This window comes from Paenisporosarcina sp. P4_D4, from assembly GCF_056401835.1.
Genome location: NZ_JBFUIO010000002.1, coordinates 1 through 56,900 on the forward strand (window position 1 = coordinate 1; position 56,900 = coordinate 56,900).

General features: G+C 39.9%; 62 protein-coding genes, 1 pseudogene and 1 riboswitch (1 of these 64 running past the window's edge). Of the genes and pseudogenes, 47 read left to right on the forward strand and 16 right to left on the reverse strand.

All coding sequences use genetic code 11. The features are described from left to right. Together AC1DSL_RS01100 and AC1DSL_RS01105 are read left to right on the forward strand one after the other, a co-directional pair. A partial coding sequence (locus AC1DSL_RS01100; protein ID WP_477530895.1) for an HD-GYP domain-containing protein occupies nt 1–811 on the forward strand: 811 nt, incomplete at its 5' end. 66 nt (nt 812–877) lie between these two features. Then, nucleotides 878–1,342, forward strand: coding sequence for an NUDIX domain-containing protein (locus tag AC1DSL_RS01105; RefSeq protein ID WP_477530896.1), 465 nt, complete (start codon nt 878–880; stop codon nt 1,340–1,342). A 188-nt stretch (nt 1,343–1,530) separates the two neighbouring features. Here the strand turns inward: AC1DSL_RS01105 and AC1DSL_RS01110 are convergent, their stop codons facing one another. Both AC1DSL_RS01110 and AC1DSL_RS01115 read right to left on the reverse strand, forming a co-directional pair. Further along, complete coding sequence (locus AC1DSL_RS01110) at nt 1,531–1,854, reverse strand: GtrA domain-containing protein (RefSeq protein ID WP_477530897.1); 324 nt, start codon at nt 1,852–1,854, stop codon at nt 1,531–1,533. Between the two features lie 108 nt (nt 1,855–1,962). Next, complete coding sequence (locus AC1DSL_RS01115) at nt 1,963–2,217, reverse strand: hypothetical protein (RefSeq protein WP_016429639.1); 255 nt, start codon at nt 2,215–2,217, stop codon at nt 1,963–1,965. A 108-nt stretch (nt 2,218–2,325) separates the two neighbouring features. On the opposite strand from AC1DSL_RS01115, the gene AC1DSL_RS01120 reads away from it, so the two are divergent. The 4 genes from AC1DSL_RS01120 to AC1DSL_RS01135 all read left to right on the forward strand — a co-directional run bounded on the left by AC1DSL_RS01120 (nt 2,326) and on the right by AC1DSL_RS01135 (nt 5,006). Beyond that, a complete protein-coding gene (locus AC1DSL_RS01120; protein ID WP_477530898.1) occupies nt 2,326–3,324 on the forward strand; it encodes a GNAT family N-acetyltransferase in 999 nt (332 codons plus the stop codon). Continuing rightward, nucleotides 3,314–3,805 (forward strand): P-loop NTPase family protein, encoded by a 492-nt coding sequence (locus AC1DSL_RS01125; protein ID WP_477530899.1) that lies wholly within the window; start codon nt 3,314–3,316, stop codon nt 3,803–3,805. Before AC1DSL_RS01120 ends, AC1DSL_RS01125 begins: the two co-directional genes overlap by 11 nt. A gap of 3 nt (nt 3,806–3,808) precedes the next feature. Further along, the gene (locus tag AC1DSL_RS01130; protein ID WP_477530900.1) at nt 3,809–4,462 is read left to right on the forward strand and encodes a Dph6-related ATP pyrophosphatase; all 654 of its coding nucleotides are present in this window, start codon (nt 3,809–3,811) and stop codon (nt 4,460–4,462) included. Between the two features lie 91 nt (nt 4,463–4,553). Continuing rightward, nucleotides 4,554–5,006 carry a DUF4362 domain-containing protein gene (locus AC1DSL_RS01135; protein ID WP_477530901.1) on the forward strand — a complete coding sequence of 151 codons (453 nt, stop codon included), beginning with the start codon at nt 4,554–4,556 and terminating at the stop codon, nt 5,004–5,006. Between the two features lie 46 nt (nt 5,007–5,052). Here AC1DSL_RS01135 and AC1DSL_RS01140 read toward each other — a convergent pair whose 3' ends face one another. The 5 genes from AC1DSL_RS01140 to ribE form a co-directional block, all read right to left on the reverse strand. After that, the gene (locus AC1DSL_RS01140; RefSeq protein ID WP_477530902.1) at nt 5,053–6,213 is read right to left on the reverse strand and encodes a class I SAM-dependent methyltransferase; all 1,161 of its coding nucleotides are present in this window, start codon (nt 6,211–6,213) and stop codon (nt 5,053–5,055) included. Nucleotides 6,214–6,422: 209 nt separating this feature from the next. Next, nucleotides 6,423–6,953, reverse strand: a complete 531-nt coding sequence (locus tag AC1DSL_RS01145; RefSeq protein WP_477530903.1) for a histidine phosphatase family protein — start codon at nt 6,951–6,953, stop codon at nt 6,423–6,425. Between the two features lie 75 nt (nt 6,954–7,028). Then, complete coding sequence (ribH, locus tag AC1DSL_RS01150) at nt 7,029–7,496, reverse strand: 6,7-dimethyl-8-ribityllumazine synthase (protein ID WP_016429646.1); 468 nt, start codon at nt 7,494–7,496, stop codon at nt 7,029–7,031. 12 nt (nt 7,497–7,508) lie between these two features. Continuing rightward, nucleotides 7,509–8,702, reverse strand: a complete 1,194-nt coding sequence (locus AC1DSL_RS01155; protein ID WP_342542829.1) for a bifunctional 3,4-dihydroxy-2-butanone-4-phosphate synthase/GTP cyclohydrolase II — start codon at nt 8,700–8,702, stop codon at nt 7,509–7,511. A gap of 12 nt (nt 8,703–8,714) precedes the next feature. Next, nucleotides 8,715–9,344 (reverse strand): riboflavin synthase, encoded by a 630-nt coding sequence (ribE, locus tag AC1DSL_RS01160; RefSeq protein WP_477530904.1) that lies wholly within the window; start codon nt 9,342–9,344, stop codon nt 8,715–8,717. Between the two features lie 615 nt (nt 9,345–9,959). Next, nucleotides 9,960–10,104: riboswitch (FMN riboswitch) on the reverse strand. 160 nt (nt 10,105–10,264) lie between these two features. Between ribE and AC1DSL_RS01165 the strand changes: the two genes are divergently transcribed. The 9 genes from AC1DSL_RS01165 to hflX all read left to right on the forward strand — a co-directional run bounded on the left by AC1DSL_RS01165 (nt 10,265) and on the right by hflX (nt 20,305). Then, nucleotides 10,265–11,899: an AMP-binding protein gene (locus AC1DSL_RS01165; RefSeq protein ID WP_477530905.1), complete on the forward strand. Its 1,635-nt coding sequence runs from the start codon at nt 10,265–10,267 to the stop codon at nt 11,897–11,899. Nucleotides 11,900–12,057: 158 nt separating this feature from the next. Continuing rightward, the gene (putP, locus tag AC1DSL_RS01170) at nt 12,058–13,542 is read left to right on the forward strand and encodes a sodium/proline symporter PutP (protein ID WP_477530906.1); all 1,485 of its coding nucleotides are present in this window, start codon (nt 12,058–12,060) and stop codon (nt 13,540–13,542) included. A 109-nt stretch (nt 13,543–13,651) separates the two neighbouring features. Further along, a complete protein-coding gene (locus tag AC1DSL_RS01175) occupies nt 13,652–14,551 on the forward strand; it encodes an ABC transporter ATP-binding protein (protein WP_477530907.1) in 900 nt (299 codons plus the stop codon). Further along, a complete protein-coding gene (locus AC1DSL_RS01180; protein ID WP_477530908.1) occupies nt 14,541–15,338 on the forward strand; it encodes an ABC transporter permease subunit in 798 nt (265 codons plus the stop codon). The genes AC1DSL_RS01175 and AC1DSL_RS01180 overlap by 11 nt, the downstream gene beginning before the upstream one ends. Further along, on the forward strand, nt 15,338–16,018 hold the full coding sequence (locus tag AC1DSL_RS01185; protein ID WP_477530909.1) for a TetR/AcrR family transcriptional regulator: 681 nt from the start codon (nt 15,338–15,340) through the stop codon (nt 16,016–16,018). Before AC1DSL_RS01180 ends, AC1DSL_RS01185 begins: the two co-directional genes overlap by 1 nt. Continuing rightward, nucleotides 16,011–16,685: a VOC family protein gene (locus AC1DSL_RS01190; RefSeq protein WP_477530910.1), complete on the forward strand. Its 675-nt coding sequence runs from the start codon at nt 16,011–16,013 to the stop codon at nt 16,683–16,685. Before AC1DSL_RS01185 ends, AC1DSL_RS01190 begins: the two co-directional genes overlap by 8 nt. Before the next feature lie 158 nt (nt 16,686–16,843). Then, nucleotides 16,844–17,212, forward strand: coding sequence for a DUF485 domain-containing protein (locus AC1DSL_RS01195; protein ID WP_477530911.1), 369 nt, complete (start codon nt 16,844–16,846; stop codon nt 17,210–17,212). Beyond that, nucleotides 17,209–18,744: a solute symporter family protein gene (locus AC1DSL_RS01200; RefSeq protein WP_477530912.1), complete on the forward strand. Its 1,536-nt coding sequence runs from the start codon at nt 17,209–17,211 to the stop codon at nt 18,742–18,744. The genes AC1DSL_RS01195 and AC1DSL_RS01200 overlap by 4 nt, the downstream gene beginning before the upstream one ends. Before the next feature lie 289 nt (nt 18,745–19,033). Continuing rightward, nucleotides 19,034–20,305, forward strand: a complete 1,272-nt coding sequence (gene hflX, locus AC1DSL_RS01205; RefSeq protein WP_477530913.1) for a GTPase HflX — start codon at nt 19,034–19,036, stop codon at nt 20,303–20,305. A 71-nt stretch (nt 20,306–20,376) separates the two neighbouring features. Here the strand turns inward: hflX and AC1DSL_RS01210 are convergent, their stop codons facing one another. Continuing rightward, entirely contained in the window at nt 20,377–22,089 is a 1,713-nt protein-coding gene (locus AC1DSL_RS01210; protein WP_477530914.1) for an ABC transporter ATP-binding protein, read from the reverse strand. A gap of 255 nt (nt 22,090–22,344) precedes the next feature. Between AC1DSL_RS01210 and AC1DSL_RS01215 the strand changes: the two genes are divergently transcribed. Continuing rightward, a complete protein-coding gene (locus AC1DSL_RS01215; protein ID WP_477530915.1) occupies nt 22,345–23,832 on the forward strand; it encodes a peptide MFS transporter in 1,488 nt (495 codons plus the stop codon). A 389-nt stretch (nt 23,833–24,221) separates the two neighbouring features. On the opposite strand, the gene AC1DSL_RS01220 is transcribed toward AC1DSL_RS01215, so the two are convergent. Beyond that, on the reverse strand, nt 24,222–24,359 hold the full coding sequence (locus tag AC1DSL_RS01220; protein WP_477530916.1) for a hypothetical protein: 138 nt from the start codon (nt 24,357–24,359) through the stop codon (nt 24,222–24,224). 137 nt (nt 24,360–24,496) lie between these two features. On the opposite strand from AC1DSL_RS01220, the gene AC1DSL_RS01225 reads away from it, so the two are divergent. Next, the gene (locus AC1DSL_RS01225) at nt 24,497–25,354 is read left to right on the forward strand and encodes a DUF6612 family protein (protein WP_477530917.1); all 858 of its coding nucleotides are present in this window, start codon (nt 24,497–24,499) and stop codon (nt 25,352–25,354) included. A gap of 91 nt (nt 25,355–25,445) precedes the next feature. Here the strand turns inward: AC1DSL_RS01225 and AC1DSL_RS01230 are convergent, their stop codons facing one another. Further along, nucleotides 25,446–25,790 (reverse strand): YflT domain-containing protein, encoded by a 345-nt coding sequence (locus AC1DSL_RS01230; RefSeq protein ID WP_477530918.1) that lies wholly within the window; start codon nt 25,788–25,790, stop codon nt 25,446–25,448. Nucleotides 25,791–25,964: 174 nt separating this feature from the next. Between AC1DSL_RS01230 and AC1DSL_RS01235 the strand changes: the two genes are divergently transcribed. The 17 genes from AC1DSL_RS01235 to AC1DSL_RS01315 all read left to right on the forward strand — a co-directional run bounded on the left by AC1DSL_RS01235 (nt 25,965) and on the right by AC1DSL_RS01315 (nt 41,298). After that, nucleotides 25,965–26,585 carry a phosphatase PAP2 family protein gene (locus tag AC1DSL_RS01235; protein WP_477530919.1) on the forward strand — a complete coding sequence of 207 codons (621 nt, stop codon included), beginning with the start codon at nt 25,965–25,967 and terminating at the stop codon, nt 26,583–26,585. A 172-nt stretch (nt 26,586–26,757) separates the two neighbouring features. Next, on the forward strand, nt 26,758–27,813 hold the full coding sequence (locus tag AC1DSL_RS01240) for a hypothetical protein (protein ID WP_477530920.1): 1,056 nt from the start codon (nt 26,758–26,760) through the stop codon (nt 27,811–27,813). 280 nt (nt 27,814–28,093) lie between these two features. Further along, on the forward strand, nt 28,094–29,311 hold the full coding sequence (locus tag AC1DSL_RS01245) for an MFS transporter (RefSeq protein WP_477530921.1): 1,218 nt from the start codon (nt 28,094–28,096) through the stop codon (nt 29,309–29,311). Between the two features lie 115 nt (nt 29,312–29,426). Then, complete coding sequence (locus AC1DSL_RS01250; RefSeq protein WP_477530922.1) at nt 29,427–29,768, forward strand: DUF6054 family protein; 342 nt, start codon at nt 29,427–29,429, stop codon at nt 29,766–29,768. 43 nt (nt 29,769–29,811) lie between these two features. Then, complete coding sequence (locus AC1DSL_RS01255; protein WP_477530923.1) at nt 29,812–30,183, forward strand: VOC family protein; 372 nt, start codon at nt 29,812–29,814, stop codon at nt 30,181–30,183. Next, nucleotides 30,164–30,712: a DNA topology modulation protein gene (locus AC1DSL_RS01260; protein WP_477530924.1), complete on the forward strand. Its 549-nt coding sequence runs from the start codon at nt 30,164–30,166 to the stop codon at nt 30,710–30,712. The genes AC1DSL_RS01255 and AC1DSL_RS01260 overlap by 20 nt, the downstream gene beginning before the upstream one ends. Before the next feature lie 486 nt (nt 30,713–31,198). After that, nucleotides 31,199–31,948, forward strand: coding sequence for a gluconate 2-dehydrogenase subunit 3 family protein (locus AC1DSL_RS01265; protein WP_477530925.1), 750 nt, complete (start codon nt 31,199–31,201; stop codon nt 31,946–31,948). 16 nt (nt 31,949–31,964) lie between these two features. Next, on the forward strand, nt 31,965–33,677 hold the full coding sequence (locus tag AC1DSL_RS01270) for a GMC family oxidoreductase (protein WP_477530926.1): 1,713 nt from the start codon (nt 31,965–31,967) through the stop codon (nt 33,675–33,677). Between the two features lie 16 nt (nt 33,678–33,693). Further along, nucleotides 33,694–33,894: a twin-arginine translocase TatA/TatE family subunit gene (gene tatA, locus AC1DSL_RS01275; RefSeq protein WP_016429671.1), complete on the forward strand. Its 201-nt coding sequence runs from the start codon at nt 33,694–33,696 to the stop codon at nt 33,892–33,894. An 11-nt stretch (nt 33,895–33,905) separates the two neighbouring features. Further along, entirely contained in the window at nt 33,906–34,736 is an 831-nt protein-coding gene (gene tatC, locus AC1DSL_RS01280) for a twin-arginine translocase subunit TatC (protein WP_016429672.1), read from the forward strand. 387 nt (nt 34,737–35,123) lie between these two features. Further along, nucleotides 35,124–35,984 (forward strand): GNAT family N-acetyltransferase, encoded by an 861-nt coding sequence (locus AC1DSL_RS01285; protein WP_477530927.1) that lies wholly within the window; start codon nt 35,124–35,126, stop codon nt 35,982–35,984. 1 nt (nt 35,985) lies between these two features. Beyond that, entirely contained in the window at nt 35,986–36,345 is a 360-nt protein-coding gene (locus AC1DSL_RS01290) for an MmcQ/YjbR family DNA-binding protein (RefSeq protein ID WP_342542848.1), read from the forward strand. Continuing rightward, nucleotides 36,342–36,746, forward strand: coding sequence for an HIT family protein (locus tag AC1DSL_RS01295; RefSeq protein ID WP_477530928.1), 405 nt, complete (start codon nt 36,342–36,344; stop codon nt 36,744–36,746). Before AC1DSL_RS01290 ends, AC1DSL_RS01295 begins: the two co-directional genes overlap by 4 nt. Nucleotides 36,747–36,974: 228 nt before the next feature. After that, entirely contained in the window at nt 36,975–38,621 is a 1,647-nt protein-coding gene (abc-f, locus tag AC1DSL_RS01300; protein ID WP_477530929.1) for a ribosomal protection-like ABC-F family protein, read from the forward strand. Between the two features lie 139 nt (nt 38,622–38,760). Continuing rightward, the gene (locus AC1DSL_RS01305) at nt 38,761–39,738 is read left to right on the forward strand and encodes an ABC transporter ATP-binding protein (RefSeq protein WP_477530930.1); all 978 of its coding nucleotides are present in this window, start codon (nt 38,761–38,763) and stop codon (nt 39,736–39,738) included. Then, nucleotides 39,731–40,372: an ABC transporter permease gene (locus tag AC1DSL_RS01310; RefSeq protein ID WP_342542852.1), complete on the forward strand. Its 642-nt coding sequence runs from the start codon at nt 39,731–39,733 to the stop codon at nt 40,370–40,372. The genes AC1DSL_RS01305 and AC1DSL_RS01310 overlap by 8 nt, the downstream gene beginning before the upstream one ends. Nucleotides 40,373–40,383: 11 nt before the next feature. Continuing rightward, a complete protein-coding gene (locus tag AC1DSL_RS01315; RefSeq protein WP_477530931.1) occupies nt 40,384–41,298 on the forward strand; it encodes an ABC transporter substrate-binding protein in 915 nt (304 codons plus the stop codon). A gap of 54 nt (nt 41,299–41,352) precedes the next feature. Here AC1DSL_RS01315 and AC1DSL_RS01320 read toward each other — a convergent pair whose 3' ends face one another. Both AC1DSL_RS01320 and AC1DSL_RS01325 read right to left on the reverse strand, forming a co-directional pair. Further along, nucleotides 41,353–42,168, reverse strand: coding sequence for an SGNH/GDSL hydrolase family protein (locus tag AC1DSL_RS01320; RefSeq protein ID WP_016429679.1), 816 nt, complete (start codon nt 42,166–42,168; stop codon nt 41,353–41,355). An 87-nt stretch (nt 42,169–42,255) separates the two neighbouring features. Beyond that, nucleotides 42,256–42,561, reverse strand: coding sequence for a nucleotide pyrophosphohydrolase (locus AC1DSL_RS01325; RefSeq protein ID WP_016429680.1), 306 nt, complete (start codon nt 42,559–42,561; stop codon nt 42,256–42,258). A 463-nt stretch (nt 42,562–43,024) separates the two neighbouring features. On the opposite strand from AC1DSL_RS01325, the gene AC1DSL_RS01330 reads away from it, so the two are divergent. From AC1DSL_RS01330 to arsC, 6 genes are all read left to right on the forward strand, one after another. Next, a complete protein-coding gene (locus AC1DSL_RS01330) occupies nt 43,025–43,615 on the forward strand; it encodes a DNA-3-methyladenine glycosylase (protein WP_477530932.1) in 591 nt (196 codons plus the stop codon). Nucleotides 43,616–43,679: 64 nt separating this feature from the next. Then, complete coding sequence (locus AC1DSL_RS01335) at nt 43,680–44,198, forward strand: type 1 glutamine amidotransferase domain-containing protein (RefSeq protein WP_477530933.1); 519 nt, start codon at nt 43,680–43,682, stop codon at nt 44,196–44,198. Between the two features lie 178 nt (nt 44,199–44,376). Continuing rightward, the gene (locus AC1DSL_RS01340; RefSeq protein WP_477530934.1) at nt 44,377–45,510 is read left to right on the forward strand and encodes a M20 peptidase aminoacylase family protein; all 1,134 of its coding nucleotides are present in this window, start codon (nt 44,377–44,379) and stop codon (nt 45,508–45,510) included. A gap of 124 nt (nt 45,511–45,634) precedes the next feature. Next, nucleotides 45,635–45,967, forward strand: a complete 333-nt coding sequence (locus AC1DSL_RS01345) for an ArsR/SmtB family transcription factor (RefSeq protein WP_477530935.1) — start codon at nt 45,635–45,637, stop codon at nt 45,965–45,967. 14 nt (nt 45,968–45,981) lie between these two features. Further along, nucleotides 45,982–47,277, forward strand: a complete 1,296-nt coding sequence (locus AC1DSL_RS01350; RefSeq protein WP_477530936.1) for an arsenic transporter — start codon at nt 45,982–45,984, stop codon at nt 47,275–47,277. 14 nt (nt 47,278–47,291) lie between these two features. Further along, complete coding sequence (arsC, locus tag AC1DSL_RS01355) at nt 47,292–47,711, forward strand: arsenate reductase (thioredoxin) (RefSeq protein ID WP_477530937.1); 420 nt, start codon at nt 47,292–47,294, stop codon at nt 47,709–47,711. A 39-nt stretch (nt 47,712–47,750) separates the two neighbouring features. On the opposite strand, the gene AC1DSL_RS01360 is transcribed toward arsC, so the two are convergent. Next, a complete protein-coding gene (locus AC1DSL_RS01360; RefSeq protein ID WP_477530938.1) occupies nt 47,751–48,551 on the reverse strand; it encodes an N-acetyltransferase family protein in 801 nt (266 codons plus the stop codon). A gap of 211 nt (nt 48,552–48,762) precedes the next feature. Between AC1DSL_RS01360 and AC1DSL_RS01365 the strand changes: the two genes are divergently transcribed. After that, nucleotides 48,763–49,554, forward strand: coding sequence for a GNAT family N-acetyltransferase (locus AC1DSL_RS01365; protein ID WP_477530939.1), 792 nt, complete (start codon nt 48,763–48,765; stop codon nt 49,552–49,554). A gap of 78 nt (nt 49,555–49,632) precedes the next feature. Next, entirely contained in the window at nt 49,633–50,433 is an 801-nt protein-coding gene (locus AC1DSL_RS01370) for an alpha/beta fold hydrolase (protein WP_477530940.1), read from the forward strand. A gap of 175 nt (nt 50,434–50,608) precedes the next feature. Here AC1DSL_RS01370 and hmpA read toward each other — a convergent pair whose 3' ends face one another. After that, nucleotides 50,609–51,793 (reverse strand): NO-inducible flavohemoprotein, encoded by a 1,185-nt coding sequence (hmpA, locus tag AC1DSL_RS01375; protein WP_477530941.1) that lies wholly within the window; start codon nt 51,791–51,793, stop codon nt 50,609–50,611. Nucleotides 51,794–51,949: 156 nt separating this feature from the next. Here hmpA and AC1DSL_RS01380 point away from each other — a divergent pair, with 156 nt between their 5' ends. Together AC1DSL_RS01380 and AC1DSL_RS01385 are read left to right on the forward strand one after the other, a co-directional pair. Next, nucleotides 51,950–52,387, forward strand: a complete 438-nt coding sequence (locus tag AC1DSL_RS01380; protein ID WP_016429691.1) for an RrF2 family transcriptional regulator — start codon at nt 51,950–51,952, stop codon at nt 52,385–52,387. A 47-nt stretch (nt 52,388–52,434) separates the two neighbouring features. Beyond that, nucleotides 52,435–53,364, forward strand: coding sequence for a manganese-dependent inorganic pyrophosphatase (locus AC1DSL_RS01385; RefSeq protein WP_477530942.1), 930 nt, complete (start codon nt 52,435–52,437; stop codon nt 53,362–53,364). Nucleotides 53,365–53,491: 127 nt separating this feature from the next. Here the strand turns inward: AC1DSL_RS01385 and AC1DSL_RS01390 are convergent, their stop codons facing one another. Then, nucleotides 53,492–54,280, reverse strand: coding sequence for an AAA family ATPase (locus AC1DSL_RS01390; RefSeq protein ID WP_477530943.1), 789 nt, complete (start codon nt 54,278–54,280; stop codon nt 53,492–53,494). A 126-nt stretch (nt 54,281–54,406) separates the two neighbouring features. Here AC1DSL_RS01390 and AC1DSL_RS01395 point away from each other — a divergent pair, with 126 nt between their 5' ends. Both AC1DSL_RS01395 and AC1DSL_RS01400 read left to right on the forward strand, forming a co-directional pair. After that, nucleotides 54,407–55,114 (forward strand): DsbA family oxidoreductase, encoded by a 708-nt coding sequence (locus AC1DSL_RS01395; RefSeq protein ID WP_477530944.1) that lies wholly within the window; start codon nt 54,407–54,409, stop codon nt 55,112–55,114. A 119-nt stretch (nt 55,115–55,233) separates the two neighbouring features. After that, nucleotides 55,234–55,869: an FMN-dependent NADH-azoreductase gene (locus AC1DSL_RS01400; RefSeq protein WP_477530945.1), complete on the forward strand. Its 636-nt coding sequence runs from the start codon at nt 55,234–55,236 to the stop codon at nt 55,867–55,869. A 43-nt stretch (nt 55,870–55,912) separates the two neighbouring features. Here the strand turns inward: AC1DSL_RS01400 and AC1DSL_RS01405 are convergent, their stop codons facing one another. Beyond that, nucleotides 55,913–56,287, reverse strand: coding sequence for a DUF2500 domain-containing protein (locus tag AC1DSL_RS01405; RefSeq protein ID WP_477530946.1), 375 nt, complete (start codon nt 56,285–56,287; stop codon nt 55,913–55,915). Between the two features lie 76 nt (nt 56,288–56,363). Here AC1DSL_RS01405 and AC1DSL_RS01410 point away from each other — a divergent pair. Further along, nucleotides 56,364–56,900 (forward strand): annotated as a pseudogene (locus AC1DSL_RS01410) (S66 family peptidase) (it continues 486 nt past the right edge of the window).

Here is a 56,900-nt window from a genome sequence, read left to right on the forward strand (position 1 = left end):
CGTTCGTTCTCGTTCGTTCTGGGTGCGCTATACCACTGAAGACGTTCATTCAGCGATTGAAAAATATACAGTTGTTCAAGGAGTGCTTGAAGTCCAATATGAAGGAGACACCTTCTTTTTGCATGCAGGTGAGACCTTGGATGCATCCGAATATCCAGAGCTATTATCTTTTTATGGGGAAGAAGCTGTAGAAATCCTCGTCGAAATGACAGCGAGCATATTTGAAAGGAATTTTAGTAACACCGAAATCGTGCAACGTGACGCTGCTGCAATAGAGCATGTGGATGGTTACACTTTTCATCATTGCTCGCGAATCAAAGATTATTCCATTGAATTATGGAAGAAACTGGGTCAACCCGTTGAGCGCGTGAGATTGCTCAGATGGGGTGCTTATTTTCATGACATAGGAAAGCTGGCGATTCCCCTTGAAATTTTAAATAAAAAAGGGAAATTCACCCCTGAAGAGTGGGTAATTATGAAATCTCACACAACATTAGGTGCTAAGATGATGCGTGAACATGAAATTGAATGGTTGAGAGATTCAGCATTTATTGTTGAAGAACATCACGAACGTTACGATGGAAAAGGATATCCTTTCGGTTTAAAAGGAGATGAGATTTCATTGGAAGCGGCGATTGTTTCCGTTGTTGATTCATTCGATGCGATGACCACTGATCGTGTTTATCGTGATTCATTGACAATTGAAGAAGCAATACAGGAGATTATTCGTGGTAGGGGAACTCAGTTCCATCCAGTCGTGGTTGATGCTTTTTTAAAACTGTTGCATGAGCAGCAATTTAAATGGAGATAGAAGGTCTGGTATGACTTTCCAAGCCTTTTGCATTTGCACAACGCCTAATTGAAAGGAAGTAATTTGGTGAATTACATACAGACAATGAGAAAGATGATTGGACATGAACCACTCCTGACTGTTGGATGTGGTGTCATCATTGAAAGAGGGAATCAAATTCTACTACAACATCGAACAGATGCGGATGTGTGGTGTATTCCTGGAGGAGTAATGGAATTAGGCGAGAAAGTTGAAGAAGCAGCTCGAAGAGAGACGGAAGAAGAAACAGGCTTGAAAATTGGTGACCTGGAATTTTTCGGCATCTATTCAGGACAGGAAGGTTTTACTAGATATGCTAGCGGGGATCAGGTGTATAGCATTCAAATTATTTTTAAAGCATCCTGTTTTTCAGGAAATCTAATTCAAAAAAGCGATGAAACACGTGCCCATGCCTTTTTTGATAAACAAAATTTGCCTGCCAATTTAAATTCTCACCAATCCCGATTCATTATGGATTGGGTTCAACAAATGCCTTTACCTATCATTAAATAAGCCAAAACACATTAAACGTGTTTTGGCTTTTCTTTTTGAATACCCATTCCCGTTGAATAACAAAAACCGACCAATAACAACACGCTATCCACAATGACCTTGATGATCATTTCACCTCTTCATGTTAAGAAAAAGAGACCGTGAACCATACCGGCAAATAGTGCCATGATGAGTCCGGCAAGAATCATCTACTTTAGAAACGACTTTTCGTCGCCTTCTTCAAACACTTTCTTTCGGTTGATTGAGTAGTTGAAACTAGCTGAAATGACCCTTGCTATAATGGTGGCCAGAAAAATATACATTTGGGGTACATCATCTCTCCATGTCCAGATAAATAAAGCAAATAACCCCATATCTAAGCCAAAGGAAGCGGTAAATTTCAGAAACACTTTATAAATCTGCAGGGAGGATCGAATAGGTTGAAAATGCGAAGATTTATTGCCGTTTAAATATACAGTATCAATTTCCACTTCATGAATCGTCAAGCCTGCCTTTTTTGATTCAGCTAGCATATCCCGAATTTTTTCTCATTCATGCAAAATGGAAGGAAACTAGATGACTTTGTCGAATTTAAACAGTAAGTCTATTCAGTAGTAGGGAGAAGTATTTCTTATGTCATTTCAGGATTCGATGATGTACAAAGTGAGAATCAATAATGAAATGATGAGTGTATTCATCAAATAGTATGTATTTCGGGAAATTTGTCTGTCGAAAAATGTAGAGCGGTCGACAAGTTTATAACTTAAAACCATGATACCGATCAGAATGATCACTGACACAAAAATAGGCATATCGTAAATTTTGTAATCGATAAATCGCACAAAAATAAGTGAAGCAGCCATAATTACTCCATAAGCAACGCGTTTTAATTCCATGGATTAACTCCTTTACTTTTTTATCAAGTATAGCAAATAGCTAAAAAGATAGATAAGAACTGCAGAGTAGGGAGTTGCATGAAAAATAACCAGTAAGGGGGAGTTAACATGATTCAATTTGTAGGACTAGACGAACAGTATTACCCGGCAATGGCTTCGCTATTGTCAATACGACACCAAGTAGAACGAATTCGATATTCATTCCTCCCAAAACGTTTTGAGGAGGCAGCGGAAACTGAGAACCTGCTTCGTGAAATTGCCAAAAACCCTTTCGTTAATGGTATTGTGGCTCTCCGTGATCAGCAAGTAATTGGGTATATGCTGTATGAATTCAAGGAAGATGCAAAAAAGGGCCGCCACATTATTATTGATTATCCATGCTTGGCCATTTCAGAAGATGCACATCCACGTTTGGTACGTCTATTGTATGCAGAGGCAGGTGCGGAATGGATTGCCGGGGGATATTTCCAACATATCATATACGTTCCGATTGGCTACGATCGCTTAGTTTATGAATGGCTTGAACAAGGTTTCCGTTTTGAACAAAAATATGCAATGCTCGACATAAAAAACTATGAACCGAAAGCAAAATATACAGATACTAGCGCAATTAACATACGCCGATTGGCAGAAAACGACACGGAAATTCTAAAAAGTATGTCGCGTTGGAACAGCATTCATCAAGCTTCCGCGCCATCATGGAATCCGATTACAAAAGAATCACTCCAGGATGTGAAAAGTGGCTATGCAGCTCTCGCAAAAGATGCAGAGGCAATTGTCATGATTGGTGAACAGGAAGGAATTCCAGTTGGTTTCCATGTTTACTACGAAGCGGATACTTCATCCAATATGTATACACCTAATCAAACAGTGGATCTTCCGGCGGCTTCTACCAACCCGCAGTACCGGGGACGCGGAGTAGGGAAAGCCCTTGCAGATGCGAGTCATGCTCAGTTAAAGGAAATGGGTTATGATTATGCATTGGCAGACTGGCATACGCCCAATCACTTGGCATCCTATTTCTGGCCGAAACTCGGGTACCAGCCGTTTATGATTCGCATGGTTCGAACAGTCGATAACCGGATTGCCTGGGCGCATGGCAAATAAAATACGTATTGTTGGATCAGTTGGCAGCGGAAAAACGACACTTGCAAGGAAGCTGGCTGTGCAAATAGGAATTGAGATGCATTCATTGGATGATGTGGTATGGTCGAGATGTGCTGGAGGAGATATTCGCAATTCTGAGGAAAAACGGGATTCCCAATTAGCTGATATCATTAGCCAGCCAACCTGGATTATCGAAGGTACACACCTTGGTTGGTCAATGAAGACATTCGAGGAAGCGGACCAAATTATTTTCCTGCATCCTCGTCTTTCGGTTCGTCTGTATCGGATTTCACGGAGGTTCTACAGACAAAAAAGAGGCACTGAAAATGCTAGTTATAAACCTACTTGGAGAATGTATGGTCGTATGTTCAAGTGGACGTATCACTATGAAACCATCTTTAAAAAACAAGTTCGAGGAATCATAAACAACGCCCCTGAAAAGGCAGTGGAGATTCGCGATGGAAGAGAGTTAGGAGTTTAAACAATGGAAAACAAACCGTTTGTTGCATCATGGAGTGGCGGCAAGGATTCAGCTATGGCCTATTACCGCGCAATCCAATCAGGGATGATCCCCAAGAGATTACTGACCATGTTTCAGGAAGATGAAGAAATCTCGAAGTCACATGCTCTGCCATTAAAGGTAATAAAGGCTCAGGCAGATCGCCTGAACGTGCCATTAATGATTCGTGGCGCAGGATGGGAAGACTATGAAATGAAGTTTATCGATGCCATGGACGAGTGTCGCTCAGTGGGCATTACTCACGGCGTCTTTGGTGATATCGATCTTGAAGGACATTTGGAATGGGTACAAAAAACATGTGCAAAATCAGATATCATTCCTATTCATCCATTATGGCAAGAACAGAGACGTTCGATACTGGAGGAACTTTTGGAGGTTGGATTTGAAGCGGTTATTGTCGTAATAAACACAAAGATGATGCCAAGGGACTACATTGGCCGCACATTCACGAGAGAGCTGATGGATGAATTAGAAGCACTGGGAATCGATTCGTGTGGAGAAAACGGGGAGTTCCATACGGTCGTCATTGATGGTCCGATTTTTTCATCACGTGTACCAGTTAAGTTTGGCGAAGTAAGAGAAAACGAAGGATATGTTTTCTTGAGTGTTGAATTGTAGTATTGTGCAAAGGTTAATTTATTGGTAATTTTATACATAATCTGATTTCCTTGTTATAATGTAAAGTACTAACATTCAATGGGGGATGACCATGAAAAAATACTATGTAGCCATATTAATTTGTATATTTTTCATTTCAGGTTGTCAGCAAAATCAGGTGACTCCCAAAATCACTTATGTAAGTGGTTCTGTTCAGGAAGATTATCAACCTTCACCAGAGGATATTGTCAATAAACATGGAGACATTACAAATCTAGAGACGTTCCAAACCTTTAAGGACAATATCGATCATGGGGAAAGTGACGAAATTCGAATTGTCACTTATACCGAAGAAGGTGACCCAATGATTCATGAACTACTTTACGACGGAAAGGTAATCCATTCAACAGAAGATACGACAAGGGATCATTTCGGATCGGGGAGTATTAACAGCATTAGTTGCGAATCATTAGAAGCGGAAGATAAAGCAGAAAGAACAGATTATTATTTAAGTGGCTGTACAAATCAATCTAACGGACCATTAGTTCTGGTTATTTGGAAATAAAGAAAAAGGCATTGTTTTTTAAAACAATGCCTTTTTGTAAGTCGATTTATAGATAATCTTTCAGTTCATTCTCAAGAAATGGTTTTGCTTGCAGAAAATCTACAAATGCACGGTATTTTTTCTGTTCCTCTGATGTCGATTTATTTCCATTGAAATAAGCGCGAATCAGAATGTTTTTAGGTGTATTTTCCATATCGATAAATTCGAGTAATTGCGCATCGTAGCCGACAAGTTTCAGCAACTCCGCCCGAATCGAATCTGTAGCTAGAGCGGCAAACCGTTCTTTCACAAGTCCATGCTGAAGCATAACTTCTAGAGCGGTGCTGTTCAGTTGAGTGTTCAGCTCATGCTGACAACATGGCACACTCAGAATCACTTTTGCACCCCATTTTACAGCACGGGCAAGCGCCATATCCGTTGCCACATCACAAGCATGAAGTGTTACTACCATATCCACCGATGTTTCCTCATTATAGTCATTGATATCCCCAACAAGGAATTCAAGGTGATCATAGTTCAAATCATCCGCGATTTGCTGACAATCTTCAATTACTTCCTTTTTCAAATCCAGACCGGTAACACGAATGTCGAGACCTTTTTCAATTCTTAAATAGTGATACAGAGCAAAAGTTAAATAGGATTTCCCAGAACCAAAATCTAAAATCCGTACCGGTCGATCTTTCGGAAGGTAGTCCAGTGCATCGTCGATAAATTCGACAAAACGATTGATTTGTCGGAACTTATCATGCTTTTGCTTTTTGACTTTGCCATCAGGCGTCTGAACACCTAGACGTACCAAAAACGGGTAGGATGTATCTTCGTCCAGTAAATAATTTTTCTTTCGGTTATGAGAAAGGTTGACCACTTTTTTCGAAGCAATCCGTTCCGACTTCCACAATACTTTAAACTTTTTGGAAAGCTGAATATGCACTTTTTCTTCCTGAAAATCAGCTTGCACTTGTCTGTATTGCTGGAGTAAGGCATGCAACTTTTCATTTGCTGCATCAAGTTCTAGGTTTTCATGCTTTAATACACGTTCATACTGGTATTCAAACTGAATATGATAAATGCCCTTTAATTCAAGTGGCTTGAGCTTCACTCGTTTTACTTCTTCGGATTTGGCACGGGGTTGGCTGATCGTCGCAGCAATCAGCTGTTTTTGATGAATCAAATCACTTAATTGATCGAGCATTTGTTGATATTCCATACAGACCGCCTTCTCTTCATGTTTATTAACGATAGTTTATCACATTCGTCAGGATTACTTTTCTTCCATTCGGGAAAAGGGGAGATAATTGAGTGAACTCTTCATTGTGATGATGAATGGCCGGAATTACAAATCGAATGGACAAAAACCAAAAATCCGCAAAAAGGAAAGCCTCTCCCATCCACTTGAAGTGAACAGGAGGGGCTTCATCAATCTTTCCATAATTGCTTAATGCTACTCTTATTATTATCAATGATAAGAGTATATACATCTGGATTACGAAGTGATTTCCACTCCTCAAAACCAATGGAATCATCAAAGTGTTTCAAAATGAGACTCATTAAATTACCATGTGTAACGAGTACGGTATTGTTTTGCGCCTCTTCAATGACTTCAATAGCACGAGTGGTAGCCTCTCGACTGGATTCGCCACCCACCAGCTTCAAATCGAGGTCAAGAAATGTCTTCTCTAAAAGCTCGAGCCAATTAGGTAAATCAGACGTGCTTAACGTACGTTCTGCCAAGCGAGCATCAATTGTAAGCGGTAGATCTTTTGCTTTGGCTGTCGGTTCAATTGAATGTTGAGCCCTTATAAATGGACTTGAAATGATATTATCAATCGAAATTCCACTAAAAAATGCAGCCAACTTTTGAGCTTGTTCAAATCCAGTATGGGATAATTCGGCTTCAGCAGCTTGTCCGGTTGCAGAACAATGTCGAACGAGGTATAGCGTCTTCATTTCGTGAGCACCCCTTTTAATCATTTGTAAAATTATACAATAAAACCCCGAAGCAAAGAGCTTCGAGGTCATTGATTAACTTAATTTTTTCATCAAATTTGCCATTTCGATAGCGGCTGTTGCAGATTCCCAACCTTTATTTCCGGCTTTCGTTCCAGCGCGTTCAATTGCCTGTTCGATTGTATCTGTCGTTAGAACACCGAAGATGACAGGAATATTGTGTTGATATCCAGCGTTGGCAACTCCTTTAGCTGCTTCGTTGCAAACAAAATCGAAGTGTGGGGTAGAGCCACGTATCACAGTACCAAGCGTGATGACGGCATCGTATTTTTTAGAAGCCGCCATTTGTTTTGCGATCAGTGGAATTTCAAAAGCACCGGGAACCCAGGCAATCGTCACATTTGCTTCATCCACACCATGACGCTTCAGTGCGTCTTCAGCGCCCCCCAATAGTTTACTCGTAATAAATTCATTGAAACGTCCAACGACGATGCCAATTTTTAAATCGGACCCAACTAAATATCCTTCTAAATGTGTTGTCATATATAAGCTCCTCTATAAACTCAGAAAATGCCCGAGTTTTGATTTTTTGGTTTTCATATAGCCTTCATTGTCTGTATGAGATGGGATCTCGATTGCCACACGCTCGGTTACTTCCAAGCCGTATCCATCTATTCCCGAAATTTTTCTAGGATTGTTTGTCATGAGCTTCATTTTACGAACGCCAAGGTCACGTAAAATTTGTGCGCCAATTCCGTACTCCCTTAAATCATCTGCAAAACCAAGTTTTTGATTGGCTTCGACAGTATCCAATCCTTCGTCCTGCAGTGCATATGCTTTTAATTTGTTGATTAATCCGATGCCACGGCCTTCTTGTCTCATATATAACAATATGCCGGAGCCTGCTGCTTCAATTTGTTTGAGTGAGGCATGGAGTTGTGATCCGCAATCACATTTGCGAGAAGCGAAGACATCCCCCGTCAAACATTCAGAGTGTACACGGGTCAAAATGGGTGTATCTTCAGAGACCGGGCCTTTTACAAGGGCAATATGCTCTTTACCTGTCAATGTTTCGGTATACCCAAACACCTGGAAATCACCGTACTCAGTTGGCAAAATAGTTTCAACTTCGCGGGTAATCAGCTTTTCATGCTTTTGTTTGTAAGCAATCAACTCAGCGATCGTTAAAATGCCGATATTTAATCGTTTTCCTATGATAACTAAGTCATCGAGTCTGGCCATTGTGCCATCTTCATTCATAATTTCACAAATCACACCCGCAGGCGCTGACCCTGCAAGCAAGGCTAAATCAACTGCTGCTTCTGTATGTCCGGCACGCTTAAGGACGCCACCTTTTTTCGCAATCAAGGGAAAGACGTGACCTGGTCGTTTAAAATCGGTTGCAGTCGATTGATTGTTTATCATTTGCAGAATAGTGTGAGAGCGTTCGAATGCGCTGATACCTGTCGTCGTGTCGATATGATCGACACTGATTGTAAAAGCCGTACTATAAGGGTCTGTATTATGATCCGTCATTAACCCGATATCCAGTTGACGTGCAATTTCTTCCGCCACTGGTACGCAAATAAGACCTTTGCCTTCAGAAGCCATTAAATTTATGATTTGAGGGGTTGCAAATTCCGCAAGCGCAACAAAGTCTCCTTCATTTTCACGATCTTCGTCATCAACGACAATGATGGCTTGTCCTTTGGATAATGCTTCAACTGCTTCTTCTACTGTATAAAACATAAGAAACCTCCTTTAAAATCCTTTATCCTGTAGCCATTCTTTTGATATGCCAGTTTTAGATGTAAGTATACGTTCGGTATATTTTGCGAGCATGTCACATTCAATATTCACTTTTTCACCAATGCCTTTTTCACCAATCAATGAATCATATTGCGTTGTTGGAATTAAGGAAATGGTGATTGAAGTTCGTTCTACATCAAAAATAGTAAGTGAAGTGCCGTCTATTGCTACAGAGCCTTTTCGCATCATGTATTTCATGAGGCTGGAATCCAATTCAATCTTCTTTGTAATGGCATTGGATTCTTTTTTTATCGAGCGAATGACACCGATGCCATCCACGTGCCCACTGACAAAATGACCACCAAACCGTCCAACTGCTGACATGGCACGTTCCAAATTGACGCGAACGTTTGACGATAAGTTAGCTAAAGTGGTCGAGTTAAAGGTTTCTGGAATAACATCCACAACAAACGTATCATGTGTAAAAGATGAAACCGTCAAACAAACACCATTTACGGCGATACTATCTCCTCTTTTCACATCTTCTAGTACCACTTTTGCACGAATGGACAATTCGAGCGCATGTGATTTACGTTTGATGGAAGTGACAGTGCCAATTTCTTCAATGATTCCTGTGAACAAGTAATCAACCTCCTACTGAAAAGAGAATTGATGCGAACATCAAAGCCTTATTTGTTATCCATTATTCAATTAGTGGTACCAATTATATACGCCTGTAGAGACATATTTTGTATAGCTTTTAGTAATAAGGATTAGAATTTTTTCCACCAAGGGGCAGGTAGGTGGTGGGGAAAGGGATATGATGATGAATCCAATTGACGAAATTCAAAAACGCTTTTAAACGATCACGCGTCAAAAGAAAGTTCTCGCGTAATTTCGGGGATCGAAGCTCGTTTTTAGCATCAGTTGACTTGAATGTGTCAGATGGATAATTTGTATAGGAATGAAAATATACTCGTGTATGTTGCTTCGCTTCTAGTGTGAATTTTTCTGCACATACTTCAAATTGGGTAGCTTTAAGAAGCTTATCCATATTGACAAGTGCTTTTGGAGTTCTAGCCGCATGGAAGTTGGAATCAGTACCTTCTGATCGAGTGCTCTTCAAGCACGGAATTGATAGGCTGGACTGCATGCGAAGTTTAAACGAATTCAAATGTTGTTGAATGATACAAGCTCCTCCTTTCGAATTTCAAAATCGAAAAGAAGCGACGCGCGAGCATGACAAATAAACCTCTCTATACTCTTCTCCCATCCAGACTATACTGTCGGTGTTGGATTCGCACCAACTCCACCGCTACTTTTTCAAGCACCGGGTCACGGACTTACAAATCTACATTTGTTCACCGCCGGTAAGGAATTTCACCTTGCMCCGAAGAATATAAAGCGACTACTTATCTTTTTTATAGTAGCACAATATACTGGTTTTGATAAAATCATCAAGCACTTTACGCAGGTGGATAAAGATGGATTTTGCATTTACAATTCGTCTGAATTTTGTGATAACATAATAACCAAGACATCACAAAGGGGGAAGCAACAACATGTTGAAACATCAAACGGTGGGGGAAGTAGTTCGGGAAATGGCGAAACGATATCCCGCTACAGAAGCGTACGTATATCCAGAAAAGCAATTACGCAAAACATATAAAGAATTTGATGAAGAGACGGACCGCTTGGCAAAGGCTTTCATGGGGATGGGCATTGCTAAAGGTGAACATGTCGCCATTTGGTCAGATAACAAGAGAGAGTGGTTATTGAGCCAATACGCTACTGGCAAAATGGGAGCCGTTCTTGTGACAGTCAACACCAATTATCAGGAAAAGGAACTCGAATATTTATTGAATCAATCCGATTCCACCACACTTATTTTAGGTGAAGAATTTAAAGGAACTTCTTATATAGAGATTATCAATGCAGTTTGTCCAGAATTAAAGTCATCCATTAATGGGGATATTAAGTGTGCGAAGCTGCCTCATTTCAAACGAGTCATCGTCATGAGTGAAAATGAATATCCCGGAATTTATTCTTGGAGTGAGTTCGAAGCGCATGCAGCAAACATCACCGATATGGAACTGGAAGAACGACTGACTTCATTGGACTCGGAAGATGTTATCAATATTCAATATACTTCAGGCACTACCGGGTTTCCAAAAGGTGTCATGCTGACACATATGAACATTGTGAATAATGGCCAAATTATTGGGGATTATATGAAGTTAACACCAGAAGACCGCTTATGTATTCCAGTGCCATTTTTTCATTGTTTCGGCTGTGTTTTGGGAACGCTTGCGGCTGTCACACATGGGACTACGATGGTACTGGTAGAGCAATTTGATGCAAAACTTGTACTGCAGGCTGTACAGGATGAAAAGTGTACAGGTCTTCACGGTGTTCCGACGATGTTTATTGCTGAGTTGAATCATCCGGAATATAAACAATTTGATACATCCTCATTGCGAACAGGCATTATGGCGGGTTCACCTTGTCCGATTGAAGTAATGAAAAAAGTAATTGATGATATGGGGGCAAGCGAAATAACCATTTGTTATGGACTTACTGAATGTTCGCCTGTCATTTCACAAACGAAAGCGGATGATGCGATTGAAAAACGTGTAAAAACAGTTGGAAAACCTCATCCTCACGTGGAAGTGAAAATTATAGATCCTGTAACCAATGAAGAATTGCCTGCAGGAGTGCCTGGTGAATTATGTGCTCGGGGATATCTTGTGATGAATGGCTATTACAAAAATGAAGAAGCGACACGTGAAGCAATCGACGAAGAAGGTTGGCTTCACACAGGAGATATTGCCATTTTAGACGATGAAGGCTATCTAGAAATTACAGGTCGGATCAAAGATATGGTGATTCGTGGTGGGGAAAATATTTACCCTCGTGAAATTGAGGAGTTTTTATATCAACATCCAAGTGTTCAGGACGTACAAGTGGTGGGAGTGCCAGATCCGAAATACGGTGAAGAATTAATGGCTTGGGTTATTGCTAAAGATGGGGAAACGATTGATGCCGAAGAAATACGTTCATATTGCAAAGGGAAAATTTCTCATCATAAAATTCCGCGTTATATTGAGTTTACGGAATCGTATCCAATGACCGCTTCTGGCAAAATTCAAAAGTATCTTTTGCGTGAAATGTCGAAAGAGAAAAGTATTAGCGTGTAAGATGACATATTTCCTGGGAAATACAAAAAACGCTGTAAAACGTTGGTAATTCTGTGTTTAGTGACAATTCTTACTAAAAAAATATTCTCGTTCTTCTGCAAGTTGCGTGTTATGATGAGTTTTGAAATACTCATAACGATCTCAAAGGAGGAAAAAGTATGTCTGATTATGTATATCAATTGATTGCTATAATTATCTATATGGCTGTAATGCTTTATATCGGTTATTATTCTTACCGAAAGACAGCTAACTTAACGGATTACATGTTAGGTGGACGTTCTTTAGGTCCTGCGGTTACAGCGTTAAGTGCTGGAGCAGCAGACATGTCAGGTTGGTTATTGATGGGTTTACCTGGAGCAATCTATGCAACAGGTTTAGTAGAAGCTTGGATAGCTGTTGGTTTAACAGTAGGAGCTTATTTAAACTGGTTGCTAGTTGCACCACGTTTACGTGTGTATTCACAAGTATCGAATGATTCCATTACAATTCCAAGTTTCTTGGAAAACCGCTTGAAGGATACTTCACGTTTATTGCGTGTCGTTTCTGGTATCATCATTTTGATATTCTTTACGTTCTATGTATCATCAGGAATGGTAGCGGGTGGCGTCTTCTTTGACGAGTCATTCGGTTTAGACTATCATACAGGTCTTTTGATTGTATCGGCAGTAGTTATAGCCTATACACTGTTTGGTGGATTCCTTGCAGTAAGTTACACAGACGTTGTACAGGGACTAATTATGTTCTTGGCGTTGATTTTGGTACCTACTATCGGATTATTTATGGTGGGCGGCTTCGACGGCGCAGCAGAAAGCATTCGTTCTGTTGATCCATCACGTTTGAGCTTGCTTGAAGGAGCAACAGGATTAGGTGTAATTTCTGCTATTGCTTGGGGTCTTGGCTACTTTGGCCAGCCACATATCATTGTTCGCTTTATGGCAATCAGTTCTGTAAAAGAAACAAAACAAGCACGTCGTATCGGGATTGGTTGGATGGCATTAAGTTTGGCTGGAGCCATTGCGACAGGTTTAATTGGAATCGCTTACTATCAGCAAAATGCTGGTGAAACATTGGGTGACCCTGAGGCAGTCTTTATTGCATTAGGACAAGTTATTTTCCATCCATTTATCGCAGGTATTATGCTGGCAGCTGTACTTGCTGCAGTTATGAGCACGATTTCTTCTCAATTAATCGTTACTTCTTCAGCCTTGATTGAAGATTTGTACAAAGCTGTTATTAACAAAGATGGTTCAGATAAGCATTTTGTGATGCTGGGACGTCTTGCAGTACTATTTGTATCAGTGGTTGCTATGTTTATTGCATGGGAACAAAACACGACTATCCTAGATTTAGTTGCATATGCTTGGGCTGGTTTTGGTGCTGCTTTCGGGCCTGTTATTTTGCTATCACTATTCTGGAGAAAGCTTACTACTTGGGGCGCTTTAGCAGGTATGGTCGTTGGAGCAACTACAGTGGTTATTTGGGGGAATAATGAAACCCTTAAAGGCTTAATTTATGAAATTGTTCCAGGATTTATCCTATGTTTAATCGTAGCTGTTATTGTAAGTTTGATCACGTACCGTAAGAATGAAGAAATTGAACGTGAGTTTGATGAAACACTTGTACTATTGAAACAAGATAAATAAATCACAATCCCACAACATATGTTGTGGGATTTTTTTACGCCCTATTGACCGGTTGGTCAGTGGAGGGTATATTTGTAGTAATATTCTGATTACAAGGGAGGTTTCATTCATGAATGCAATTGAATTGAATCAATTAACAAAACGTTATGGAAAATCACGAGGGATAGACGATGTTACATTTCAAGTTGCCCAAGGAGAAATTTTTGGATTCATTGGACCCAATGGAGCAGGAAAGAGTACAACGATTCGTACGTTACTTAACTTTTTATATCCAACGAATGGTACTGCAAAAATCTTGGGAAAAGATGTTGTGAAAGAAGCGAAGGATATTCGCCAACATATTGGCTATTTGCCTTCGGAAGTCCATTATTATGATGATATGAAAGTAAGTGAATTGTTTCGTTTTTCTGCAGGCTTCTACCCAGGTAATTCAACAAAACATGCACAGGAATTGGCTCAGCGTCTTCAACTAGATACGACCAGGAAAATCGAGGATTTGTCATTTGGTAACAAGAAAAAAGTGGGTATTATTCAAGCGCTGATGCATGAACCCCAAGTGTTGATTTTAGATGAACCGACTGCAGGTTTGGATCCACTTATGCAATCGATATTCTTTGATTTATTAAAAGAGCTTCAACAAAAAGGAACGACTATTTTCTTTTCATCCCATTATTTAAGTGAAGTCCAGAAACTATGCAACCGTGTGGCCATCATTAAAGAGGGACGACTGATTAAAATTGAAAGTATGGAAGACTTGCATGCGAAGCAATTCAAAAAAGTACACCTCCATTCTCAAAATAAATGGGAGCAAAAGGTACATTTGGAGGGTGTCCTGCAGGAACATCTGACAGATAATAGCTACGATTTTATCTATAATGGCCACACTCGAGATTTATTGCAACAGTTGGTTCAGATTCCTTTTGATGATGTAACGATCGAAGAACCTTCACTAGAAGAGATTTTCATGCATTATTACGAAAAAGAAACGGGTGAGAATAATGGTCTTTAAAAGAGAATGGAAACGGGCACAAAAAGCGTTATGGATTTGGATATTGGCGCTTGGAGGCATGACTTTTTTAATCATGAGCATTTACCCTCAATTTGCAGAAAATAAAGATCAACTCCAGGAATTGATGAAACTATATCCTGAGGCAATGCTTAAAGCATTTAATATTGAGCAACTAGGCTTCGATAGTGCACTCGGTTTCTACGCCATTGAAGGGTATTTATTCGTTACACTTTTTGGCAGTATCTATGCAGCAATGTTAGCTGGGGGTATGTTAGTAAAAGAAGAAAGTGACCGTACGATTGAATTTTTATTATCAAAGCCGATTTCAAGAGTCCAAGTGGTCGTTCAAAAAGCAGTGGCGGTGGCATTGGTTCTTGTGGTCTTTAACGTTGTACTTTCTGTAATCAACTATATGGGATTCCGGGTTGCCGGTGACGACCAGATTGATATGGTGACATTTTCGCTGATTTCATTGGCACCATTATTATTGCATTTGACATTTGCCGCGCTTGCTTTTGGAATATCCGTATTTTTCCGTAAGCAGCGACTTGTGACGTCCATTTCTCTGGCCCTCGTTTTATTCAGCTACTTTGTTAGTATTGTCGCTAATATTTCCGATAAACTTTCCAAGCTGAAATGGATAACCCCGTTTGAATATGTGAATTCAGGCTACATTATTCAACAGGCGTCCATTAAGCCCGTCTATATAATTGTAATGGTTCTGATAATGGTTTTATCTGTAACGGCAGCTATTATGAAGTATTTGAAAAAGGACTTGGTTATTTAATGGATAATGATAAAAATGAACGAATATTCCAGGTTTCTAAAGAGTTGTTTGCCACACTTGGATATTACCAGACCTCTGCGAATTTAATTGCAGAAACTGCCGATGTATCGAAAGCACTTATCTTCCATCATTTCAATTCCAAGAAGAACTTGTATTTCACCATTATCAATGATTCCATTGATGTTTTGATGAAGGCTTTTGAGAAAGAATGGCAACCTCAAGACTCTGATGATTTCTTTGAACAATTGAAGTACTTTGTAAAAATGAAGATGAACGTAGAGGTATTATACCCAATTGAAAACAAATTGTTGATGCAGGCATTTATTACTCCCCCAAAAGAACTCATTAATGAATTGGAACAACTATTTAAAGAAAAGTCGAAACCAATGCTCGCTTTAAATGACGACTATATTTATCAACTGTTAACCCCACATACCATTCGTGAGGGTGTCGAATTGAGTCAGGCGAAACTTTTGATCAGAACGGTTTTTGAAGGATATTCCCAGCGCATTATAAATGAATATGCCGGAAAGATTGATAATCTAATGAATGTAACGGAGAAAATCCTGTCTGAAATGGATGCAATTATCGACATATTGAAATACGGTGTTTACAAGAGTACTTTGGGGAACTTTGATGTAAGAACACATCTAGAAAGGGGTAGTAGAGAAAATGATTGAACTGGACCATGTTGTATTTTTTAGCAAGCAAAGCCCAGAAGAGCATGTTCGAAATAACAAAGGAACTTCTATCGGTGGACGGCACAAAAGTTGGGGAACAGTAAATGCCTTAACCTATACGAAAAATAGTTACATAGAATATTTGTCAGTGGAACAGATGGACATTGCCAAACAGGCGAATCACCCTCTTACAAAACTACTACTGCACGATTTAGAGAATGGCGAAGGATGGGGAACGATTTGTTTCCGTACTGAAAATATAGAAGCACTCAACAGAAGGTTGGAAAATGAAGGATGGACCACATCTGGCGTATTGAATGCTGAACGTGAGACATCTACAGGGTTTATACGGAAATGGAGAATGCTTTTTATTGAACAGACCGTTTCGGATGAATTGCCCCTTCCATTTTTTATCGAATGGAATGAATCTTTTGAAGAGCGTATGCAAAGTTTGAGGGAAGATGGGACATTTAAAGATTACAACGAACAGTTGCAAATTTTACGATGTGAATTCTTGGTAAAACATCCCCAAAACCAAGTGGAAAAGTGGGGAAGACTTCTGGGGATTGAACCGTCAGATGACACAATAATTTTAGTAAACACCGATTTAGTTTTCCTGAAAGGCACTCAAGAGAAGGAGCGTCTCTCGCATGTAGAAATTAATTAATATTTCTTCCTTCCGAAACACATGCTTTCAGTGCATGTGTTTTTTTCTGTAATCTCATTCTCTCGTACTCTTCGAAATCCGAATGAAATAGATTGACATTCTATTCTAATATTGTTTTAATTTTAATTGTATTCTGAAAATTAAAACAAAGAAAAGGGGTGTTTCAATTGGTAGTAGCATCAAAGCGAAATTCAACGAATATTAAGCGCAAATCATTACCCGATTTTGAAAAAATTGAAGAGTCTCCCGGTTTTCGTAATCTCTTAAAAAAGAAAAAAGCATTTCTGATTCCTAGTACACTATTATTTTTAGGCCTTTATATTTTATTTCCTATTATTATTTCGTATTCTGATGTTTTAAATGCCTCATTTATTGGTGATATTTCATGGAGTTGGATATATGCTCTTGGATTATTCATCATGACGTGGACTCTTGTAACCGTTTACATGAAAAAATCGGCTGAATTTGACCGAATGGCTAATGAAACACTAAAAGAATTTAATTACGAGGAGGAGGATAACCAATGAATCCGATCGTAGTTATCTTATTTTTAATAATCGTAGGGATGACATTGGTGGTTACATACTTCGCAGCCAAGAAAACAAATACAACAAGTGAATTTTATACAGCTGGTGGAGGTTTGTCAGGTTGGCAGAACGGTCTTGCAATTGCAGGAGATTACCTATCCGCAGCATCCTTTTTAGGAATAGCCGGGGCAATCGCTTTATACGGTTTTGACGGCTTCCTGTTCTCCATCGGTTATTTGGTGGCTTATTTAGTGGTTCTGTTTATCGTTGCGGAACCGTTGCGCAATCTTGGAAAGTATACGCTTGCCGATATGATAAATTCGAGATTTGACGCGAAGAAAGTTCGTGCTGGTGCGGCAATCAGTTCCATTACCATTGTTATTTTCTATATGATTGCCCAACTGGTGGGTGCAGGGGCACTGATTCAATTGCTTTTTAATATACCGTATTGGATTGCTGTTCTACTAGTAGGAATCATGATGACGGTTTACGTATTATTTGGAGGTATGACTGCGACCAGTTGGGTACAGATTATTAAGGCTGTTCTCCTCATGGCAGGTACTATCATAATTTCGTTCCTTGTATTGAAGGAATTCCATTTCAATATTTTTGAAATGTTTACGTCAATGAAAACCGCAACTCCTCATGGAGCAGATTATTTGAATCCGGGAGTTAAATACAAAATGCCGTTGGATACAATATCCCTGATGATTGCCCTTGTATTTGGAACAGCGGGATTGCCTCATATCCTAATGCGCTTCTTTACAGTGCGTGACGCAAAAACGGCGCGCAGTTCGGTTATGTGGGCAACTTGGATTGTCGGTATTTTCTATGTCATGACCATCTTCTTAGGATTTGGTGCAGCTGCGTTTGTTGGACAAGATCTCATCGTGTCAACCAATCCTGCAGGAAATATGGCCGCTCCTCTTTTAGCTCAAGAATTAGGTGGGGATTTCCTGATGTCCTTTGTCTCGGCAGTTGCATTTGCGACGATTTTAGCAGTGGTTGCAGGGCTTGTATTATCAGGTGCCTCCGCATTTGCACATGATATTTATGGGCAAATCATTAAAAAAGGTAAAGCTACAGACAGACAACAGATGATGGCTGCTCGGTTCGCTTCATTGGGTGTGGCTGTATTCTCCATCATTTTGGCATTGTTCGCTCAAAGTTTGAATGTGGCGTTTCTTGTGTCGCTCGCCTTTTGTATTGCTGCCAGTGCCAACTTACCAGTTATCGTCTATACGATTTTCTGGAAAAAATTCAATACAGCAGGTGCAATTTCCGCCATGGCAACAGGACTAATATCTGCTTTAGTACTTGTTTCCATTAGTCCAAGTGTAATGAACCCGGTTGAAGGTGTAGCCATCATTACAGGAAACCCGATTTTCCCATTGACGAACCCGGCACTTGTATCAGTGCCACTTGGATTTATTGGTGGATGGATTGGAACGCTTCTGACGAAAGAGTCGGACGTGAAGAAATTTGCAGAAGTTACAGTGAAAGCAAACACAGGTGGCTTCCGACAATTGTAAGAAGTTGTATCTACTTAATTGAGTATGATACGATATAAGTACTTTAAGGAACGGAGGTTTTCCAAATGATTGACTACAAATTCCGATGGAACACTTTGCGATGAAACTAAATAATGCAAAGAACTGCTACTGTGCAGGTTAATCGGGATAGGTCTATCCATTTTGAAAACCAATATACTTTTCAGAAAAAGAGAGCGACTCGTATGCTCTCTTTTTCTGTCTACTATTACTGGCAAAAAAAGGATTATTTCGATTTTCTCTCGGTAGGATATTGAGGAGGAATTCACAAATGGAAGAATTAATGGAACGTGCCATTGTCGTTGGCGTCAATTTAAACAAAGATGAACATTTTGAATATGGCTTAGAAGAATTACACAACTTAGCAGAAGCCTTAAATGTAGAAGTGGTTGGAGAAGTAACGCAAAACTTGGATCGAGTAAATCCGGCGCACTATGTTGGAAAAGGAAAAATCGATGAAATCAAAGCCTTCTTTGATGAAGCAGATGCTAATCTTGTCATTTTCAATGACGAGTTATCACCATCACAAATCCGTAACTTGGAAGCCGCATTGGAATGTAAAGTTATTGACCGCACCATGTTGATTTTGGATATTTTTGCTCGACGGGCTAAATCTAAAGAAGCACAAATGCAGGTAGAGTTAGCGCAGCTTCAATATATGCTTCCACGTTTAGTTGGATTGCGGGCATCACTCGGTCGTCAAGGTGGCGGCACTGGTGGGGGCTTTAAAAACCGTGGTGCCGGGGAAACAAAACTTGAACTCGATCGCCGGAAAATCGAAGACCAGATTGCGAAACTTCGTCGTGACTTAGAACATGTAAAAGACCAACGCGAAACGCAAAGAAAACAACGGAAGAAAAATGAAATCCCTGTAGTATCAATTGTGGGCTATACGAATGCCGGGAAATCCACGATCATGAATCGTCTACTTGCAAAAACAGGGCAAATCGATGACAAACAAGTTTTTGAAAAAGATATGTTATTTGCAACGCTTGAAACGTCAGTCCGTCAAATCCGTTTACCTGACCAAAAAGAGTTTTTACTTACTGATACAGTAGGATTTGTCAGCAAGTTGCCAACACATTTAGTAAAAGCATTCCGTTCTACTTTGGAAGAAGCGCGAGAAGCTGATTTGCTCCTTCACGTAGTCGATGTGTCCAATGATGAGCATCGATACATGATGGACGTTACAAATGAAACGTTGCAAGCTGTTGGAGTTGAAAATGTTCAGACGGTTGAGGTATACAACAAGTCCGACTTAGCGGGTGTGAATTATCCACATGTGAGTGGAAATAACATCTGGATTTCTGCCAAAGAAAATGCAGGACTGGATGAATTGATTGAACTGATTCGCACGCATATTTTTGCGGACTACAAGATGTGCCGAATGCTCATTCCATATGACCGCGGAGACGTGGTGTCCTATTTAAACGAACAAGCCTCTGTTCAAGGGTCTGAGTATGAAGAAGAGGGTACGTTATTGAAAGTTGAACTAAAACAAGCAGATTATGAACGGTACCATGATTTTGTGCTGGATAAGTAAAAAAAAACGCATTCCCGATTTACCGGGAATGCGTTTTTGCTTATATTCAAAATAAACGTAAATATTTCTACTTATTGATATTGGATATTGTGTAATCTTGCAAATAGACCATCTGCTTCTACTAATTCCGTATACGAACCTTCTTCGGCAATACCTTCTTTCGTTACGACTAGTACACGATCTGCATCACGTATAGTTGCAAAGCGGTGAGCAATAATAAGCGTTGTACGATTTTCAGCTAGTTCACTTAAAGCTGCCTGGATAATTTTTTCCGTCTCCGTATCAAGTGCCGAAGTTGCTTCATCTAATATGAGAATCGGTGGGTTTTTCAGGAACATACGAGCGATGGCTAAACGTTGTTTTTGTCCACCTGATAGTTTTAAGCCACGTTCCCCGATTTGGGTCTCGTAACCATCTGGCAACTCGGAAATGAATTCTTGTAAATGGGCTTTCTTTGCTGCCTCCATTATTTCTTCCTCTGAGGCATCTTTTTTTCCATAGGCAATGTTTTCTCGGACCGTCCCAGTAAACAGAAACACATCCTGTTGTACGATTCCAATTTGTGAGCGCAATGATTGCTTACTCATATCACGAATATCAAGTCCATCGATTGTGATGGAACCTTCCGTGACATCGTAAAAACGGGGAATCAATGAACAAATCGTCGTTTTCCCTGCCCCAGAAGGACCGACAAATGCCACGGTTTCTCCAGCTTTTACTGTTAGGTTGATATCTGATAGTACTTGTTGATGTTGATCGTAGTTGAAATGGACATGATTAAACGAAATATTGCCATGCAAATGATTCACATGTTTTGCATTTGGACGATCATTAATTTCCGGTTCCTGTTCGATTAAATCCAGGAAACGTCTGAAGCCGGCCATTCCTTTTGGATAAAGCTCAAGCAATGCACTGATTTTATCCACAGGTTTAATTAGTACATTTATAAAGAGGACAAAGCTGACAAGTTCTCCATATGATAATTTTCCATTGAATGTGAACCATGCACCTACGACCAATACGACCAAAGTCATTAGACGCGTCATCATGTAAATGCTGGAATGTGTTCCAGCCATTACTTTGTAAGCGACAAGTTTAGTTAGTCTAAATTGCCCATTATCATGTTTGAATCTGTCAATTTCAAATTCTTCATTTGTGAAAGATTGAACCACCCTAACACCTGAAACACTGTCTTCAACACGACCATTTACATCGGCAATTTTGATGTACATGTTCTTCCATGCCTGATTCATTTTGATATTGCTGAATGTAACCAAAACAATCAAGAATGGAATCATAATAATAGCGATGATTGCAAGCTCAGGATTGATGTTGTACATAATGAAAAATGCACCGAAAAACGTCATGATAGCGATAAAGAAATCTTCCGGTCCATGATGGGCCAGTTCGCCAATATCGAATAAATCATTTGTGATACGACTCATTACATGTCCCGTTTTGGTATTATCAAAAAAGCGAAAGGATTGGCGTTGTACATGGGTAAACAGTTGTTCACGCATGTCCGTTTCAATATTGATTCCAAGCTTGTGGCCTAAATAACTGACGATAAAATTCAGTAAGGTACTGAGTAAATAAACGGCCAGCAGGAGGACACTTACGGTTACAATCGTACCCCATTCGCCGGTAGGCAATAATTGGTCAATGAACCACTGGACTGCCAGTGGAAATGCAAGCTCTAATATAGCCACGATTATGGCACTGGTGAAGTCGATAATAAATAGTCGTTTATGGGGGCGATAATAAGAAAAGAATTTCCTAATCATATAAGTTCTCCTTGGTATTTTTAATACTGGCAATTATAACGGAAAATGGTCCTAAACACGATAAAAAACTTCAGAACTCGAAGGAAATCAAAGTATTTCAAGTTCCGAATGTTTTTTGACAATTTAAAGAGGGGACGTTAAAATGTATAAGTTGTCTTTTACTGATAAATCAATCGGACCTTTATTATCAGTATATTTTGCACATTCATTTACAAAAACGTATGTGTAATTATTAAAAAGAAAGTAGGGAAAAGAATGGCGACAAAACAAGAAATCGTCCAGTCGGTTCCTCAAAAAGGATTCTTTGGACATCCAAAAGGCTTATTAAGCTTATTCTTTACAGAGTTTTGGGAGCGTTTCTCCTACTACGGAATGCGCGCAATCCTGCTCTACTATATGTACTATGAACTAAACCAAGGTGGACTTGGTTTGGACAGATCGACAGCGAACTCGATTATGGCGGTATATGGATCACTCGTATACATGTCGGGGATTATCGGGGGCTGGATTGCTGACCGTCTATTCGGTACAACCAAAACCGTATTCTACGGTGGGGTAGCCATCATGTTAGGACATGCAGTCTTGGCATTACCTGGCGGAATCACGACACTATTCCTTTCAATGGGCTTAATCATTATTGGTACAGGTTTATTGAAACCTAATATCTCTAGCATCGTGGGAGATTTGTATTCGGAAAACGACGTTCGTCGTGACTCTGGATTCAGTATCTTCTACATGGGTATTAACATGGGTGCATTCATTGCGCCATTAATTGTAGGTACTATCGGAATGGAATATAACTTCCATTTAGGATTTGGACTTGCATCAATCGGTATGTTCCTTGGATTAGTTGTATTCGTTGCTACGAAAAAGAAATTCCTTGGACTTGCAGGATCTCATGTTCCGAATCCAATGACTAAGGGTGAGCGTAAAACTGTATTCACGCGTATTTCGATTGCATTAGTTGCCATCTTGATTATTGGTTATATCTTGATTGAAAACGGTATCATGACAATCGATGTCTTTACGATGATCGTTTCCATCTTGGGTATCGTCATTCCTACGATTTTCTTTATCGTAATGTATCGTAGTTCAAAAACGAACGCAGATGAAAAATCTCGTGTTCTTGCGTACATTCCATTATTCATCTCGGCGATGGTATTCTGGGCAATTCAAGAGCAAGGGTCAATCATACTAGCTCAATATGCAGATGAGCGAACTAACTTAGCTCTTGGTTCATGGGAAATTAACCCAGCATGGTTCCAATCGTTAAATCCATTATTCGTTATTGGGTTTGCACCAATATTTGCATGGTTATGGGTACGTCTTGGTGTTAAACAACCGTCAACACCTAAGAAATTTGCCCTTGGTTTATTCTTTGCGAGTATGTCATTCTTAGTGATGATTATCCCTGCTTACATGAATGGAACTGAAACTTTGGTTAGTCCATGGTGGCTAGTATTAAGTTTCTTCTTAGTAGTACTTGGGGAATTACTTCTTTCTCCAGTCGGAATATCAGCAACTACGAAGCTTGCGCCAGCAGCATTCGCTGCACAAACAATGAGCTTATGGTTCTTAACGAGTGCTGCTGCTCAAGCAATCAATGCGCAAGTCGTGAAATTCTACAATCCTGAAACTGAAATCGTCTATTTCGGTGTCATCGGGGCTGTTGCATTGATAATCGGTTTAGTGTTATATATTTCTTCACCAATGATCGAGAAGTTTATGCGTGGCGTACGTTAATACACATTTTAAAGCCTACCGATATTTATCGGTAGGCTTTTTTTGTATGGATTGAAGAGTGCTGGAAGTTAAACGATGTACTTATTTATCGTACATTTGTACTTGCCGCATGTTCACCATGAGCCAACAAGAATGAAAACCACATACTTGTGGGTCTCATTCTTCGAAAGTGAAGTTATTATCTTGTGAAAAAACCAATAGTTAGTAATATAATTGCAATTGTTGCCCAAATTGCTACATGTTTATTTTTACTCATTCTCATCAGTTAAACACCTCTCATGTTGGCTCACTATCCGTTTTTATATGAAAAATTAATATCAGGCAGAGCCTAATTGCAGATGATAAGGGAGCTGATTCCCTCTAATTTGCATTAAAAGTTAACAAATCCATTATCTAATAATTACTTTCAATATCACGTTTAAGATTACAGTCAGCCATTTTAGAAGTCCTCTTTTTTCATTCTGTTTTTGCATGCGATATTGTCGGTCTTTTTTCAAGATCGGGTATTCTTTTTCCAAATCCTTCATTGAAATCACTCCTTAAAATACATATTCAACGAAAGGTAAAAATTCCCTTCAACTCAAAAAAGATTTCCAATTGAAACCTTTTCGCGATACACTCGTATTATAAGTAGAAAGAAAATTGAGGTAAAGGTGGCGACAACATGAAAAAGTGGATGACACTTATGGCTACTAGTGCATTAGCGCTAAGTTTAGTTGCATGTAACACATCAGCAACTCCAACTTCCAAAACGTCAGAAGAAAACACAAGTGATTTAACACTTAAACAAGTATTTGAAAAGTCATTAGCACAATCAGAATCTATTGAAAGCCTTAGTGCAGATCTTGATATGGTTCAAAAAATTGAAGTTCCCGCTCAAGATGTAGCAATGGATACAACTTCAAAAATGACAATGGATTTGATTGTCGATCCTTTGAGCATGTATCAGAAGGGTACTACGTCGACGACGATTCCAGGTGAAGAGTCATCAGGACAGCCACAAGAAATCGAAATGGAAAGTTTTATGACTGCAGATGGATTCTTTACACACGATAACATGTCACAGCAATGGATGAAGTTGTCGAAAGATATGTACGAACAAATGATTTCCATTTCACAAAAGCAAGCTGATCCATCTCAACAGCTGAAGGATTTAGAGACATTCATGGATGACTTCACATTCAATCAAGATGATAAAGAATACGTTTTGAAATTGTCTGCATCTGGTGATAAGTTTAATGAATTGATCCAAAAACAAATAGCAGAAACCATGCCGGAGCTGGGTGCGGATGAACAGGAAATGCTGAAAGAATTAAATATCAAAAAAGTGGACTACGAAATCCATATCGATAAAGAAACATTTAATACAACGGCATTAAATGTAGTGATGGACATGACAATGGCAGTAGATGGGGAAGAAATGACCTTGTATCAAGATATGAAATCCACTTTTAGTAATTACAATGGTGTTAAAAACATAGTGGTACCTCAAGAAGTACTAGATAACGCACAAGAAATGTAAAAAACAGCCTTTCCGAGATATGATTCTCGGAAAGGCTGTTTTATTAATATTGATTTTAAAGTATAGAGATTTTCTACAAAGTTAAGGGGTCTTAATAAGTAAATCCAGCAGGTGTGTTTTTGACTACAACAACCACTTTGTGTTCATCCAGTTTTTCTTCTAATTGTTCTGCTTCCGGTTGACTAAAACCGAGTTCTTCGAATTGCGCACGAAGTTCGTCACCTTTTTTGCGGAAAACATTTGCAAGGGATGTACCTAACCCTTGTTCTGCAACGCCGACAGTATTCGCATCTGCCATATCAGCTACTTGATTTGTACGATGATTTTCATGAGTAAGTACGTAGATATCGTCCTCATGTACGCCTTTAGCTTTAATCTCCTGAATACCACGAATCGCTTCATCATCTGTTAAATACTCTTTAAAGGTTACACTCATTTTAAAATCTCCTTTCAAATCGTTTATTCTGACACAATAGTACTTTACCACTCACAACCAAGATTAAACGAAATAGGCTTAATTTCAAACGAAAGACTTAGACCAACAACCTATTAATGGGAAAAGAGTTGTAGGAATATGATAGAATAACTTTTAATAAGGAGCGTGAGTGTTGTGAAAAAATGGTTTTATCCTTTGGCAGTCGTGACCTTTATTGGCTTCATCACGCTGTTTTTCAGTTTTACTCACGATGAAATGGTTGAATTTGATGAAGCAATAGGAGATACACTGATCGGAAACGAATTTATTCGATTCTTTCATTACTTTGGGGAGCCAATCTGGATTGTCTCAGCAGCCGTTGTTTTGATTGTCTACCTCGCATTTAAAAGCCGAAACTATCGTGGAATGTTGTTTGTACTATTTGCCGTTGGTGGAGGAAATATTATAAATCTCGCAATAAAAGAATGGGTGCAACGGGCTCGTCCTGATATTCCCCATCAATTGATAAGTTACAGTTTTCCATCCAATCATGCCATGGTGGGCTTACTGTACATTTTTACATATGCATATTTTTTAACTGAAAATCGAGCATCCACTAAATGGCGTATCGGAATCTGGCTTAGTGCAGTTACCTTCACTTTGCTTGTTGGTTTATCACGCATTGCGGGTAACAACCATTATGGTACGGATGTGCTTGCAGGTTGGATGTGTGGCTATTCACTCTTTATTCTCGTAGTCATTTGGTATGAGTGGCGAAATCGTCACATGTCAAAAAGAGTGGCCCAGCCAGAATAAATAGAGTCTTGCGCCCAAAAAATGGCGGAGGACTTTTTTTGAAAGTGGTGAATTGACATGTTTTCCATTCCAGATGAATTGGTGGAATTAGGTAAGATTACAGATCATCTTTAAGAGAACAAGTGGCAGAGGACTGGCTAAAAATCGGTCAATATTTGAAGGAGTTAACATAATGATTCAGGAAAAAGCAATAAAACATGCACAGTATGTAAATTCACAAGTGTCATACTTAGGTGAAGGAGCATGGCATCAAGCATGGCAACTAACCTCCCCGCAACATAAATCGATGGTTCTTCGGATTCCAAAGAAAATTGCATATAAAAAAGAAGTTGCCTACGATGCAAATGCGTTACTAGCAGAGTATGGAGGTACGGAACAATACTATAGTTGGGTGAATAGAGTAGTACCTGGAGCAGCTCCAGAGAAGTTTGTTTATCATGTTTCGGAAGGTTTGACGTATACGATAGAATCTTTTGCTGGAAGTCATGTGGATTTACATGACTTAAATAGAGAAGATGCGCAAAAATTAGGATCCGAAATCGGACATTTATATCGAAAAATGGAGCAAGTCAACCATGGTCTCGAAGGGTTTGGTTTTTTTGATTGGAATGAAGAAAGTGGTCTGCACGGTCATTTTTTAGGCGATTTCCATGAATTCGTTACAGCTGAAAGCAAGGAAATAATAGACGACTACATGGATTTATTAATAAAGAGACCAATCTTTAATAAACCTGAAATTAAAGAGGCAATTCTACGAATATGTGAAAGTCGTTTAATAGAGATTGGTTCACCCGTACTGACAAATCAAGATGCATCACCAGAAAACTGGTTAGTGGATAATGGACAATTTCGGATCATTGACCCTTTACCTATCTTATATATAGGTGAAGTAATGGCAGCGAACTTTATGAACCTATATGAAACATTATTTGTGGAACTTGCGCATACAGAACGGTATGGTAAACACCGTTTTCATGAATGTAGGGAAACATTACAATCTATAGCAAATGGTTTTGAACTGGGCTATTGTGGACAGAACGCTGATTTAATCCGCAAATTGAGAAGTGAACAGATGATTCAAGTCCTGAATTGCGCCGTCAGTCACAATCAAATGTTTATTGAAGGTTTGAACGAAGAACAAATTATCCGTTACGGCACAAAAGAAGATGTTGAAAACCGGCTGACTGTATTTGTCGGAAAACTAATTGAATTACAAGACCAGGTATAAATTTTTATCATGGTTAACCTGATTTTTTATAATGAAGTTGCGTGTAGGAAACATATCTCATACAATTAACMCAGATATGCGGAGCGAAATGACAAAGGTCATTTCGCTCTTTTTTGTATTACGTAATTGAAAAAAGGTCAGACTGAGACCGATAGAACACTCAAAGAGGTAGAGAAGCGCTAAAATTTTTTAGATTTTCAGAGTTGTAGAATTGCGTTTATAGAACTATACTGATGTGTAAAGATAGATGGTGACAAGTGTCAAGACAAGGAGAGCTCACATGACGACAATAAGAGAAAAAGAGAATAAACCGATTTCCCGGAATAAATTATTGGGAATTGCCGGTCTAGGGTGGATGTTCGATGCGATGGACGTAGGAATTTTATCTTTCGTAATAGTGGCACTCGCGAATGAATGGGCTTTAACTCCTGGGCAAATGGGATGGATAGGAAGTGTAAACTCCATCGGAATGGCAGTGGGGGCCTTTGTGTTTGGGATATTCGCTGATCGGGTTGGACGGAAGAATATTTTTATCATGACACTTGTTCTATTTTCAGTGGCGAGTGGATTGTCCGCATTTTCTGCTTCCCTGGCAATATTTTTGATATTCAGATTTTTTGTAGGAATGGGTTTAGGTGGGGAACTGCCTGTTGCATCTACATTAGTATCTGAAAGCGTGGAAGCAAAAGAACGTGGTCGAGTCGTGGTATTGTTGGAGAGTTTCTGGGCAGCTGGATGGCTGATTGCAGCAATTATTTCTTATTTCGTTATTCCAGTCCATGGCTGGAGAGTTGCCTTAATCATTACTGCTTTGCCAGCAATATATGCAATTTATCTACGATTGAACTTACCGGACTCTCCGMAATTTACGGCAAAACGAGTTCGGGAGCGCACATATGCTCAAAATATTAAAGCGGTATGGTCTAAAGCTTATGCAAGGCCAACGTTGATGTTGTGGATCTTATGGTTTACAGTTGTGTTTTCATATTACGGAATGTTCCTATGGTTGCCGAGTGTCATGGTAATGAAAGGCTTTACGTTGATTAAAAGTTTCGAGTACGTGCTGATCATGACTATTGCACAATTACCAGGTTATTTTACTGCAGCATGGTTAATTGAAAAAGCAGGTCGTAAATTCGTGTTAGTCACTTACTTACTAGGCACAGCTGCAAGCGCATTTGTATTTGGGAATGCGGATACTACGATGTTATTGATTGTATCTGGCGCGTTCTTGTCGTTCTTCAATTTAGGTGCTTGGGGTGCTTTATACGCGTATACACCTGAACAATATCCTACTGTTATTCGAGCTACTGGTACCGGTATGGCGGCTGCTGTTGGACGAATTGGCGGGATTTTAGGACCATTATTGGTAGGGACACTTATTACAAGAGGCTACGATATCGGTTGGGTGTTCGGCATTTTCTGTATCGCAATAGTTATTGGTGTATTGGCAGTTGTTTTACTGGGGAAAGAAACGAAACAACTGGAACTTGAATAATACAGACGGGAAATTCTCTTTATTAGGGAATCTCCTTTTTTATGGTTTTCTTTGAAATCGGATGGAAACCTTTCATTCTCCGTAAACGTATAACAAGTTAAAGGGGGATTTGGAAATGAGTGTAAGAGAATTTGATATAAATATCAGTCCCGTTGAGGCAATGAACAAAATTCATAATGGGGTGATTGGAGGAAGTATTTCGGGAAAATTAGTAGATTACTATGAGCGCGTTTCTGGAGATCATCAAGTTGTGGTATTTGTTCTGGAAAAATTCTTTATGCGAACGAGTAATCGCTCTTCTATGACGGTAACCATTGATAATTTCGGTGACGCAACGAAAGTGCATGCCGTGGCATCCGGAAGTTCTGAAAGTCCGTTTTTTAGATTTGATTGGGGAGCGGGCGACAGTTTTGCGAATAGTGTGGAAAATTCGTTGGCACAACATATTATAAGTTGATAGAATAAATCTACTAAATATGTGTGGTAAGGGAGAGTCGGATATGTTCAAAAGAATTGACACCGTTTTTTTACCTGTGCGAGACACAAAACGCTCAATCGAATGGTTTGAAGAGAAGTGTGGATTTAAATTGCGATGGCATGATGAGGAAAATGGTTATGCGGCAATGGACATCGGGAATGGAGAAACAGCTTTTACGCTCGTGAGAAATCCACAAATGGGTTCGAGTAAACCTGAAGAACATGAATGGTTCAATCTCTATACAACGGATATCCATGCTACCCATCATTTCATGTTAGACGCAGGAGTAGATGCAACACATGTGAAAACTGGAGGAAACGTAGAATTCTTTCAATTTAAAGATATTGATGGCAATACGATTGGAGTCTGTTCATTTGAAGAAGACGCAGCTTAAGCATAGAAAAATCCTAATTGTGGGATCGGGAGGAGCTGGGAAATCCACGTTATCTCGCCAATTGGGTGAAAGGCTTGGTTTGCCTGTCGTGCATTTGGATTCGATGTTTTGGCAACCAGGATGGAACCCTTCACCACGTCCTGAATTTATGGAAAGAGTAAAGAAGGAATTAGCGAAACCCGAGTGGATCATTGATGGAAATTATGACTCCACCATCGAATTACGTGCGCAGTATGCAGACCTTATTATCTATCTTGATTTCTCGAATGTCGTATGTCTCTATCGCGCATGTAAACGTGCGTGGATATATCGAGGGACAACACGACCGGATATGGGGAAAGATTGTCCGGAAAAAATAGATTGGGAGTTTGCCCGGTGGATTTGGCGTTACCCAAAAGATGCACGGCCAGAGATGCTCGCTGTTCTAGCCAAAGTCCAGACAGACGTCATAACACTGAAAACACCTAAAGAAGTAGAACAATGGCTACAACAAATAGAGGACATAAAAAAGAGTGAATCATCCACTTAAGGATGATTCACTTTTTATTATGATGTTTTTAACGTCGAGTAAACGATAAGGCGAACTTCGTAATAAGAACCCTTTTTATCGTATTCACCAGTACACGTGATGAGGTTCAATCTACTGCCATTACTGAATCCGAATATCTCTCTAAGGGGGGGATTCATCAACCGGGTAGATTTCAATACTTTCCATGAAGGTATATCCACTACTTGGAAAAGGTTTAAATCTTCCTCAATTTGGACATTGTATATTTAAGAGAGTTCATAATCTGCGGTGGTAGTATCGTGTGCATACCCAACATCCAGACTGTAATCTTTCCATATCAAAAAGGTAGGGATTTCTTATAGCGTTAAATTTGTGTGTATAAGTAATCCTCCAGTATTCCGGATAAATAAGTCAGAATATTCGTTATATGAACATTTATTCAAAACTGCTAATTTAACATACTATCAAAAATTTCGACAGTCTAATTAAAAGAAGGAGAGTGAAGGCATGGAGAAGAGAGTGAAGAAGTTTTCTAGACGTGATTTCCTGAAAACTTCAGGGGTGGCAACTGGTGCACTTATTGGAGGGGGAATTCTTGGTGGTTTGATTGGCTACAATTCAAAAAATGCAACGACTACGCCGACCGAAACCAAGCATGGAGGTCACACGGAAACGGGGACGTCGGAAAAAGGCTTAATGTTTTTTACAAGCGAGCGAGAGTTTCAAGTACTGGCCAACGCAACTGAACGGATTTTTCCGAAAGACGATTTAGGTCCTGGTGCTATTGAGCTTGGGGTACCGTATTTTATCGACAGTCAATTAGCAGGGCAGTATGGCAGTAACTCTAAGGAATACATGCAAGGGCCATTTGCTATTGGTGCACCTACCCAGGGATATCAAAGTCGTCTGACGCGTGCTGAAATCTTTAGACAAGGTATTGCAAAAATGGAAGCTGAGTCGTCGAGCAGATTCGATAAAGGATTTTCGGATCTAGAAGGTGCACAAATGGATGAAATATTGACAGCAATTCAGAAGGACGAAATAAAAATGGAAGGAACAACATCTGCATTTTTCTTCCGTCTGCTTCGGACTGCAACACTGGAGGGTGCTTATTCAGACCCTATGTATCGTGGGAATAATAATATGGACGGTTGGAGAATGAAAGAGTTTCCTGGCCACCAAATGGCTTATATCAATGTAATCGACAAAGCGGAATTCCAAAAAATCGAACCACAATCTTTAAGTGGGAAGCACTAGGACAGGGGGCAATTAAATGGTAAAAACTTTACCGAAAGTAGACGTTGTGACTGTAGGAGTTGGATGGTTAGGGGGAATCATAGCAGCCGAATGTGCAAAGGCAGGCTTGAAAGTAGTAGGCTTGGAGCGCGGAAAAGAACGAAGTACTGAAGATTATATGAAAGTGCATGACGAATATAGATATGCAATAAGGTACGAACTCATACAGAATCTATCAAAAGAAACGATAACCATTCGGAATAACCGTGGGATGCAAGCACTTCCGATGCGACAATTAGGTTCATTTCTTTTAGGGGAGGGACTTGGGGGCGCGGGTACACACTGGAATGGACATACATGGCGTTTTCTTCCTTACGACTTCCAAATAAAGACACTAACAGAAAAAAAATATGGTCCCAAAAAGTTGTCTTCAGACTATTTACTTCAAGATTGGGGTATTACATATGATGAGTTGGAACCCTACTTTTACAAGTTTGAAGAAACCGCCGGAATCTCAGGTGAAGAAAAAAATCCATTTGCGGGCAAACGGTCAAACCCATTTCCAACGCCACCGATGAAGAAGACACCAATATTACAAAAATTTGAAACGGCAACGTCTAAACTTGGCTATACACCATTTATGCTACCGTCAGCAAATTTGTCAGAAGCTTATACAAATCAGGATGGACAAACGATCAATGCCTGTCAATACTGTGGTTTTTGTGAACGTTTTGGTTGTGAATATGGGGCAAAGTCATCTCCTGAAGTTACGGTCGTTCCAACGGCAAAAAAAACGGGGAATTTTGAAGCACGCTTTGAAGCCAATGTAGTGGAAGTCATCAAGAGCGGAAAAAAGGTTACTGGCGTCAGGTATTTGAACACGTTGTCGGGTGAAGAGTTTATTCAGCCAGCTGAAGTGGTTGTTCTAACAAGTTATGTCATGAATAATGCAAAATTATTAATGATATCGAAAATTGGTGAGCAATATAATCCGGATACCGGGCGTGGAACATTAGGTAAAAACTATTGCTATCAAATTTTACCGGGCGCAACGGGTTACTTTGAAGAACAAATGAACACGTTCATGGGGGCAGGTGCACTGGGGATAAGCATTGATGATTTGAATGGCGACAATTTCGATCATAGTGATTTGGATTTCATTCATGGTGGGAGCCTCTCTCTCCTTCAATCAGGTGCAAGACCGATTGAAACAAATCCGATTCAGAAAGATGTACCTACGTGGGGTGCGGAATTCAAGAAAGCGTCCATATATAACTATACCCGTACTCTTTCCATTGGGGCACAAGGAGCATCCATGCCACATAAAGAGAACTACCTATCATTGGATAGTAAATATAAAGATGCATACGGTGTACCTCTTCTTCAAATGACATATAATTTTACCGATCAGGACCGTGCGCTTCATAAATATATTACGGAAAAGTCTGCTGTTATCATGAAAGAAATGGGTGCAAAAACAGTCGAAAGCCGAACTCCGATCACGGATTACGATATTGTCGCCTATCAAACGACGCACAATACGGGTGGGACAATTATGGGTAGCAGTCCCGAAAATAGTGTAGTGAATAATTATTTGCAGCATTGGGATGCGGAAAATCTATTCGTTGTAGGTGCAGGTAACTTCCCACATAACGGAGGATACAATCCTACCGGTACGGTGGCAGCATTTGCGTATCGTGCTTCGGAAGGCATTATCAAATACAGTAAATCGGGTGGATCACTCGTATAAAAAAGGAGGAATACAAATGGGTGGATTAGGAGCAATAGGAGTACCAGGATTAATCATTATTCTTGTCATTGTACTCATCGTATTCGGACCGAAAAAATTACCAGAAATCGGATCGGCAGTAGGGAAGACATTCTCGGAATTTAAAAAGTCGACAAGAGGTCTAATGGATGACGACGAGCCAGTGAAAAAAGATGAAAAGAAATCTGAAATCGTATAGAAGGTGTAGATATGGACCCATACGAACACCACGACAAGAAAATACTAAGTCCATTGGACAAGAAATTGGTGGAAGAAGTAGGCGCAACAACTGAAATGGTTGATGAAGATGCGATTGAAAGCGATGAAGGCACCCTTGTGGATCATCTAACGGATTTACGGAAACAAACCATTAAAAGTGTGGCCGTGTTTCTATTTTTCTTCATTGTTGTATTATCAACCATCAACCTATGGTTTCCATTAGTGACTAGAGGCAATGAACTGATTGTGCTTGGGCCACTTGAAGTGGTGAAATTCTATATGTCGATTTCCAGTGCATTGTCTCTCGGTTTTTCACTACCCTTTATCTTTCATTTTATCGGGCAATTCGTTAAACCGGGATTGAATCATACAGAGAGTCGATTTATTGGTATTTACTCTCCACTCATGCTCGTCCTGTTTGTGGTTGGTATTTCATTTGGATATTTTGTTGTGAATCCCTTGAGTTATCAATTCTTGATTAATATTGGCGAAGTGAATTTTGAAGTGATGGTTTCAGCAAGTGAATATATTCACTTTTTATTAATGACGACAGTCCCACTTGGCCTGCTTTTTGAACTGCCTATCATCGCAATGTTTTTGTCAGCCATAGGCGTTTTGACATCAGTAAATATGAGAAAGGTTCGAAAATGGTCTTATGTGATACTGGCGATTATTTCGACAACGGTGACACCACCAGACTTTATTAGTGATTTCATGGTGCTGATTCCGATGATATTGTTGTATGAAATCAGTATTTTGTTAGTCGCAAAACTTGAACGCAAACAAATTACAACCAAAGAATTATCCATCTCCCAAGACTAGGGGGATGGATTTTTTTGTTTATCGTACATTTGCGCTAGCGGCATGTTTCGCATGAGCCAACAAGTATGAAAACCACATACTTGTGGGAATCACGCTTTGGCCCACATGAAGTGGCGTTTTTAACCTTTGTTCCTTTGCTTGCCAGGTGCAAATGCACTCTTTCATTTGTTCCTATAGCTTCTTTTAAAAATTAATAGTTAGGAATCAGCGCCACTCCAATGGATTAACGGGCTGGCGAGACCCGATTTCCGAATTTTAAAGAAAAGAATGTTCTATTAATCGACTGGCATTTAGTTCACAATCATTGTTAAATTTTCTAAAAAGAGTGACATTTATAGAGAATTTGTGTAATATCTACTATTAAAAACGATAGGGAGATAGAATCGGATGAAATTCAATGTGTTTATTCAACCTCAGGAATTTGAGGATAAAGCTAAACCGTTTCTAATGCAAAATGAAGATTTATACAGTTTGTTTTACGGTGTGCTGCAGGGAATTAAAGCCGGTCGTTATGAAAATCCATTCATGGCTACGGTCGAAGAGGATGATCAAGTCGTGGCTCTCTTTCAAATGACGCCCCCTCATCCACTGAATATTATTGTGATTGATGAAATAAAAATGGCTGACATTTTGTCATTTGCGGCGCAAGAGATTTCTAATAGAAAAATTCCAGTTCCGTCGGCTGTCGGAGTGAAGCGTGTCGTAAATGCTTTTTCTGAAAAATGGCAGGAGCTGACGAAAAGTAAAGCCCGATTATTGATGGATCAAGGCTTATACCGTCTGGATAAAGTCGAACAATCACTCGAAAAAAGTTCGGGATCTTGGCGCTATGCGAGAAAAGACGAAGCGCCAATACTGGCAACTTGGTATAAAGCGTTCGAACAGGATACGGGACTTAAAAGCTCCCCACCTGAAGTGATTAATGAGCGCGTCATACAGTTTCTTGAGGATCAGGAAGTATTCTTTTGGGAAGACAACGGGAAAGTCGTATCAATGATGAAAAAAGCACGTCCTTCAGATCGAGGGGTTACCGTATCATTTGTTTTTACTCCTCACGAGGAAAGAAAAAAAGGCTATGCGCGGACGATGGTCGCTGCTGGAAGTGAAGAGTTGCTCAAAACATATGACTTCTGTGTACTATATACAGATATGTTGAACCCGACGTCCAACAAAATTTATCAGGAAATCGGTTACCGGAAAATTGCGGATTCCATTCACTTAGAATTTTTACCGGAAAAAGGGCAATGAAATGGAAGCGAGTGAATTGAAAGCATGGTGTGCCGCACAAAAAGGGGCACAGTTTGATTATCAGAAGGACTGGGATGCAGAGCGTTATTTAGTTGGCGGGAAAATGTTTGCTATGTTCGGTCACGATAAATCGGGTACGCCGATCCTTTCATTGAAATGTGAACCACAACGTGCAGATATGCTTCGTGAAGAATTCGAAGACATCCAGCCAGGCTACTACATGAACAAAACCCATTGGAATTCTCTAGCTTTAAATGGTACTTTGCCGGATGCACTTTTCAAGGAATGCATTACACATTCATATGAATTAGTGTTTAAAGGATTGACGAAAAAAGTGCAAAACGAGGTGAGTAGTCAATGAACTGTATTTTTTGCCGCATCATAAAAGGTGAGCTGCCAGCGAGAGTGGTAAAGGAAACAGAGGAAGCCATTGCATTTTTGGATATTGACCCCATTCAGAAAGGCCATGTGTTGGTTTTGCCAAAACGTCATGTGCCGGATTTAACAGACATGACAATAGAAGAAAATATGGTGGTTATGTCGCTTTGTCAAAATGTCGTGAAATCCATAAGGGAATGTTATCCTGCAGAAAGTGTAACGATTATGCAAAACAATGGAGCGTGTATGGAAGTTCCGCACGTCCATTTTCATATCATACCGAGGTTTTCAGAAGATGGCTTCAAAGTGGTGGAACCTGTTATTGAAATAAGTAATGGTGAAATGGAAGAAATTGCGCGTCAATTGAAAAGCAATATGGTATAATTTTGTTACTAAGTATGAAGGGACGATGGGTGACTGATGGATATCTAATCTGATTTCTATGCAAATGAACATTTTTGCAAAACGGAAATTGGATTCGTCTGCCCATTTATCCCATCATCGTAACTCTTTTTGTACATAAAGAGCTTTTTTGTGATGACTATAAATGATCAGTGAATCCTTCCGTAAAAAAACGGAGGATTTTTTTATTTCTCCGAAATTGGAGGGATCATGATGACCTTACTAGGAAAATTACAGAACGTATCGATACAATTTGGAAGTAAAACAATCTTGAAAGATGTGACGATGGACATCAGACAAGGGGGATGCATTGGAATTGTCGGTGCAAATGGCGAAGGAAAGTCAACCTTACTGTCAGTCCTTGCGAACGAAAAGGAACCAAGTGAAGGGTTAATTCAGTGGTTTGGTGGCATACCTTCGATGCATTATTTTAAACAGCAAGTATCTGAACCACAAGAATTTGCGCCTGTTCAAAAGAGGGAATTGCATAAATGGCAAGTTCCAAAAGGTCGTTCATATGAATTAATGAGCGGTGGTGAACAAATGAAACAGAGGCTAGTGCAAGCTTTTTCAAATCAAGTTCAGTTACTGATTTTAGATGAACCGACAAATCATTTGGATCAGCAGAGCTTACATGAATTAATAGCGCAAGTTAAGCGTTTCAAGGGGACTGTTATGGTCGTTTCACACGACAGGCATTTCCTGGATGAAGTGGCTGATGGGATTTGGGAAGTGGAACATCAAGGTGTCAAAGCATATGAAGGGAATTATTCTGTTTTTCGCACTCTAAAAGAAGAGAGACGAAAAGCGCAAACTCATCTATTTGAGGTGCAACAGAAAAAAATTGCCCAGATTGATGAACAGATTTCTTCTCTTCAAAATTGGTCTGCAAAAGCTCATTCACAATCGACCAAGCAAGAAGGATTTAAAGAACATTATCGGGTAAAAGCAAAAAGGATGGATACTCAAATCCGTTCGAAACGTAAGCGGCTTGAAGGAGATAAAGCAAAAGCCGAACTCAATCGTCCAACAGAAGAGAAAGCAGTGTCATTTTCTATTGAAGCAAACCGTAAGCAAGGAAACCGCGTGATTGAATCCAAGTCCGTCACTAAAACTTTTGGAAGTCACACACTTTGGAAAGATGCTTCATTTACCATTATGCAAGGTGAAAGAGTTGCACTCGTGGGACCGAATGGATGTGGAAAGTCCACATGGTTGAAAATGCTGATGGAAGTAGAACCGTATGAGGGTGAACTGTGGAGAACAAAAGCGATGCGTATAGGCTACTTGCAACAGTCCATAGATGATATACCGGAAGAGAAAACTCCGGAAGAATGGTTTGTCCCTCATGATTTTGACTCCCGGGGAATGATTCAAACTTTGATGATCAATCTGGGGTTCGGGAAAGAACATTGGCGATTGCCGATCAAGTCCATGAGTATGGGAGAGAAATTGAAACTAAAATTAATGGCTTTCATGCTCGAACAAAAAGATGTATTGCTACTGGACGAACCGACCAATCACTTGGATTTACCTTCGCGTGAACAACTGGAGCAAACTTTGTCTACGTATCCAGGGACCATTATCGTTGTGACGCATGATCGATACTTTCTTGAGAAAATCGCCACAAAACTCCTGGTCTTTGAAGGTGGATGCATGAAAAAAATCGACATGACTTTTAAAGAATGGCAAAATCGCCAAGTTGAAACGGCACAACAGCAACAACTGTTGAAGCTCGAAACAGAAAGACAGGCAATCCTTGGCGAAATCAGTTTTATATCCAAACATGATTCAAAATATGAGGCACTTGACCAACGTTTCAATGAATTAACTGCTCAAATAAATGCTTTAAAGTAGTAAGCTGCATCCACTCGGTTACACAAATCGAGTGGATGTGTTTTTTTATGAATAAGTCGAAGAAAATATGCATATTTCATATGATTAACGGGTAATAGGAAAAAGATATACATACTGAAGCTTAAAAGGGGCAGAGGCTGTGATTCGATTTAATAAAGTAACGAAAAGGTTTGCGGATGGGACGGAAGCATTAAAAGATGTTTCATTGACCATTCCGACAGGCATGTTAACGGTGATTATCGGTCCCAGTGGATGCGGTAAAACCACATTGATGAAGATAATTAACCGACTGGAAGTACCTACCTCAGGCGATATATTAATTGATGACCAATCTATTAAAAATCAAGATGAAGTGGGACTTAGAAGATCTATAGGCTACGTCATTCAGCGTATCGGCTTATTTCCCCACATGACTATCGCTAAAAACGCTGCATTGGTACCTACATTAAAAGGGTGGACTGCAGAAAAGACACAAGCCCGTGTCAACGAACTGATGGACATTGTTGGACTCGATCCGGAAAAGTATTTGAACCGATTTCCACTTGAATTGAGTGGAGGTCAGCAACAACGTGTAGGCGTAGTACGTGCATTGGCTGGGGACCCGAACATTGTCTTAATGGACGAACCATTCAGCGCTCTCGATCCAATCAGTCGTGAACAACTTCAAGATGAATTGCGAAATCTTCAACAAGAAATTCAGAAAACCATCGTTTTTGTCACGCATGATATGGATGAAGCGTTGAAAATAGCTGACCATATTATTGTATTGCGAGATGGAAAAGTGGAACAAGTGGGATCTCCAGAAGTGCTTATCCATCAACCTGCCAATGAATTTGTACGGAATTTTATCGGTGAAGAACGCATTAATCGTAAACGGTCATTTGGCAAATGGAAGATTGGGGAGTTGTCACCGTTTTACACTCAATCCAATATGAGAGAACAAATTGTTTCCATTAACTCTTCAGATGACGTGGAACAAGCAATTGCCTTATTGGAAAAGCCCCATACAGATGTATTGGCGGTTTATACGAATGAAGAATTTGTTGGCTACCTTGACCAATCTTCGTTGTTAAAGGCAGTAATAGCAAAGGAAGAAGGTGCTTCTTCTTATGACTGATTTTTTGGATACACTCCAAAGTCGCTCTGATCTTATTCAACAAGCGTTCCTCGAACACATCTATTTATCTTTCGTGGCACTGGCAATAGGCATTGCGATTGCCTTGCCGCTTGGAATGATGATTGCACGCTATCGAAAATACGCAGAACCTGTAATAGGCATAACTGCAATATTTCAAACGATACCGAGTTTAGCATTATTCGGTTTCTTGGTACCTCTCATCGGAATAGGGTCAAAAACAGCACTCATTGCACTTGTTATTTATGCTTTGCTACCAATCCTCCGCAACACCTATACAGGGTTGACCAGTGTTGACTCATCGATTATTGAAGCGGGACGCGGAATGGGAATGACGCGGACACAGATATTAAAACAAATTGAGTTTCCGCTTGCTTTGCCATTTATAATGGCAGGTATTCGAACAGCTACCGTCCTGACAGTTGGGATTGCAACACTCGCCACGTTTGTGGGTGCTGGTGGTTTAGGGGATGTCATCTATCGAGGTTTGCAATCGTATAATAACTCGCTCGTTCTTGCCGGTGCACTTCCGGTAGCATTACTGGCTATCAGTTTCGATTTATTATTGAAATGGGTTGAAAAGAAAGCAACACCAAAAGGGATGAAAACACATTAGGAGGAAATGACATGAAGAAAAGGTTAGCGGGTATAGCACTTTTAACATCGTTAACGTTAGTTGGCTGTGGCTCATCAAACGATGCTGGGGGCAACGCAAGTGAACCGATTGTAATCAGCGGGAAACAATTTACCGAGCAGTTTATTTTACCCCAAATACTCGGCCAGTACGTGGAATCCAAAACAGATTACAAAGTGGAGTATAAAGAAGGGTTAGGCGAAGTGGCGATATTGACACCGGCGCTTGAAAAAGGTGATATCGATGTCTATGTAGAGTATACGGGAACAGGGTTGCAATCGGTTTTGGAGGAAAAGTTGGAACAAGATGAAAGCTCCGAAAGTATTCTGGAACGTGTTCGTAAGGGATATGAAGAAAAGTTCGGTGTCACATGGCTGGAACCATTGGGCTTTGAAAATACGTACACTTTAGCTTATAGCAAAGATAAACCTTATAATGCTGAGACCTATTCTGACTTGGTTAAAGCGTCGAAGTCAGAAGACATCGTGTTCGGTGCACCCCATGCTTTTTATGAGCGACCTGGGGATGGTTATGATGCCTTGCTGAAAGTGTATCCATTCGAATTCTCTGGTGAGGAAAGTCTGGATCCAAACGTAATGTACGAAGCGGTTAAACAAGGAGATGTTGATGTCATTACGGCCTTTACGACAGATGGCCGAATTGAACGATTCGATTTAGCCATCACAACAGACGATAAAGGTTTCTTCCCGAAATATGATGCAGCCCCACTTGTTCGTGAGGAAACACTCAAAACGTACCCTGAACTTGAAGATGTGTTAAACGAATTAGCAGGAAAGATTTCTTTGGAAGATATGCAAAAGATGAATGCACGTGTCGATATTGATGGTGAAAAAGCAGAGGATGTAGCACATGACTTCTTGATTGATAAAGGTCTGATCAAGAAATAACTAATTGATGTAAAACAAAAAGCGCAACTCTGCAAGAGCTGTGCTTTTTGATCTTTACATAGTGCTTGGAATAGTTTCTTGTTTTTGTTGAACGAAAGGCCATAATACTTCGGCCCAAACTTTATATCCGCGATCGTTCGGATGAATGCCATCTTTTAACGTAGATGGGAGGGTTATGTTTTTTGAAGACATATGGTAGAGCATAGCACCATGTGTATCAAAATAACGCCATCCCTGCTTTTTGATATAGGCAGCCGTTTCATCAACATAATCTGTAAACTTCAGGCCAAACTGATTAAGTGTTGGTCCAAATTTATTTTCGGTGCATGGATTTGGCGAGAGAAAAACGATGCGAGTTTCCGGTAATGCTTCAGCGTACAATTTGTATAGAGAATCCAATGATTTAAACGTATCATCCAAAGACACATTTTTATTGTGGTTATTAATTACAGATGTCTCAATAAATAAAACATCCGGTTGCTCTTTCAATATGGGAGCAGTCACATGATCTTCGAGTAACCTTACCGAAGTATAGCCTGAGTAGCCATGATTTGAGATGATAAGGTCTTTCAGAGAATGGTTCGTATTTCGAAGATTTGCTTCGATACGTCCACGCCATGTTTTCGATTGATGGGAAGATCCAGATCCGCGTGTGACACTACTGCCAGTAACGGCCATTTTTGCTTGTCCTGAAATCATAGAACGGAAAACCAGATAATCGGCCAATGATTGGTTCGGATTGTATTTTGGATCGTACGTTTTAATGAGTGTTGGATTTGCGCTTACTTGATCCTGCTTTGTATCAGTTCTTGTATAAAAGAAGAGGAGTGAGCCCGCTGCAATCCAAATTAACCACTTCCAGTTGTTCATGCAGTCAACTCCTTATTAGCTTTTATAAATAATGTAATATTCAGTTAACTATACTTCAATAGGAAAATAGATGTATGTAAGGACGATTTATACTGATTTAGACGGTATTGGGTACTTTATGGCATTTTTCTTCATTTTTTCACGAGCCGCTAACATTAAATCTTCACCGATTACATCGGAGAACTGAAGCAAGTAAATGAACACGTCAGCCATTTCATCCACGATGGCTTGTTTGTCGTGAGCAATCGCTTCTTCGCCTGAACGCCATTGAAAGCATTCTAAAAGTTCACTTGCTTCCAATGAAATAGAAATGGCCAGGCTACGTGCATCATGATTGCCTCCCCATCCACGATCGTCTCTAAATTGATTGATTTCATTTATTATCTCTTTCATTCTTATCATCCCCGTTTCAATAATATTTAATGTATTCGTTTATTATAATAAGGCAATTTTAAGCATACTGTTGATATTCCGCAAAACAGCTACTTTCCCTTAGGAAAGACGTTGGTCGACCTGTATTCAGCCAATGTCTTTGTTCTTGCGATTACTCGTCGCAGCGATGCTCCATATTACTTACTGTAGTGGAAGGCGGCGACTCCAGCGGGATTAGCGTGTCCAGGTGAGACCCCGCAGCGCAGCGAGGAGGCTCGCGGACCGCCAGCCTGTTTCTGTTTCTGCATCGCTACGCTAGCTTCGAAACATGGTAGATCGTTGCATCGCTACGCTAGCTTCGAAACATGAAAGTGCGTTGGAACAGAAATCAACAATATAGTTTAACAGCGGCCAGCACAAATGTACGATAAAAAAGAGGATAGCTTAACATAGTTAGTCTATAACAATAGAAAGGGGGATGTACATGAATTTCCAACCTATATCAGCCGACTTTTTTCAGCAATCAACTATTAATCTTGCGAAAAATCTAATCGGACAATACATCGTCCATCAACATCCATCGGGTTTGGTCGTGGCCAAAATAATAGAAACGGAAGCATATATGGGACCTGAAGATCGTGCGGCTCATAGCTTCGGAAATCGTAGAACGAAAAGAACGGAAGTTATGTTTGGTGAAGCTGGCCTTGTTTATACCTATCAAATGCACACACATACATTGATGAATATCGTGAGCGGACCTGTCGGTAAACCCCAGGCTGTGCTATTACGCGCCGGTGAACCTATTGAAGGTCTCGACTTAATGCAACAATTTAGGGGGACAACCCCGATGAAAAATTGGACAAACGGGCCAGGTAAGCTTGCAAAAGCACTGGGAGTGGGCATGGGTTACTATGGCCACCATTGGGCAGAAGAACCTCTATTCATTGCACCTGGGCCGGGTAGTGAAGAAGTGGAAGTGGGTCCGCGTGTTGGCATTCAGAATTCTGGTGAAGCAGTTCACTATCCATATCGTTTTTCAGAAAAAGGACATCCAATGGTTTCAAAATACCGATAAGATGTTTAACGGTATATTTCAGTGGAATAATTAGTATGAACAAACTTTAAGGAGTGAGTTGGAAATGGCGAAAATTGCAACTTTAATCACGAAAATGTTTGAAGACATTGAGTATATGGATCCCGCGAGAGCTTTTAACGAAGCAGGTCATGAGGTATTTACAATTGAAAAAAAAGCAGGGAAAGAAGTGAAAGGCAAACAAGGGGAAGCGATGGTGATGATCGATCACGGCATCGATGATGTTAAACCAGAAGACTTTGATGCACTCTTTATCCCGGGTGGATTTTCACCTGATCTATTACGGGAGGATGAACGGTTTGTAGTATTTTCAAAAGCGTTCATGGATGCAAAAAAACCAGTATTTGCAATCTGCCACGGACCACAGTTACTGATTACAGCAAAAACTTTGGAAGGTCGAGATGCCACGGGCTATAAATCGATTGCTCAAGATATGTTGTACGCGGGAGCAAAATATGTGGATAAAGAAGTTGTGGTTTGCCAAAATCAATTGGTCACAAGCCGACAACCAGATGATATTCCTGCCTTTAACCGAGAGTCCTTGAAATTACTAGAACAAATATAATCGGAAAATGTCTCGCATTAGCGAGCCATTTTTTTATATTATACTAGTAAGGAAGTAAATCTCTTGTTAAAAAGCTTAACATCTACTGGGGTGAACAGGTTTCATCTGAAAAAAAATTACTAGTTCATTCCAATTAGGATACGGTATTTAGAAACGACATGTTCATGAGGTGAAAGGTATGAAGGAAAGTAATGAGTCACACAGGGCAAGAATAAATGAAGTGTTTGACTATTTGCATGCACATCCTGAAGTAAGTTGGAAAGAAGTTGGAACAACTGCTTACTTGAAAAAATTAATTGAACAAGAAGGGTTTACAGTTCAAACATTCGATGAATGCACGGGTCTTGTCGTTGAAGTAGGAGAAGGGGAAACGTGTATAGGGATTCGAGCAGACATGGATGCCCTTTGGCAAGAAGTGAATAGCGTATTCAAAGCAAATCACTCATGCGGTCATGACGCACATATGACAATGGGTGTTGGAACCTTGCTTGCGATGAAAGAAATAGGATTTCCCGAAGGTATTCGTCTAAAGTGGATTTTTCAGCCGGCTGAGGAAAAAGGGCAAGGTGCATTGAAACTATTAAGTCTTGGCGTTTTGGATAATGTTGATTATTTATATGGAGTTCATCTTCGGCCCATTCAGGAAATACCGAACGGGACTGCATCAGCTGCCATCTGTCATGGTGCTGCAGGTCTAATAAGAGGCACTATTCAGGGGGAGGATGCCCATGCGGCAAGACCTCATCTTGGAAAAAATGCCATTGAAGTCGGTGCTGCTATTATTCAGGGCTTGCAAGCAATAAGAATGGATCCACTTATCCCATGTTCCGTAAAAATGACCAAACTACAAGCCGGAAGTGAGACAGGTAATATCATTCCGGGAAAAGCATCCTTCACACTTGATTTACGGGCTCAAACAAATGATGCCATGCGTACACTTCGAACAAAGGTCTGTGAAGTGATTCAAAGTGTGGAATCAATATATCATGTAAAAATCCAATATATTGTCCATGAAGGATTGGTAGCGGCAATCGTGAATGAAGACGCCTATCATTTGATGGCAGAGGCAATCAGCGAAGTAATCGGTGCCGATAATTTACAACCTCGAATTGAAACTCCTGGTGGTGAAGACTTTCATTTTTATTCCTTATATAAACCAAATATAAAAGCTACGATGTTAGGTCTCGGCTGTGATTTGTTCCCAGGACTCCATCACCCGAACATGACATTCAATCACAACTGCTTACATACCGGAATCGCAATACTCACCCAAACCATTTTGAATACAATTAAATCGATTTCTGCAAAATAAGATTGCCTTGGCAATCTTATTTTTTTGTATGGATCTAATCAACGTCGGTATTTATACTTCAGTGTTGTATACATAAGTGAATGCTTATATAATCGTATTATTATACATGGATGAGGAGATGCTTATGGACTATGTAGCACTAGAACAGTATTTAAAAGGCATTGGTGACCAAAATCGGTTAAGAATCTTAACGTATCTCATGCATGAGTCATTATGTATCTGTGAGTTAACGGAACTTCTTGAAATGACGCAACCGGCAATTAGTCAGCATATGCGAAAACTAAAGGCTGCAAGTATTGTGAGTGAAGAAAAGCGTGGTCGTTGGACAATTTGGTCCTTAAACGTTCGTCATCCACAATATCCGGTATTAATACATTTGCTCAGTTTACTACCTGCGCCTGCACGTACGGTAGAAGATTTAATTATAGAAGGCAAAAAAGTCATGTGTGAGGAATAAGTGGAGGAACTAAAATGGATTTATGGTTAGCAAGTATAGTTTTTATCGTGACATTAATTTTTGTCATCTGGCAACCGAAAGGGTTATCGATTGGTTGGTCGGCGATGGCTGGAGCGGCAATCGCACTTCTTGTAGGTGTAGTTAATTTTCAGGACGTCATTGATGTAACAGGATTCGTCTGGAATGCAACACTGACGTTTATAGCGTTGATTATCATTTCATTGATTTTGGATGAAATCGGTTTCTTCGAATGGTCGGCACTTCATATGGCCAGCTTTGCAAATGGAAGTGGCATTCGCATGTTTTTGCTCGTGACTCTACTTGGGGCTACAGTCTCCGCTTTATTTGCGAATGATGGTGCAGCTTTAATCTTGACGCCGATAGTGTTAGCAATGGTACGTGCTCTTGATTTCAAAGAGAAAATGATTTTACCATTCATCATGGCTTCTGGATTTATTGCGGATACCACATCCTTGCCATTTGTCATCAGTAACTTGGTGAACATCGTTTCAGCTGATTTCTTTGGCATTGGCTTTATCGAATATGCGTCACGGATGTTAGTACCAAACTTATTCAGTGTAGCGGCAAGCATGCTCGTCCTGTATTTGTTCTTTGGTAAATCAATTCCCAAACACTTTGACGAAAAAATGTTAAAAGAACCAAAGGAAGCATTGAAAGATATCCGGATGTTCCATATTTCGTGGTACGTACTGAGTGTATTACTAGTTGGATATTTCTTGAGTGAATCATTGAATATTCCCGTTTCCTTTATTGCCGCTGCAGTAGCATTGATTTTCTTATGCATTGCTCGCAAAAGCAAAGCCGTTCACACACGGAATGTCATCAAAGGGGCTCCGTGGGCTATCGTGTTCTTCTCGATTGGTATGTATGTTGTTGTATATGGTCTTCGCAATGTAGGCTTAACATCAGTGTTGACTGATTTAATCGAATGGACAACCAGTCATGGCCTATATACAGCAACGATTGGTATGGGCTTCATAGCGGCAATTCTATCAGCAATCATGAACAATATGCCGACGGTCATGATTGATGCAATTGCCATTGCCGATACGAATACATCCGGCGTGATGAGGGAAGCGCTGATGTATGCAAATGTCATCGGGTCTGATTTAGGGCCGAAAATGACGCCAATCGGTTCTCTCGCAACGTTATTATGGTTGCATGTCTTAAATCAAAAAGGTGTAAAAATCTCTTGGAGCTATTATTTTAAAGTAGGGGTATTATTAACCGTTCCTACACTATTCATTACTTTAACAGGACTGTATATATGGTTGACGATAATTCACTAAAAAGGATGAGACTGATGGAAAAGAAAATTTTTTACTTTTTATGTACAGGCAATTCATGTCGTTCACAGATGGCAGAAGCTTTTGGTCATATGTACTTAGGTGACAAGTTTGAAGTTTATTCTGCTGGCATCGAAGCTCACGGTCTTAATCCGAATGCGATTAAAGCAATGGATGAAATCGGGATCGATATTCGCAACCAAACATCAGATGTTATCGACCCAAAACTTTTGAACAAAGCAGATTTCCTGGTTACTCTATGTGGTGACGCTAATGACAAATGTCCCGTGACTCCACCTCATGTGACTCGTTGGCACTGGGGCTTTGACGATCCTGCCCGAGCTAAAGGAACTGAAGATGAGAAATGGGTGGTATTCCAACTCGTGCGTGACGAAATTGGAGCACGTATCAAACAATTCTCTAACACAGGAAAATAAACCAAAAGAGACATCGTGGGATCCTCCACGATGTCTCTTTTAAAAATTTTTACCCATATAAAACTCGTTTACGTAACTTCCATCAATGAGTAATGAGTTAGGACGGTTGCCTTCAATGCTATAACCCATTTTTTTATATAGTCCCATGGCACGTTCGTTTTTCTCCACGACTGTCAGTTCCAAGCGGGTTATCCCAACTTCATGTGCCCAAGTCTCTGCTTTTTTCATTAATGATGTCCCCACATTTTGACCATAATACGCTTGTCGTACACCGATTACTAGCGAAGCGCGATGATGCGCCCGGGGTGCCGGACCAGCAATCAATGCAACGAAACCAGCGAATTCGCCATTTAGAATGCCAACAAACATCCCGGAGTTTGCGGATTTTTTCCACTCACCGATACGTTTGCGAATGGACTGGACGGTCATTTTCCGTTCATCTTTTCCAAATAACATAAAATTCGATTCTGCATCAATATCTTGATACAGACGAATGATTGCACGTGCATCGTCCAAGTCTACGGGACGTATAATCATAATATTTTCGGGTTTATTTGAAGAAGAAGGATCGTAATCGAATGCTTCGGTTACTTTAACAAAAGTTACGGCTCTACCTAAGTCAATGCGTTTTACTGTATAATCTGAGTCAATCCACGCCAAGAAATGAGATGCAGGAGGTTTCGTCTTTTTCCACCAGCTACTATTTAAATAAGCTGCGTTTGGCAATTGTTGACCGACAATATTTTCGATTGCTGTATATGTAAGGGTGACTTCATTTTGTTTAGCCTCTTCAAAAAAAGTTGCTAGTGGAATATACTTCTTCTCCAGTTTCTTTACCATTATTGACCTCTTTTCTGTATCAAAAGAAATGTGTTTAGATTAGTATAATAATATCATTTTCATCTAATGTAATCACTACTAAATTCATACTATATTCATACTATATCACTAAAAAAATAAAATATCGCCTATAAAATGTAAAAAAATATTGAAATTTATAATATCCCTGTTTTTAAACAGTATCTAAAGTCCTAAGGAGTGAGTGATATAAATGATTAGAAAATTGATTGAAGCCGATCGTCAAATAACGATGGATTTCGTAGGTCAAAAACCTGCAGAGAATGTTTTTATTATTGGGGATATTGAAGGGCATGGATTCCATTCAAACATTCAGACGCTTTGGGGTGACTTTAATGAAAAAGGGGATCTAAGAGGCGTTTTATTAAAATACGATCAAAACTTTATTGTGTATGCACCAGCTGCTTTCGATGCAGAAGGATTTGCCAATATTATTAATAAAGATTTATCCTTCAGCTATTTATCGGGAATTGAAGAAATGGTGAATCAATTAGCGCCTTACATAAAAACTCAACCTAAAAAACCTCGCGTTCTCTATTATGCAAAATGTGAGACGGTAGAACACCTGCCTGCAATTCCTGCTGACGTCAACTTGGAAAAAGCTCAAGCGGATGATGCCCGTGCAATCATCGCGCAAATGAAAGCAATCCCAGAGTTTTCAGAAGGCAATTACAGCGTTGAGAATAAACGAGAATCACTGGAAAAAGGTCTGGCCCGTGCATACTTAATCAAAAATAATGGAGTCATTGTAAGTTCAGCTTCAAGTACAGCTGAAAATAGTCAGTCTGCCATGATTGTAGGGGTAGGGACATTGCCTGACTATCAGAAGAAAGGGCTCGCAACTTACTGTATGTCCAAGCTTTGTAGAGAGCTGCTAGAAGAAAATAAAATGTTGTGTCTGTTTTATGACAACCCCGCTGCAGGTGCAATCTATAAGCGAATTGGCTTCGTTGATATCGGAAAATGGTGCATGTGGACATATTAAAATACACGAATCTGTTGAATGGGAGAAGTGTACGATGGTTTAATAGAGGAAAGAGATTGCTAGAGGAGTTTGAATGCAGTGCTTCACTATAAAACATACATCGTTTCTTCTGATGCACCGTGGGTGTCATTTGTTCACGGCGCAGGAGGAAGTTCTTCCATATGGTATAAACAAATACGGGAATTCAGAAAAGAACACAACATCTTATTAATTGATCTTAGGGGTCATGGTAAATCAGCTCGCGGCCGTTGGAAAAAAGGCGATTCATTTGCCCATATTGCCGAAGAAGTGAAAGATGTTCTTGATGAATTGAATATTGAACAAACACATGTGATTGGCATGTCACTTGGGACAATCGTTGCCCAAACAATGGCTGAACGTTTCCCTGAGAGAATCTCATCGCTGATTTTAGGAGGGGCCGTTATCCGCCTAGATATCCGAACTAAGCTTTTACTTTGGACCGGACGTGTGACGAAGCGCTTCATCCCATATATGCTGTTGTATAAATTGTTTGCCTGGATTATCATGCCAAAGAAAAGACATGAAGAATCCCGACTCGTTTTCGTTAACCAAGCAAAAAAGATGTGTCAAAAAGAATTTATCAAATGGTTTTCGTTAACCAAGCTGATCAATCCCTATTTAACAAGGCTTCAAATGAAAACGAATGCCATTCCGACTCTATTTTTAATGGGGGAAGAAGATTACTTGTTTATACCGCCGGTTGAAGAATTGGTGAGACGGAATGATGAATTTAAACTAATTAAGATTAAAGATTCTGGTCATGTCTGCAATATCGATCAACCGGAAAGATTCAATGAACTGTCCATTGATTTCATTTCTGCTATACAAAAAAACAAAGCTATCACCGCAGTTTGGTGATAGCTTTGTTTTTTTGGTTCTGTTTAACGGTATATTATCGTACATTTGCTCTTGCCGCACGTTCCGCATGAGCCAACAAGTATGATAACCACATACTTGTGGGGCGTCTGCGGAAAGGGCACAGATTCCTTCTTTTATTAAAATCAACCGTAAAAGTTAAACATTGCCTTTTGTTTTATGCGTGAGCTGGTTCCATAGTAACTGCCGGCCCGAAAAATTCGAAGTGTACATTTTCTTCAGAGAAGCCTAACTCATAAAGGCTATTCACGACTGCTTTCATGAATGGTACTGGACCGCAAACGTAAATATCACTCTTTGCAAGTACATTTTCCGCTAAGAACTCTTTTGTGATGAGTTGATTATTATCGGAATACTGTGTGGCATAAGTCGTATCTTCCATCACGGATAGTAATGTATGAACTTCCTTGTCAAATGCATGTAATGACATATTTCTCGCTCCATGTAGGAAAGAAACAGGACGACTTGGTGAGTTTTTTGAAATCGTCTGCAACATACTCATCATTGGCGTAATGCCTACTCCACCACTGATTAAAGTGACAGGTTGTGAGCTATCGACGTTTAAATAGAAATCCCCCGCCGGAGCACTTACTTCAATTTGATCTCCGATTTCAACAGTGTTGTGCAGGTAACAAGATACTTTACCATTTGGATTCATTTCACTTTCCTTTTTCACGGAAATACGGAATGTTTCATTCCCTGGTGCTTGTGACAGACTGTATTGACGATTAAACATATATGTTTCACCCGGAATGGATAAACGCACCGTAATGTATTGACCAGGTTGGTACGTAGTGACAGCTGAACCGTCAGCCGGTTTTAAATAGAAGGAAGTAATAATATCGCTTTCTTTTACTTTATCTACGATGACAAAATCTTTGAACTCATTCCAACCATTGGATTGTGTAGCCGCTTCTACATACATTTCATTTTCGACTTGAATGAATACATCTGCAATAACGCCGTAAGCTTCTCCCCAAGCATTAATGATGTCGTCAGTCGCTGCATCACCCAACACTTCTTTAATTGCACCTAATAGATGTGCTCCTACAATCGGATAGTGTTCCGCTTTTACACCTAGTGAACGGTGTTTATGTGCAATTTGTTTGACTGCCGGAAGAAGGACAGCTAAATTGTCGATATGTTGTGCCGCTGCATAAACAGTATTGGCAAGAGCTGTTTGTTGGCGTCCTTGTTTTTGATTGGCATGATTAAATATGTTCAGCAACTCTGGATGTGCAGAGAATAAATTTTTGTAAAAAACAGTGGTAATATTCTGACCGTGCTCAGCTAGAACTGGGACAGTTGATTTTACGATAGCGATTGTTTGAGAAGATAACATGTTTGTTTCCTACCCTTCATCATTTGATACTTTCACCATACGCCTGCCTGTTTCTTAAAGCAATATATAAAATACATCTTTAATATTTCAGACACATTTCTTTCACGGAAAAGACATAATAGCTATAATGATGTAGGAAGAAAGAGCGGTGAAATAATGCGAATGACAATGTATACCGATTTTTCCCTCCGCGTCTTGATGTATGTGGGGGCGAAAGGAAAATCGGAACTATCGACCATACAGGAAATTTCAACTGCCTATGGAATATCAAAAAATCATTTAATGAAAGTCACATATGAGTTAGGAAAACACGGATATATAGAAACAATCCGGGGGCGGGGAGGCGGAATACGTCTGGCTCTCCATCCTGAATCCATAAATATTGGAAAAGTCGTAAGAAAAACAGAAGACGATTTTTATTTAGTAGAATGTTTCAACTGTGCAACAAACCAATGTATCATCACCCCCGTTTGCAAATTGAGAAGAGTATTGCGTGAAGCAATGGTGGCGTACCTAGCTGTTTTGGATGGCTACACCTTGCAAGATTTACTAGTCAATAAAGAAGAGATTGGAGCCATTTTGTTTACGAAATAGGTATGATAAAATAAAAAACGTGAAGTTTGAATTATTGGAGGATACACATGGAAAAGGTATATGTACTAGGACATAAAAACCCAGATACAGATTCAATTTGCTCGGCGATCGTTTACGCTCATTTGAAGCGTGAATTAGGCATGGACGCAGTAGCGGTCCGTCTTGGCGATGTACAAAATGAAACTGCATTTGCTTTGGACAAGTTTGGTTTTGAAGCACCGCTTTTAATTGAGAAAGCATCACCAGATGTAAAACAAGTCATTTTAGTCGATCATAACGAAAAACAACAAAGTGTAGATGATATTGATGATGTTCAAGTAATCGAAGTTGTTGATCATCACCGTATTGCGAACTTTGAAACAGCAGACCCATTGTATTTCCGTGCAGAACCGGTTGGATGTACAGCTACGATTTTAAATAAACTGTTTAAAGAAAATGGTGTGGAAATTCCACCAAACATTGCGGGCATGATGCTATCAGCAATCATTTCAGATTCATTGCTATTTAAATCACCAACTTGTACCGTTCAAGATATTGCGGCAGCAAAAGAACTTGAAGTACTTGCAGGCGTAAATGCAGAAGAGTACGGTTTGGCGATGTTGAAGGCTGGAGCAGATTTAAGCGACAAGACACTTGAAGATTTACTTACACTCGATGCAAAAGAATTCGGTATGGGTAAATACAAAGTAGAAATCGCACAAGTAAATGCAGTTGATGTCAATGATGTAATGAGCCGCCAAGCAGAATTGGAAGATTTAATTTACCGTAAAATTGCTGAAAAAGAACTTAACTTGTTCTTCTTCGTTGTCACAGATATTTTAAACAACGATTCAGTTGCCTTGGCTTTAGGAGCACAAGCTGAAAAAGCAGAAAAAGCTTTTGGCGTTCCCTTCATCAATAACGTTGCTCTATTAAAAGGTGTTGTATCACGTAAAAAACAAGTTGTTCCTGTATTAACAGAAGCATTAAGTGAATAAGAAAAGTATAAAAGCCGATTCCTTAAGGGAATCGGCTTTTAAATTGCGAGAAAGATAAATGGTTGTTCAGTCTGACTCTTGGGCAAGAACGTCAGAAAACTATCCATGCGTTGACTCTGTAGTCATACTAAAGTTCCAGAAGATGACGTAAATATCGATTCGGTTCTTTCAGGAAATCTGCTGTCAAACGAACATGCTCCACTTCATTAAAAGTTGTGGGTGTCAGTTCATTTTCGTTAATTTCGAGTATTGTGGCCCCTGGATACGCCATGACAATTGGAGAATGTGTTGAAATAAGGAACTGGGCACCATCTTTCACCATGTCATGTAATAAGGCTAGGAATGTAAGTTGTTTATTTGGCGATAAAGGTGCTTCAGGCTCATCCAAAATATAAAAGCCATTAGGTTTGAATCTTGCTTGGAACAAATCAAGAAAACTTTCTCCGTGCGACCTTTTATCCAGACCCTGACCATATAAGTGGCGAAGCTCAGAATATGTACGTGCGTAGGGCAATACTTCAAGGCTATGAGGATTCCGTTTTTTAATTTCTTGGATGGCAATTCGCGCTTCTTCCCGCATATTGGCGAGCTCTCTTGTATAGGTAATGAAATCGGATGCCCTGAAGAAAAAACCATTGCGGGTTCGTACGGACCAAATCAATTTGAGCTCATCAGCCAGTTCATAAGCGTGTGAAAACGACTTATCTTGCTCCATATATTCACCGCTAATCAGGATGCTATCACTTGCTGCCGCAATACCTTCAAGCAACGTTGTTTTCCCGGAGCCGTTATCACCTGCAAGTATGGTAACGGGATGGGTGAACTTGAGGGATTCAAATGCCTCGATAAGAGGAAGGTTGAATGGGTATTGATCTTGTACCGTACGACGTTTTCGAACAATTTCCCGTAAAATCATGGTCAAAAACACTCCTTTAAGAAACACTTTAGCACATTAACAAAAAGAACCGCACCATAAGTTCGGGCGAGCAGAAAAATTGCAGTGCCTATCCAAACGCACTACAATAACCATGAGGTGAATGGAATGAAAATTGAAGTATGGTCGGACTATGTATGTCCATTCTGTTATATAGGAAAGCGTCGGATGGAAGAAGCAATCGCTACTACCGGGTTGGCTCACAATATCGATGTTCAATTCAAAGCGTATGAACTGGATCCAAATTCGCCAGCGATCTCGGACAAGTCGACATATGAAATGCTTGCCGAGAAGTATCAGACGACTCCTGAAGCGGCGAAACAAATGACAGCTTCGGTTAGTCAACAAGCACAAACGGTAGGCTTGACATATGATTTTGATCGTATTAATGAAGCCAATACGTTCGATGCTCATCGTTTGGCGAAATGGGCGGAGGCACAAGGCAAACCGGCTGAAGTAAGCGAACGTTTGCTTAAAGCATACTTCATTGAAGCACAAGAAATCGGCCGACATGAAGTACTGTTAAATTTAGCAGAGGAGATCGGCTTAGATCGTAAGCAAGCTGCTGAAATATTATCCTCGAATGCATACGAGGCTGAAGTGAATCAAGATATCCAGGAAGGTATGTCCCTTGGTGTGCAAGGCGTGCCGTTTTTCGTCATCAACCGAAAATATGCAATTTCCGGAGCTCAACCTACTGAAGCATTTGCCGAAGCGTTAAGAAAAGTAGCAGAAGAAGAAGGTATTTCTACCAAGCTTCAACAATTGGGACAAGACAATGTGGGCATATGCAAAGATGACAATTGTGAAATCTGAAAAATGGAGAGCAGAGTTTTTGACTTCTCTAATGCTCTCCTTTAAAATTGCATCATATCTCGAATTAAAGATAAATAATTTTAAGATATATAACTTTCTAATAAAAGGAGATCTTCCATATGAATGTTTTAGTAGTAAAAGCAAATAACCGTCCTTCTACAGAAGGCGTTTCAAGTAAAATGCACGATGTATTTTTAAATGAAGTGACTAATGCAAAAGAATTGAACATCAACACATTTGATGTATTTAAGGAAGATATGCCTTATTTCGGTCAGGATTTCTTTGATGCGATGGCAAAATCAGCTCAAGCTGAACCGTTGAACGATCTTGAACAACGTATTTTGACTGCAGCAAATAAAGCAATGGATGCTTTTTTGGATGCGGATGTTGTGGTATTCGCATTCCCACTATGGAATAAAACGATTCCAGCTCCATTACAAACGTTCATTGATTACATTTACCGTGCGGGTGTAACATTCAGCTTTAGTGAAAATGGACCAGTTGGTTTAGTACCGCATAAAAAAGTCATTATTTTAAATGCACGTGGTGGTGTTTACTCGACACCAGAAATGGCACCATCTGAAATGAGCGTCAACTATGTGCGTATGATCATGAATTTCTTCGGTATTACTAATATTGAAGAAGTCATTATTGAAGGGCACAATCAATATCCAGACCGTGCAGAACAAATTATTGCAGATGGAATGGCTGAAGTGAAAGCTGTGGCAACTCGTTTGGCGACAGTAACAGTTTAACATGCAAAAAGGATTGGGCACATTGTGTCCAATCCTTTTCTTTTTACTCTTCTTTTTTCTTTCGCTCAAACCCTTTAAACCGCGATCCTTGAAAAGTGAGCATCCCCAAGTCTTCTTCGGCTAGTAACCCAAACTGGGAGCCATCAACGCCCAGTTCCATTCGATCTCCACTTTGTACTTGAAACGTCACGTAATACCACGTGCTTGCAGACGAATCTCCATGACCGCCGGAAGTTTCAGTGCGTTTCGTTACGACTTCAGCTGGTACGGTCAATACAGGTGATTGATTGTTTTTCGACCATTGAGATATTCCTTTGATTATGACAAAAATAAAAGTCCCGATTACTAAAGTGAAAATGAGAATGAAAAATGTAAAGAAAATGCCTGTTCCGAGTCCAGAAAACATAAATGAATCCATAATTTACAAACCCCCTGTAGTAAATGATACGTATTACGAGTAAAATAGTTTCAATATTACAAAGAGGGTGACAACCATGATTCGCTATCCAAATGCTCTTCAACCAGGACAGACTATAGGATTCACTGCTCCTTCCTCCGGCGTTGAAGAAATACTTCACCACTTGATTCATCAGAGCCAGAAACAGTTTGAAAATCGAGGCTATAATATAGAAATCGGAGAAACGGTGTGGACACAGCATAAAGCCGCTTCAGCAACGAAAGAAAAGCGAGCGAAAGAACTGAATGCGATGCTTCAAAACAAAGATATCCACGCAATTATCCCTCCATGGGGAGGGGAAATCCTACAGGAGATTTTGCCGCTTATTGAGTGGGAGCAAGCACAACCAAAATGGATTCTTGGCTATTCGGATACAAGTACTCTGTAGTTCGCATTGACATTGAAAACGGGTATTGCAACCGCACACGGAACGAACTTCGTCGACGTGAGAAGTGACGAATGGGATCCAACTACGAGTAGATTTTTGGATGTCCTATCTGCTGAAGAAGGAGCAATCATCCATCAAGCTTCTTCTCTCAACTATCAATCTGAATGGTCTCATGATAGACAACCA

Excerpts from the sequence above, each read along its gene's own strand:
- AC1DSL_RS01335 (WP_477530933.1), top strand. The coding sequence starts at position 43,680 with ATGGCGAAAATTGCAACTTTAATCACGAAAATGTTTGAAGACATTGAG.
- hmpA (WP_477530941.1), bottom strand. The coding sequence starts at position 51,793 with ATGTTATCTTCTCAAACAATCGCTATCGTAAAATCAACTGTCCCAGTT.
- AC1DSL_RS01210 (WP_477530914.1), bottom strand. The coding sequence starts at position 22,089 with ATGATTAGGAAATTCTTTTCTTATTATCGCCCCCATAAACGACTATTT.
- AC1DSL_RS01270 (WP_477530926.1), top strand. The coding sequence starts at position 31,965 with ATGGTAAAAACTTTACCGAAAGTAGACGTTGTGACTGTAGGAGTTGGA.
- AC1DSL_RS01285 (WP_477530927.1), top strand. The coding sequence starts at position 35,124 with ATGAAATTCAATGTGTTTATTCAACCTCAGGAATTTGAGGATAAAGCT.
- AC1DSL_RS01250 (WP_477530922.1), top strand. The coding sequence starts at position 29,427 with ATGAGTGTAAGAGAATTTGATATAAATATCAGTCCCGTTGAGGCAATG.
- AC1DSL_RS01240 (WP_477530920.1), top strand. The coding sequence starts at position 26,758 with ATGATTCAGGAAAAAGCAATAAAACATGCACAGTATGTAAATTCACAA.
- AC1DSL_RS01265 (WP_477530925.1), top strand. The coding sequence starts at position 31,199 with ATGGAGAAGAGAGTGAAGAAGTTTTCTAGACGTGATTTCCTGAAAACT.
- AC1DSL_RS01125 (WP_477530899.1), top strand. The coding sequence starts at position 3,314 with ATGGCAAATAAAATACGTATTGTTGGATCAGTTGGCAGCGGAAAAACG.
- ribH (WP_016429646.1), bottom strand. The coding sequence starts at position 7,496 with ATGACAACACATTTAGAAGGATATTTAGTTGGGTCCGATTTAAAAATT.
- AC1DSL_RS01360 (WP_477530938.1), bottom strand. The coding sequence starts at position 48,551 with ATGGTAAAGAAACTGGAGAAGAAGTATATTCCACTAGCAACTTTTTTT.
- AC1DSL_RS01345 (WP_477530935.1), top strand. The coding sequence starts at position 45,635 with ATGGACTATGTAGCACTAGAACAGTATTTAAAAGGCATTGGTGACCAA.
- AC1DSL_RS01200 (WP_477530912.1), top strand. The coding sequence starts at position 17,209 with ATGAATCCGATCGTAGTTATCTTATTTTTAATAATCGTAGGGATGACA.
- abc-f (WP_477530929.1), top strand. The coding sequence starts at position 36,975 with ATGATGACCTTACTAGGAAAATTACAGAACGTATCGATACAATTTGGA.
- AC1DSL_RS01290 (WP_342542848.1), top strand. The coding sequence starts at position 35,986 with ATGGAAGCGAGTGAATTGAAAGCATGGTGTGCCGCACAAAAAGGGGCA.
- AC1DSL_RS01135 (WP_477530901.1), top strand. The coding sequence starts at position 4,554 with ATGAAAAAATACTATGTAGCCATATTAATTTGTATATTTTTCATTTCA.
- AC1DSL_RS01140 (WP_477530902.1), bottom strand. The coding sequence starts at position 6,213 with ATGGAATATCAACAAATGCTCGATCAATTAAGTGATTTGATTCATCAA.
- AC1DSL_RS01400 (WP_477530945.1), top strand. The coding sequence starts at position 55,234 with ATGAATGTTTTAGTAGTAAAAGCAAATAACCGTCCTTCTACAGAAGGC.
- AC1DSL_RS01325 (WP_016429680.1), bottom strand. The coding sequence starts at position 42,561 with ATGAAAGAGATAATAAATGAAATCAATCAATTTAGAGACGATCGTGGA.
- AC1DSL_RS01320 (WP_016429679.1), bottom strand. The coding sequence starts at position 42,168 with ATGAACAACTGGAAGTGGTTAATTTGGATTGCAGCGGGCTCACTCCTC.
- arsC (WP_477530937.1), top strand. The coding sequence starts at position 47,292 with ATGGAAAAGAAAATTTTTTACTTTTTATGTACAGGCAATTCATGTCGT.
- AC1DSL_RS01380 (WP_016429691.1), top strand. The coding sequence starts at position 51,950 with ATGCGAATGACAATGTATACCGATTTTTCCCTCCGCGTCTTGATGTAT.
- AC1DSL_RS01130 (WP_477530900.1), top strand. The coding sequence starts at position 3,809 with ATGGAAAACAAACCGTTTGTTGCATCATGGAGTGGCGGCAAGGATTCA.
- AC1DSL_RS01365 (WP_477530939.1), top strand. The coding sequence starts at position 48,763 with ATGATTAGAAAATTGATTGAAGCCGATCGTCAAATAACGATGGATTTC.
- AC1DSL_RS01120 (WP_477530898.1), top strand. The coding sequence starts at position 2,326 with ATGATTCAATTTGTAGGACTAGACGAACAGTATTACCCGGCAATGGCT.
- AC1DSL_RS01165 (WP_477530905.1), top strand. The coding sequence starts at position 10,265 with ATGTTGAAACATCAAACGGTGGGGGAAGTAGTTCGGGAAATGGCGAAA.
- AC1DSL_RS01385 (WP_477530942.1), top strand. The coding sequence starts at position 52,435 with ATGGAAAAGGTATATGTACTAGGACATAAAAACCCAGATACAGATTCA.
- AC1DSL_RS01155 (WP_342542829.1), bottom strand. The coding sequence starts at position 8,702 with ATGTTTTATACAGTAGAAGAAGCAGTTGAAGCATTATCCAAAGGACAA.
- AC1DSL_RS01390 (WP_477530943.1), bottom strand. The coding sequence starts at position 54,280 with ATGATTTTACGGGAAATTGTTCGAAAACGTCGTACGGTACAAGATCAA.
- AC1DSL_RS01295 (WP_477530928.1), top strand. The coding sequence starts at position 36,342 with ATGAACTGTATTTTTTGCCGCATCATAAAAGGTGAGCTGCCAGCGAGA.
- putP (WP_477530906.1), top strand. The coding sequence starts at position 12,058 with ATGTCTGATTATGTATATCAATTGATTGCTATAATTATCTATATGGCT.
- tatA (WP_016429671.1), top strand. The coding sequence starts at position 33,694 with ATGGGTGGATTAGGAGCAATAGGAGTACCAGGATTAATCATTATTCTT.
- AC1DSL_RS01215 (WP_477530915.1), top strand. The coding sequence starts at position 22,345 with ATGGCGACAAAACAAGAAATCGTCCAGTCGGTTCCTCAAAAAGGATTC.
- AC1DSL_RS01405 (WP_477530946.1), bottom strand. The coding sequence starts at position 56,287 with ATGGATTCATTTATGTTTTCTGGACTCGGAACAGGCATTTTCTTTACA.
- AC1DSL_RS01175 (WP_477530907.1), top strand. The coding sequence starts at position 13,652 with ATGAATGCAATTGAATTGAATCAATTAACAAAACGTTATGGAAAATCA.
- AC1DSL_RS01230 (WP_477530918.1), bottom strand. The coding sequence starts at position 25,790 with ATGAGTGTAACCTTTAAAGAGTATTTAACAGATGATGAAGCGATTCGT.
- tatC (WP_016429672.1), top strand. The coding sequence starts at position 33,906 with ATGGACCCATACGAACACCACGACAAGAAAATACTAAGTCCATTGGAC.
- hflX (WP_477530913.1), top strand. The coding sequence starts at position 19,034 with ATGGAAGAATTAATGGAACGTGCCATTGTCGTTGGCGTCAATTTAAAC.
- AC1DSL_RS01185 (WP_477530909.1), top strand. The coding sequence starts at position 15,338 with ATGGATAATGATAAAAATGAACGAATATTCCAGGTTTCTAAAGAGTTG.
- AC1DSL_RS01395 (WP_477530944.1), top strand. The coding sequence starts at position 54,407 with ATGAAAATTGAAGTATGGTCGGACTATGTATGTCCATTCTGTTATATA.
- AC1DSL_RS01350 (WP_477530936.1), top strand. The coding sequence starts at position 45,982 with ATGGATTTATGGTTAGCAAGTATAGTTTTTATCGTGACATTAATTTTT.
- AC1DSL_RS01115 (WP_016429639.1), bottom strand. The coding sequence starts at position 2,217 with ATGGAATTAAAACGCGTTGCTTATGGAGTAATTATGGCTGCTTCACTT.
- AC1DSL_RS01225 (WP_477530917.1), top strand. The coding sequence starts at position 24,497 with ATGAAAAAGTGGATGACACTTATGGCTACTAGTGCATTAGCGCTAAGT.
- AC1DSL_RS01145 (WP_477530903.1), bottom strand. The coding sequence starts at position 6,953 with ATGAAGACGCTATACCTCGTTCGACATTGTTCTGCAACCGGACAAGCT.
- AC1DSL_RS01220 (WP_477530916.1), bottom strand. The coding sequence starts at position 24,359 with ATGAAGGATTTGGAAAAAGAATACCCGATCTTGAAAAAAGACCGACAA.
- AC1DSL_RS01315 (WP_477530931.1), top strand. The coding sequence starts at position 40,384 with ATGAAGAAAAGGTTAGCGGGTATAGCACTTTTAACATCGTTAACGTTA.
- AC1DSL_RS01110 (WP_477530897.1), bottom strand. The coding sequence starts at position 1,854 with ATGCTAGCTGAATCAAAAAAGGCAGGCTTGACGATTCATGAAGTGGAA.
- AC1DSL_RS01330 (WP_477530932.1), top strand. The coding sequence starts at position 43,025 with ATGAATTTCCAACCTATATCAGCCGACTTTTTTCAGCAATCAACTATT.
- AC1DSL_RS01340 (WP_477530934.1), top strand. The coding sequence starts at position 44,377 with ATGAAGGAAAGTAATGAGTCACACAGGGCAAGAATAAATGAAGTGTTT.
- AC1DSL_RS01255 (WP_477530923.1), top strand. The coding sequence starts at position 29,812 with ATGTTCAAAAGAATTGACACCGTTTTTTTACCTGTGCGAGACACAAAA.
- AC1DSL_RS01310 (WP_342542852.1), top strand. The coding sequence starts at position 39,731 with ATGACTGATTTTTTGGATACACTCCAAAGTCGCTCTGATCTTATTCAA.
- AC1DSL_RS01190 (WP_477530910.1), top strand. The coding sequence starts at position 16,011 with ATGATTGAACTGGACCATGTTGTATTTTTTAGCAAGCAAAGCCCAGAA.
- AC1DSL_RS01180 (WP_477530908.1), top strand. The coding sequence starts at position 14,541 with ATGGTCTTTAAAAGAGAATGGAAACGGGCACAAAAAGCGTTATGGATT.